This window comes from Roseibium sp. RKSG952 (assembly GCF_009711355.1).
Genome location: NZ_SMMF01000952.1, coordinates 56,442 through 113,432, shown reverse-complemented (window position 1 = coordinate 113,432; position 56,991 = coordinate 56,442). Strand labels below are relative to the sequence as shown.

Here is a 56,991-nt window from a genome sequence, read left to right as displayed (position 1 = left end):
ACAGGGTGTTGAGGTCGCGCAATCCCCCCTTTCCCTCCTTGATATTCGGCTCGACAAGATACCGGGACGTGCCTTGCCGCTGATGCCGCTCGTCGCGTTCCCTGAGCTTGGCGGAAATGAATTCCGTGCTGGTTCCGGCCACGATGTCCTTGGCAAACCGCTCGATCATTTCGGAATAAAGCTGTTCATCGCCCCACAGGTAACGCGCCTCCAAAACGGCCGTCCTGATGGTCATGTCGGACTTGGACAAGCGGATGCATTCGTCAATGTTCCGCGTGGCATGCCCCACCTTGAGACCAAGATCCCAAAGCATGTACAAAATGTACTCGACGATCTGTTCGCCCCACGGCGTTTGCTTGTATGGCAACAAAAACAGAAGATCGACGTCGGAACATGGCGCCAACGTCCCCCGCCCGTATCCGCCGACAGCAACAACCGACATTCGCTCGGCCATCGACGCATTCGTGATCCGATAGACGTGATGACACGCAAAGTCATAGGTAACCCGGATCAGCTCGTCCTGCAGGTATGACAGCCGCCAGGCACATTTCAGACCGCCCCCATCAGCCTCCAGCCGCCGTTTGATTTCGGCACGCCCGTCCTGCATTGCCGTTTTGAGTTCAGCAAGAACCTTGCTCCGAACCGCCGGATCGGACGCAGCCTGTCCCGATTGCTTGACCATTTCTGTCAGGCGTTTGCGTAGCTCCAGACCATCAATGATGCCTGCAATATCGTCCGGGGATAGTTTCATGAAACCTGCCTGATCCTGCTGCAGCGGCCCGCACTTCACGGCCTGTGCCCTCTGCTACGGCAGGGGGTATAATGCGCGCTATAGGAAAGAAGGCCAAGCCGCAAGCTTGTCACACGTTGTCCTTTGCCGCCACGACCCGCAGCTGATGCAGCAAATGCGCCAGCGAACCGGAAGACAACCCTCCGATCTTCAAGGCCAGTTGATTGGCGAGCTCCGTGGCCTTGGGATCCATGCCGGAAGTATCGATGGACACTTTGGGGTCCGACAGCTCGGCAAGCCGCTGGATTTCCTCCGCCTCGTCCCAAATCACGTTGAAATAGGAAATGATCCGCTGAACAAGGAACCAGGTCGGCTTGCCACGTTTACCGTGTTCAAGCGCAGACAAGTAAGCACTCGAGACCGAAAGCGCTGCCGCCATTTCCTTGAGTGAAACGCCACGTTTCTCACGCAGTTCACGGATCTTTGCACCAAGGGGTGTCACGTTTCGATTACCTTCGCCTGCGTATCCGCACATAAAGCGCACCCGTGCCGCCGTGGGTGACATGCGCCTCTTCATAACCGATCACAAGGGAACGCATATCCGGCATGGCCAGCCATTGCGGCACAACCCGGCGCAAAACGCCGCGTTCCTCCATGAAGCCGGTGCCTGGAGCCCCTTTGCCGGTGATCACCAGAACCACTTTATGGCCTCTGGCCTGGGCCTCATACAAGAAACCGCGCAAACGGTCATGGGCCTGATACTGGGTCAGGCCATGCAGGTCGATCCTGGCATCAATTTGATTGACCCCGCGCACAAGCTTTCGGCGATGCCTGTTTTCCATTCTCCGAAGCGGCGGAGGCGCAGGCGGCTTGCCACCGGGTTCTGGAGGACGGATTGCAGTCGACGTATTGGTTGTAGCATCCGGCTGTTTTTCGATTGGAGCCTCAACGGCAGACTCGACGGGCTCAGGGATTGCCTTTTGCGGATGAAGAGGTGTCAGCGTCTTCGCTACTTTGGCCCACAAGGCACGATCCTCGGGAGACAGCTGCCCTCTTCGCCGTTTTTTATCCGACGTCACCGCAACGCCCCCGGCTCATCTCCAGTGGCAAGAGCGTCCTTTGGCACAAGCACGACAAATTGGCCGCTGTGCCGGATTTCACCGGCCGTTTCTCCGGCTTCTTCACCTGATCCGACAAAAACATCACCGCGCGCTGGACCCTTGATCGCGGATCCGGTGTCCTCCGCAATCATCAGCCTCTGAAACGGTTTCCCCTCACGCCGCAAGACCGGTGCATCCGATTGGACAAAAACCGGCAGTCCCAACGGAATATGGTCCGGATCAACTGCAAGGCTTCGCATCGCGGTCAAAGACACGCCAGCCGATCCGACCGGACCGTTTGCTTCAGACTCAATCTCGATTTCCCGAAAGAAAATGTAGGACCGGTTCTCACGCATGAGGGCGTCACTTTCATCCGGGTTTGCCTCAAGCCAGTCACGCAAGCCGGACATTGTGAACTGTTCGGGCGTTCCCGCACCGCTCTTGACCAGAACGCGTGCAATTGAGGTGTAGGGGTGTCCGGTCTTGCCGGCATAGCCCACCCGCATGACAGACCCGTTCGTCAGCCGCAGCCGTGCAGATCCCTGGACATGAACAAAAAACGCATCGATCGGGTTTTTGAGCCAGACAAGTTCCAGCCCCTGTCCCGACAAAGCACCATCCATAATCGCTCCGCGATCCGGAAGCTCGATAATCCCTGCCGGGGTTGCACGCCCATGCGTCTGGCGGTCGGGCCAATCAACAGGCCGATTGCCGTCCTGAATGGAAACCAGACCTTCGGGCGGACCCAGAAGCGGAACTGCAAATTCCTTGGTGGGCTGGCGGGAGGCGGGCAATTCGGGTTCGAAATACCCCGTCAAGAAGCCTTCAGAACTGATCTCGATGGCTATAAAGTGATCTTCGAAAAACTGTCTTGCAGAGCTGTCTTGTTGTGATGCCGCCAAGAATGGGCAGACTTTTTCGGCAGCGCTTGCAGCGACGCCCTCAAATCGATGCTTGCAGTGATCCTGCAGAACTCGGAGAGCGGCAACATGATCATCTTCCGCCCAGCCATCAAGTTCGGCAAATGCGATGGCACGCGCGCCCTTGAACAGGTTCGAAAGCCTGTCTTCCGCCACCACATGCCGCTCCGCTTGCTCTGACGCGGCCATCCCCTGGCCAGCGCATAACACACCAAGGGCCATGCCCAGAAGGACACGGCCCCTGACCAGACTTGAGATCATTCTGCGGATTCAGTCGCAACCAGCTTCCAGTTCGGATCGCGGGACTCGGTGTCGCGCGCAAAGGTCCAGATGTCGACGACTTCCGTCACCTTCTTCGGGTCACCTTCGATCACTTCACCCGACTTGTCGCGTGTGGCGGAAATGAGCTGGCTCTGGACCTTCACGGTCACTTGGGCAGTTGATCCCTTTAGGGCCGCTTCAACGATTTCGGACTTGTCGATCCCGACAAATGTCGACTCAATGGTCTCGCCGCGCTTTTCCCGGTCATCAATCGCACTGACGAACCCGTCATAGACTTCTTTCGACAAGAGCGTCTTGAGCGTCTTGCGATCGCCTTCCGCAAAGGCGGTCACAATCATTTCATAAGCCGCACGCGCGCCCTGCACAAACTCCTGGGGTTCGAAACTCCGGTCAACAGACAGGATTTGCTTCAAGGCGTCGTTCAAGGCAGACCCAGCCGGGGCCACCTTCTCGATGACAACATCATCGGACTCCGCACGGACCGGCTCCCCAGTCTCCTGATGCGGTGCCGTTTGTCCCGGCAGAGGTATTACGTTGTCGTCCTGACCGGGCCGCTGCGTCTTGCCAGCCTCGGTGTTGTCGGGTTTCGAATAGGGATCAAAAGGCGGACGTTCATTGCCGGTACGCTTACCCAGAACGGATCGCAGCCTGAAAATGATGAAGACCGCCAGCGCCAGGAAGATGATGTTATAAACGTCGAAAATTTCGTTCATTTCGCTTTTACCGGCTAGTGTGACTGAGCCATCCGGATCTGCAAAAAACGGTGGACCCACCGCAGTGTATATCCGGATCGCTGGCGTTGCTACCTATGTAAGGCGTCCTTGAACCAGCATCCAGAGCCGAGAGCAAGTCGCTTTTTGGCCTGAACCCGCAATCTTGCTAATGTTCTCGCAATCCGGTCACAAATTCCTTACCTTAGCCCAAACAGGTATGAAGCCATTTAACCAACGGAGTTTTCGTGGCCCCTTACGTCATTGCCGCCATCGTGCTTTTGCCACTAATCGAAATAGCGGTCTTCATAGCCGTCGGTGAGGCTATCGGCATTTTGCCCACAATCCTGTTAACGGTCGCAACCGCATTTGCCGGTTCGGTCATGCTGCGTCAGCAGGGCTTGTCCCTTGTCAAACGGATGCAGAATGAACTGAATTCCGGTCGCGTTCCGGCAGATGACATCATGCATGGCGCACTTATGGTGCTGGCAAGCCTGCTTTTGCTGATCCCGGGGTTTGTCACCGATGCCGTCGGGCTGCTGCTTTTCATTCCGGGCGTTCGCAAGCGTGTCGCCAAATTCATTGTCGCGCGGTCGAACGTGGTGATTGTTGAAAATGGCTATCCACGTCCGCGCGGCGACCATGTTGTCGATCTGGATGATGCCGACTGGAGCGCAAAGGACCAAAACAATGACCCTCGCGGACAGACCAACAACAAGCCGGAACAACTGAGCCCATGGTCCGAGAACGACCGAAAACCCAACTAGCCATTCAACGGATCGCAACGGCTGCAATCACAAGATTGTGATGTCCCGGCAAATACAATGACAGGCGGTGCTTCGGCCCCGAGCCGAACACGCCAACATCCTGACGAATTGATGGCCGGAGCATAAAGCCACTGGAGGAATGGTTTTTGGGCTTTTCAGCCTGAAGGTCAGGAGGCATGATCCGCGCCATGTCGACAGAAAATTCCCGCTCCGTGCTCACCGCCGATGACCACCTGATCCTGGTTGACGGCTCCACCTTCATCTTTCGCGCCTATCATGCGCTGCCACCCTTGACGCGCAAACCCGACGGGCTGCCGGTCGGAGCAGTGTCCGGCTTCTGCAACATGCTCTGGAAGCTGCTGCAAGAGGGGCTTTCGCCGGAAAAAGGGGATGAGCCCACCCATTTTGCCGTGATTTTCGACCACTCGTCGAAAACCTTCAGATCGGACATATACCCGGAATACAAAGCCCACCGCCCCGAGCCGCCCGAGGACCTGGTTCCGCAATTCGGCCTGATCCGCGAAGCCACACGGGCTTTCTCGGTTCCTTGCATCGAGCAGGAAGGCTTTGAAGCCGACGACCTGATCGCCACCTATGCGACCCAGGCGGCTGCGACCGGTGCACGCGTCACCATTGTCTCCGGCGACAAGGACCTGATGCAATTGATCGGGCCGCGGGTCGGCATGATCGACACGATGAAGAACAAGACCTTCGGCGAGGCGGAAGTTATCGAAAAATTCGGCGTCGGTCCGGACAAGGTCGTCGAGGTCCAGTCACTTGCCGGCGACAGCGTCGACAACGTGCCGGGCGTACCGGGGATCGGGCTCAAGACGGCCGCCCTCCTGATCAATGAGTTCGGCAATCTGGAAACGCTTCTGGATCAAGCAGATAGCATTAAGCAAAAGAAGCGCCGGGAAAACCTGATCGAATTCGCCGAACAGGCCCGCATTTCGAAGCAACTGGTCACGCTGAAGGAAGATGTTCCGATAGAGGTTCCGGTTGGCGATCTGGCCGTGACCGATGTAAACGGTCCGAAGGCTGTCGGCTTTTTGAAGGCAATGGGTTTCACCACCCTCACAAAGCGCGTTGCTGAAACCACCGGCGCCGAGGCGGCGGCTGTCGAGCCGGTCGCCTTCGAGGTTCCAGGCTGGGACGTTCCGGATCACAAGGGCCGTCAGGCGGACCGTCCGGGCGCGATGGAACCGGGCGCAGCGGGAGGCTCCGGCAGTGACATCGCCGGGTCGACAGGCATGATGACGCCCCAAGCCTTGACCGGGGCCCGGCAGGAGAAAGCCCAAAACGCAGTCATTGATACGAGCACCTACGAAACCGTTCGCACGGTCGAGGGCCTGAAGGAATGGGTCGCAGACGCCTACGAGACCGGATATGTGGCATTCGATACCGAAACCACATCGCTTGATGCCATGAGCGCCGATCTGGTTGGCCTGTCGTTGGCAACCGCGCCCGGTAAAGCTTGCTACGTTCCCCTCGGCCATGTGGATGGCGATGGGGATCTGCTCGGCGGCGGCGGACTGGTGGATGGGCAGATCCCGCTTCAACAGGCCATCGAGATCCTCAAGCCCATGCTTGAAGACCGTAGTGTTTTGAAGATCGCGCAGAACCTGAAATATGACTGGCTGGTGATGACCCGCTACGGCGCTGATATCACGCCCTTCGACGACACCATGCTGCTCTCCTATACCGTCGATGCCGGGAAGGGCGGTAACGGTATGGACGAACTGTCGGAACGCTGGCTCGGTCACAAGCCGATCCCGTTCAAGGACATATGCGGCTCCGGCAAGTCGATGATCACTTTCGACAAGGTGCCGATTGAAAAGGCCACAGCCTATGCCGCCGAAGACGCGGATGTAACCTTGCGCCTGTGGCAGGTCCTGAAGCCCCGCCTTGCGTCCGACCGGATGGCAACGGTCTATGAGTCCCTTGAACGACCGATGGTGCCGGTGCTGGCACGCATGGAACAACGAGGCATTTCGGTCGACCGGCAGATGCTGTCCAGACTGTCAGGCGATTTTGCACAAGGGATGGCCGCTCTTGAAGCCGAAATCCATGACCTAGCAGGCGAAAACTTCAATATCGGGTCGCCGAAGCAGCTTGGTGAAATCCTGTTCGGCAAGATGGGCCTGCCCGGCGGCAAGAAAACCAAGACCGGAGCCTGGTCAACCTCTGCGTCCGTTCTGGACGATCTGGCAGCGGAAGGTCACGAACTGCCCTCAAAGATCGTCGAGTGGCGCCAGCTCTCCAAGTTGAAATCAACTTATTCAGATGCTTTGCCCGGGTATATCAACAAGGATACCAACAGGGTCCACACATCTTATTCGTTGGCTGCAACCACAACCGGCCGCCTTTCCTCCTCGGAACCCAACTTGCAGAACATTCCGGTTCGGACCGCTGCAGGCCGTAAAATCCGGCAGGCTTTTGTCGCCACCGCCGGGCACAAGCTGATTTCCGCCGACTACAGCCAGATCGAACTGCGCGTGCTTGCGCATATGGCCGACATACCCCAGCTGAAAAAGGCCTTTGAGGGCGGGCTGGACATTCATGCCATGACGGCAAGCGAAATGTTCGGCGTGGCGATCGAGGGAATGGATCCCATGGTCCGCCGGCAGGCCAAGGCGATCAACTTCGGCATCATTTATGGGATCTCGGCCTTTGGTCTTGCCGCCCAGCTCGGAATTTCCCGTGGCGAGGCCAGCGATTACATCAAGACCTATTTCGAGCGCTTCCCCGGCATCAAGGAGTATATGGACACGATCAAGAAGCAGGTGCATGCAGATGGCTATGTCACCACGATCTTTGGCCGCAAGGCGCATTATCCGGAAGTCAACACCAAGAACCCGAACATGCGCTCATTCTACGAGCGCGCGGCAATCAACGCGCCGATTCAGGGCTCTGCTGCCGACATTCTACGCCGGGCCATGGTACGCATGGAGGACCGGCTGCAGTCTTCAGGACTGGACGCGCAAATGCTTCTGCAAGTGCATGACGAGTTGATATTCGAAGTGCCAGCGGATCAGGTGGACCGGACAATCCCGGTGATCCGTGACGTGATGGAAAATGCCTGCGATCCGGTGCTGAAGCTCTCTGTCCCGCTACAGGTCGATGCGCGCGCCGCCGAGAATTGGGATGAAGCGCACTAGCGGCGCTCGCCTACGACCGTCTCCCCAGACCCAACCCGGCCGGGGAGGCGGCTCGTGTTCAGATCACTCAGCTGCCAACGTTTTTCTGCGCAGCTTTTTCCTGGTCTTTCTTCTTTTCCGCGATCTGCGCCTTGATATCAGACAGGTCGCCCTTCGGCGTTTTCGGGTTTGACGGATTGGTCGGCTCAAGTTCGATCAGAACCGGATTCGGATAGTGATCAAGTGTTGCGCCCGATACCGCGTCTACGCCAATTCCGATTGCACCACCCAAAATTACGTTGCCAGCCATACCCGCAACGCCTTTCGGCGCAACCCGGGTTTTCACGCTTACTGTCTGGCGCTCGTATCCCGTTTTGGAAGCTACTATTTCAAATTCTTCCTTACGCGAGATCTTGATATCGCAAGGCGACATGGAACAGGTCGTTCCTGTTGACGTCACCACTTGAGCGTCCGACGGTGCGTAATAAATCCGCACAACTTCCGTCGTCCCGCGCACAGCGGTCGCACAACCGGTGAGCATGGAGACAGCCCCAAGGGCCAATACCAGTCTTTTCATTTCAATCCCCCAGTACAACTACACTGTTGGGGCCTAGTTTATATTGTCAATAATTGCAATATTCAGAAATAATCATTCGAAGCCAATCAGTCATAGTGTTGCGCAGATTGCCCTTCTCCATTCAGGCCCGAACCCATGGAGTATCTTGCGACCAAAAGAATCCGTTGTGAAAATCCTACAAATTCAAGCGGCCAGAGAACCAATTTGATAGATCCGGCTTGGATATAATCGCACCGGAAAATTGACCCTGTTTCTCTCAAACCCGAAAAAAAAAGCATTCAGATAGACGTAGTGCGTAGCATCAATTGCAGGGAAACCATGGATGACTGATTTCCGTTACGTAAATCGCCAGAGGGCCCAAGATATATTCTTTGCCGCATCCACAGGATGTGTTTTAGTGAGACTCCACCAAAACATGAGGCAAGCCGATGGTCAGCCGGGTGACGACCGTAGCGTTTCAGGGCATAAACGCCGTTCCGGTCGACGTACAGGTACAGGTCGGACCCGGGATGGTCGCCTTCACCATTGTCGGTTTGCCAGACAAGGCGGTCGCCGAAAGCCGTGAACGGGTGCGGGCCGCCCTTCATGCGTCGGGGCTTGCCCTTCCTGCAAAACGGGTGACGGTCAATCTGGCTCCTGCCGATCTTCCAAAGGAAGGCTCTCATTTCGATTTACCGATTGCGCTTGGTGTGATGTCCGCAATTGGCGCGATCCCGGCCGATTTTCTGGAAAAATATGTGGTCCTGGGCGAATTGGCACTGGATGGCGACCTGGCGCCAGTTGCCGGCGTTCTGCCAGCAGCCATGGGCGCAAATGGACTTGGCAAGGGACTGATCTGCCCACAGTCTTCCGGCAGCGAAGCGGCGTGGGCCGATGGCGACATGGATATTCTCGCTCCACGGTCGCTGATCCAGTTGGCCAACCATTTCAAAGGCACCCAGGTGCTCTCCCGGCCTGCGGCGAAACTGCAAGGGATCCCGCCGGACTTGCCGGATCTGGCCGACATTCGAGGGCAGGAGACAGCAAAAAGGGCAATCGAAATCGCCGCAGCAGGCGGCCACAACCTGTTGATGATCGGTCCGCCGGGCTCTGGCAAATCAATGCTCGCGAGCCGTCTGCCCTCGATCCTTCCACCGCTTCAACCGCGCGAATTGCTTGAAGTTTCGATGATTTCATCGCTGGCGGGGGAATTGGCGGATGGAAAACTGACCGACAGGCGGCCCTTTCGCGCGCCTCACCACTCGGCTTCCATGGCCGCACTCGTCGGAGGCGGTATGCGCGCAAAGCCCGGAGAGGTATCTCTGGCTCATCACGGTGTTCTGTTTCTCGACGAATTGCCCGAGTTCAATCCGCAAGTGCTCGACAGTTTGCGCCAACCACTTGAAAGCGGGGAAGCGGTTATTGCCCGCGCGAACCATCGCGTCAGCTATCCGGCCCGCATTCAACTCGTTGCGGCAATGAACCCCTGCCGGTGTGGACATGCGGGTGAACCCGGCCACAAATGCCGGCGCGGCGAGCGCTGTGTCACCGAATACCAGTCCCGGATCTCGGGGCCCCTTCTGGACCGGATCGACTTGCGTATCGAGGTTCCAGCCGTCACGGCCGCCGACCTGATCTCACCGTCTGCCGGCGAAGCCTCCAAAGCCGTCGCCGAGCGCGTGGCAAAAGCCAGAAACCGGCAGCGCGACCGGTTTCTGGAGTTCGGCCAGCCCACATCGACAAATGCCCAGGCTTCCGCGGCGATCATTGAGAAGATCGCGGCTCCGGATGGGAAAGGGCTGGCCTTTTTGCGCGATGCCGCCGACCGTCTTGCCCTGAGCGCTCGCGGGTACCACCGGGTCTTGAAACTCGCCCGTACCCTTGCAGATCTTGATGGGGAGGACCGGGTCGCGCGTGTTCACCTCGCCGAGGCCATCAGCTACCGGGGCCAGAACATTATGCGTCAAGCAGCCTGAGTAATATTCGACCGGGTATCTTACCTGTTGTGGCAGCGGACTGGCCGGCAAATGCACACTCCAGGTCCCTTGCCGATTTTGCGGGAAACGAAATATCAAGCCTTGGTATCCATGGTTTGCGTGGCGTAGCCTAATAATTCTAATTGGAGACGTCTGGAGTTGGCGCATAGAAACTCGAAATTTGAGCGGTCAGAAGTCTCCAGCGATGCCAGTGTTTCATCGGCGCCTCCCTTTGCGTCGAATAATCACAACCCCGGAACACTAAAGCATCTGACAGATCATCCTGTAGAAACGACGAACACGGCCAGACGTGGAAAAACTGTTCGCCGGGTCCTTCTCCGCACATGTACTGGCGCTTGTCTGTTGGTCTTCATTGGGCTGTTCTGGTTAATCGAAATCACGCCAGCTGCCATGCCGTACGCTCTCGGTTTGGCATTTCTGGCAGGCGGAGTGTTTCTATGGAGCCTCAACCCGGTTGGTTTCAAAATATTCGGCAGGGCCAGCTCTGCCTCCGATGACGACCTGATCACACTCAAAAGGCGGTGCGAAGATCTTGAAGACCGCACTTGGGAACTGAGGGAATCAGACGAACGCAATGCCGGAATTCTGGCAAGCCTCGGAGATATCATTCTTCGCCGCGATGCCAGCGGAACCCTTGTCTACGCCAACGCGGCAGCTCATGAGACGCTCGGCACAAAAAACCGAATAGCTATTGGCGAAGCATTTGCACTTCCGCTTGCCGATATGTCACCGGCATCCCACGGCAACGAAGAGGCCCGGTCTTCCGGAGAACACAAGAACATCAGCTTTGGCGACATTCGCCTTGAAACCGCTCGCGGCCCGCGTTGGTTCTCCCGCCTTGATGTCAGTGTCCGGGATGCGGTCACCGACCAGCCATTGGTGCAGACCGTGCTGCGCGATGTCACCGATCGCCGTGCAATCGAAGAACAGCTCTTAGCCGCCCGCCAGACGGCAGAAAGCTCCAGTGCAGCCAAATCCCGTTTTTTGGCAACAGTCAGTCACGAAATCCGCACGCCTCTCAACGGTATCCTGGGTATGACCACGCTCCTTCGTGACACGCGCCTGACAAAGGAACAAGCGGCTTATATCGAAGCGCTCGAAACCTCGGGCGAAACACTGTTGTTGTTGATCGACGAAGTGCTCGACTTTTCCAAGGTCGAAGCGGGCAAGCTGGAAATTCAGAGCAAGCCGACGCATCTGGTCGCCCTGATTGAATCTGTTGCCGAGCTGCTTGCGCCCAAAGCCCATGCGAAGGGCCTCGAGATCGGGACCTATGTTGCCCCGATTGTTCCGGAGTTGGTGACCGTAGACGCCATGCGTCTCCGGCAAATCCTGTTCAATCTTGCCGGAAACGGCATCAAGTTTACCGATGAAGGTGGCGTTGCCATTGAGATCAGTGGTGAAACCGGGACTTCCGGCAGCACCAGCCTTGTGATCACGGTGCGCGATACCGGCATCGGATTTGATGCGGAACAGGCAGACCGGCTGTTTGTGGAATTTGAGCAGTTCGATCACGGCACCGCCAGAAAATACAGTGGTACAGGTCTCGGCTTGGCAATTGCCCAAAGGCTTGTGCGCTTGATGGGGGGAACCATAACAGCCGAAACTTCCGTTCGTCAGGAAGGCGCGGTATTTCGAGTCACCCTGCCGATCCCCGAGGAATTGACCCGCGCAGAGACCGGAACCAGCATTTCCGGAAAACGATTTCTGCTTGTCGGCGGCAGCCGCATCGAAAACCCGCTGCTTGCGGAGCAGCTACGAGACACGGGTGCTGAAGTCAACTTGATGGAGCCGGACACAGCCGTACCGAAGGACATCTCCGATCGCTTCGATGCCATGCTGATTGACAGCGGCACCATCTCTCAAAACACCTGTTGGCTGGAGCAGGTCCGGGCAAGCAACGAACGCTCTCCTGCCATCGTATTGGTTACCCCATCGGATAGGGACCAGTTGGACCGCATGCGCAAAACGGGGTTCGCGGCCTATCTGATCAAGCCCGTCAGGTCGGAAACGCTGATGCGGGTCATGAACCGGGTGCTGGATACCCGTAGCCGGACCTCGGGATGGGATGATGAAGCGCTTGAGGCAGACCATTTTCCGGAGGCCCCCAGAATCCCGGCCATATCCTCGACGCCTCTCAAGTTGCTTGTTGCAGAAGACAACGACGTCAACCGCATTTTGAGCGAAGCGCTGTTGCTCAAACTCGGACATGACCCAACCATGGTCATTGACGGCAGCAGTGCCGTGTCCGCAGCGGCACAAACCAGGTTTGATGCCATCTTGATGGACTTGCACATGCCGGGCGTTGACGGCGTCGAGGCGATCCGTCAAATCCGGCAGATTGAAACCCGGCTCGGCCGCGATCCCGTACCGATCCTGATCGTGACCGCTGATGTCATGCAGGAAGCCCGCATGCAGGCGGAAGCCGCCGGGGCAGCAGGGTACATTACCAAGCCGCTGACAGCGAACGCTCTTCATCAGGCCCTCGTGTCAATCCAAAAGGCCGCCGGCTAGTCCCCACGAAGTGCGCGCTTGCGGAAAATCGGCCATGATTGACGGGCGCACATGTCACATTTGAAATGATTCGGAAATTTCCCCGCAGTATGCGTCATCTTCCCGATGTCATTCAGATGTTGGAAAACTATGTTTTAGGGCAGGGCTGGTGCAATGCTTCGGGCCGTCGGCTTGCCTTGTCATGGCAAACAGAAAAAGGCACGATAGATCAAGACTCATGGTCCGTTCGAGACCATGAGACAACAAACGATATAGGGGCCGGATGCTGATGATGCGGTCGGGGATGTTTTCGCCGAGGAATTTGGTCAGGAAATTCGCGCCGATGGCGCGTCCATTTCCACTTACAGCGGGACGTGCAGCTAACGCCGACCCGGAACACGGGCCTGCAAGCGCCAGACACAGTTTGGGCCGGATCGGCCCGCTTGAAGTGCGGCTGGCCCGGAATTTCAAGGAAATCAAGAAGGCCCAAAGGCTGCGGTATCAGGTGTTTTATCAGGAGATGTCGGCCATTGCCGATGCCCACACCCTGGCCACGCAGAGGGATATCGATCCGTTCGACACGATCTGCGACCATATGCTGGTGATTGATCATTCCAGTCTCAAACGCAACAAGCTTGGCCGATTGAAGCCGGAAATCGTTGGCACCTATCGATTGCTTCGCCAGGATGTTGCGAACCGCCATGACGGTTTTTACACCGCCGGGGAATACAATATCCAGCCGCTGATCACGGCGAACCCCGATAAGAAGTTTGTCGAATTGGGCCGTTCCTGTGTGTTGAAGCCCTACAGAAACAAGCGCACGGTCGAATTGTTGTGGCACGGCATCTGGTCCTACATCCTGATGCACAATATCGATGTCATGATTGGTTGCGCCTCCATTCCGGGCACAAATCCCGACACACTGGCAACACAACTTTCCTTCCTGCACGCGAATGCCCTTGCGCCGGAAGAGTGGCGGGTCAGCGCACTGCCGGAACTGTTTGTCAAAATGGACCGGATCGCACCTCAAGAACTGAATGCCAAGGAAGCCCTGCGGTCGCTGCCGCCCTTGATAAAGGGGTACCTCAGGCTCGGGGCCTACATTGGAGACGGGGCCGTAATCGACCACCAGTTCGGCACAACGGATGTTCTCATCATCCTGCCGGTTTCCGCTCTCAATTCACGCTATGTGAATTATTACGGAGCGGACGCAAGCCGGTATTCGAGCTAAGCAGTGCCAAGTCCGGCAAAGCATATACAAAACCCGCAACCCGTTACTCTAATCTCCGGGTTGCGGTCCCTCATATCCTTCGATCATGATGATATCGGCATCTGAGACCGGCAGCCTCAGCGCTCTTGCCGCCTGGTATTCAGGTGAATTGAAGCACTCCAGAGCGGTTGCGCGGTCCTTGAACTCGAGCACGATGTTCCGGTACTTGCTGGCCCCTTCGAGTTCCGTGAATTCTCCCCCCCGCACAATAAACTTCGCTTTATACTTGGTGAATACGGGCGCGGAGGCGGCCATATAGACCTTGTATTGATCGGGATCATCGACATTGACGCGGGCAATCCAATAAGCTTTGGGCATGTTTTCGACCCTTAAAAACGAGACCTTCCTCCAAACAAATGCGACTTGAGCGCAGCTGCAGCGCAAGGTTCTTTCCGGAGAAATGACCATTCGTTGCAATCCAAAACTTGCCTCAGGTTCGAAGGCTTTTGAAGCTGGCATTTTCCCTTAACGTGCTCTTAATCTGCCGCAATTTATGGTTACCGGAATCTATCCGTAAACACGGATGGAAAGACGGGACATGCGCTTGAAATGACTGGGAAGGCACGCCGCCCAAGGCGGATTGAGCCGCGAATAGGGGGCAGCAACGCCAGCAAGCTTGATCTGCGGCCGACGCAGCAAGACCGGTCAGGTACGCCGAAGCCCCCGGCAAAAAAGCGCAAATCCGGAACTCCGCAGAAGCCTGCTTCCGCACAAAAGCCCGCTACTGCCAAGAAACCGGCTCCCAAACGGAAAAAAGCGGTCGCGAGAAAAACTGGCGGGACCGGTGGCCGTTCGGGCGCGGCCCGGCGGTCAGCAACACCAAAACGGACGCGCAGGCCAGTTGGCAAAATTCTGGGTTCGGTGTTAAAGGGGGCCCTTTACTGGGGCGCGGTCCTCGGTATTTGGGCCGGTCTTTTTGCACTTGGCGTTGTAATCTACTACGCGGCTTATCTTCCACCAACATCCGAATGGGAGGTGCCCGCGCGGCCACCCAATGTCAAAATCGTCTCGTCAAGCGGTCAGCTGATCGCGAACCGTGGCGAAACCGGTGGAGAAGCGGTGCGGCTGGAACAACTCCCGCCATATCTGCCCAATGCGGTCATTGCCATCGAAGACCGGCGGTTTCGATCTCATTTCGGCATTGATCTGATCGGTCTGACCCGGGCCTTTTACGTGAACATGACTGCCGGAACACTGGTTCAGGGCGGCTCCACGCTTACCCAGCAGCTTGCGAAAAACCTGTTTCTCGAACCTGACCGGACGATCAAGCGCAAGATGCAGGAAGTGGTTCTCGCGATCTGGCTGGAAACCCACTACTCCAAGGACGCGATCCTCGAGATGTACCTCAACAGGGTCTATCTCGGTTCTGGCGCTTATGGTGTGGATGCGGCTTCCCGCCGGTACTATGGCAAGTCTGCCAGGCTCGTCACCATCGCCGAAGCCGCAACCCTGGCAGGGCTTTTAAAGGCACCCTCGCGCTATTCCCCGGCACGCAATCCGGACCTGGCCGAAGAACGGGCACAGCTTGTTCTCACTGCCATGAATGACGAGGGCTTCATTACGGAAGACGAAGCCAAGAACGCACTCGCCGCACCGGCCCAGGTCGTGGCCCGCTATATCTCCGGGAGCGAGAACTACGCAGCCGACTATGTCGTCGACGTGTTGCCGCGCTATGTCGGCGCACTTGATAGCGATGTCATCGTGGATACGACCATTGACATGGACATCCAGCGGTCTGCCGAAGCAGCACTCCGCAAAACCCTGCGTGAAAACCGGGTTGAGAAAAACGTTTATCAGGGCGCAATCGTCACTCTCGACACTGCCGGGGCAATCAAAGCCATGGTCGGCGGATCGGACTATGGCCGGACCCAGTTCAACCGCGCTGCATATGCCGAACGTCAACCCGGTTCGGCCTTCAAGCCGTTTGTGTATCTGGCAGCCCTCGAAAACGGCCTGACACCGAACACCATTCGTCAGGATCAACCCATAACACTGAATGGCTGGTCACCAAGAAACTATACCAAGCAGCACTACGGCCCTGTGACCCTGACACAAAGCCTGGCAATGTCGCTGAATACGGTGGCCGCAAGTCTTACCCATGAAGTCGGCCCGAAAACGGTTGTCAGAACCGCACAGCGCCTCGGTATCAAATCGGACCTCAGCCCAACGCTCTCCATTGCCCTTGGAACCTCGGAAGTAACGCCGCTGGAGATTGCAGGTGCCTACGTGCCGTTCTCAAATGGCGGCTATGGCGTCATGCCCCACATCATCCGCAGGATCCGCACCGTCGACGGCAAGGTTCTTTATTCCAGAAACGGTGACGGCCTTGGCCGCGTGGTGTCGCGGACAAATGTCGGGAACATGAACCTGATGATGGCGGAAACACTGCTGAGGGGAACCGGCAAGACGGCAAAACTGGCAGACGGCCGCCCCGCCGGAGGTAAAACCGGCACGAGCCAGGATTTCCGTGATGCCTGGTTCATCGGCTACACGAGCCAGCTGACGACCGCTGTCTGGCTCGGAAACGACAACAATTCACCGACCAAAAAAGCGAGCGGCGGGACGCTTCCGGCAGTTGTCTGGAAAGAAGCCATGGATGCCGCCCATAAGGAGCTTCCTGCCGCCCGGCTTCCGGGCACCCCGAGCGTACCAATCGCGAACGCAGTTCCAAAGACCCGATCACCGGCAACAGCCAGCTCAGGGTCGGGCCGTGAAATCGTGCCGCCGCTCCCTGCCAACGAAAATGCCGGACCAATGAGGCTCCTGCGGAACATATTTGGCAACGGCGGCACCTGATACCACCGCTTCATGGATAATGAGGGAGCTATCCGTAGGAATGCAGCAGGACACCGTGATCCCTGAGCCAGTATCTGGCCGTCGGCGTTTGCGGCGCAAGAGTTTCACAGAGATCCCAAAACCGTTTGGAGTGGTTCATCTCGACAAGATGCGCGACTTCATGGGCGGCGACATAATCCAGGATTTCGGGAGGCGCGAGTATCAAGCGCCAGGAAAACGATAACCGTCCGGATGTCGAACACGACCCCCAGCGGCTGGTGGTATCCCGGACCGCAATGCCCTCGACCTTCTTGCCGACACGCTCGGCATGGTGCATGCAGGCCGCTGTAAGTTCTTCCTTGGCCCGTGCCTTCAGCCAGGTCATGACTTTTCGCGGAACATGCTCCTCAAGGCCCGGAACCCGAATTTCAGGGTTGGCTCCGGTTCCGCCTGTCGTAACCAGCCCCCGCAGGGTTCCGGTCGCGACGATCACATGATCGACACCACGCAACGGTACACTATCGCCTGGTCCGAGCGGGACCCGATCCGGGCGTCTGGACAGCCGCTCGAACAACCAGCCAGCATACCGTTCGGCAAAGTCCTGGGCGCGCGCCAAGGTTCCGCCTTTCGGTACCGTCAGCACGGGGCCGGACATGTCCGGGGGAACACGCAGGTGATAGTTTTTCGCCCTGTTGTTGGGCTTGACGCGGATTTCAAACTGCTGCCCCCGATGGGACACCCGGATCACATCCGGCAAAGGTTGTTTGCGCGCACGCAGAAGCATCAGGAAACCCGTCTTGACTGGCCGAATCAACTCTGGCCGTTCACCAGTGTATAAACGACGAAAACGGCGCTTTGATAGCGCCGCTTTCGGTCGGGAAACCGATTTTGACGGAATTCAGCCAGCGTTTGACGCGGGACCGCGCCCGCGGTCCGCCATGAAGCGGTCGAACTCTTCCTGATCCCGTGCCCGGCGCAACTCCGTTAGAAAATCGTCAAACTCGGCCCGCATGGCATCCAGCTTGGCGCGTTCCTCTTCCAGGCGCTTCAACTCACGCTCCCGGTAGTCATCGAAAGCAACATTGCCCGTGCGGGCATAGGCATGACCTTTTGCCATCTGATCCACTGCTCCCTTGAACGGACTTCCCCGCCATTGATCCCTGGCGTCACGAGCCATCGAGTGAAACCGGTCACCCCACAAGATATAGGCCAGCATGGCGAGGCCCAGTGGCCAGAACGCCACAAAACCAAGGATCATCAGGCCAGTCGTCAACGGCGTCCACGCAGGCTTGATTGTGCAACTGTTGGTCGTCATCGTCCCATCCATTACAGATCTTTAACAATCCTGAAATGGGGAGCTTTTCGCCAAGCTTCAAGTTTTGATCGTCAATAATCAAGCTTGAAAACCCTTGTAAATAAAAAACCCCCGCCTGAATTGGCGAGGGTTTTACGATGCGGAATTCGTTTAACAAGCGTTAACTTACTGATTCAGATAGAGTTTTTGCTTGCTCGATCCAGTTTTCCCGCTCCATGCGGCCCCGAAAATCCAGTTTACTGTCAAGAGCCTCGATCTGCTTGTCTGTCAGGGCCGCTATTTGCCAGTAATGGAAAATGCCTGCCGTGTTCAGCGCCGATTCCAGTTTCGGGCCGATCCCACTGATCGCTTTCAGATCATCGGCAACCCCACGCGGACTGGCCAACAGGATTTCCGCCAGCGGATCGGTCTTTCCCTCTGCAAGCTCCTTTGGGGCCTTGGGCGCAGAAGCCTTTGCCCCGTTGCGCGTCACCAGTTTTTTTGCAGCCGACGCTACCTTTGCAACTGTCGACTTGTCCTTTCCGCTTGTCGGGTTCGATCGCATGAAATCCAGCACACGCGGTGCAATTTCAGCCCGCCATCTGGAGCCATTGAACACACCATAGTGCCCGACACTCGGCTGTTCATAGTGGACCTTCATCGCATCGGGAAGCCGCGTGCAAAGGTCATGCGCCGCACGGGTCTGACCCCGGCCAGTGATATCGTCTTTTTCGCCTTCGACAGTCAGAAGTGCGGTACGGCGGATCGCCGAACAATCGACAAGGGTATCACGATGCATCATCTCGCCTTTCGGCAAGGAATGCTCCACGAATACGGTTTCGACTGTCTGCAAATAGAATTCCGCGCTGAGGTCCATGACAGCGAGATACTCGTCATAGAACTCCCGGTGCTTTTCTGCGCTGTCGCCGTCGCCTTCGACCAGATGCTGGAAGAATTCACGATGAGCCGAAACGTGACGGTCAAGGTTCATGCTCATGAACCCTGACAACTGAAGAAAGCCCGGATACACATCCCGCATGACACCGGGATGCGGGAAGGGCACCTTCATGATCACGTTTTGCTCAAACCACTGGATGCCCTTGGACATTGCAAGATCGTTTACTGCCGTAGGCGCGACCCGGGTATCGATCGGCCCGCCCATCAGCGTCATCGTCGCAGGGACATAAGGGTCGTCCCGGGCTTCCATGACCGCCACAGCAGCCAGCACAGGCACAGAAGGCTGGCAGACGCCCAGAATGTGTGTGTCCGGACCGAGAAAGTGCAGGATCGAGATCAGGTAGTCGATGTAATCATCGAGATCGAAGCGCCCGTCCGCGAGCGGCACCATACGGGCGTCGATCCAGTCCGTGATGTAGACATCGGCCTTCGGCAGCAGGGTTTCGACCGTACCACGCAACAGGGTCGCGTAGTGCCCCGACATCGGTGCAACCACGAGGATCTTGGGATCCTTTTTTCCCGATGCACCGCGCTCAAAGTGAATCAGATCACAGAACGGGCGGCTCCAGACAATGTTCTCGCGTACCGGAACCTTCACGCCACCGACGGTCGTTTCAGAGAGACCGAATTCCGGTTTGCCATACCGGCGGGTCATCCGTTCCAGAACCTCACAACCCGCGGCGACCGAGCGCCCGTATTCGGTATGGCTCAGAGGATTGAACGGATTTTGGAAGTAGAGGCGAGTCATATCGGCGGCAGCACGCAGCGGGCCCATGGCCGCATGATTCAACTCGTAAAGATGATAATAGGGCAAGTTTGTCTCCTTGCGACCTGACCCCTGTGGTCAGCCAGTCTATTACTTTTGCATCGCAACAGAGTAGGATAAAGCTCATTTAGGCTGCAATACGGCTTTTTTCTAGAAGCCAGCAGAGATTTCCTTATCCTGAAGTGAGTTCAATCACTTTATACTGGACCTGAATTGGCCGTGATTCAGCAAATTAACCAGAAGAATCAGAAAGGTATTAAAGGGTGAGGCAAAATCCGAACTGAATTATGCCGCCAGATCAGCAACAACCGCGTCGAGAACAAAAAAACCGTTTCGCGTTGCCCGGACGCGGTTTTCCCCGAGTTCCTCAACCATTCCTTCGTCAAGGAGCATCTTTAGCCGGCGTTGATCAACCTGACGCCGTGCCAGTTTCTCATAGCGGGCAAGGTCCACGCCCTCCTGCAGCCGTAATCCCATCAGCAGATATTCATCACCCTGTTCTTCTGCGCCAAGCCCGACTTCCTCGATCATGCCGTGGCCACGGGCTTCGACCTGATTCAGCCAGGTTTCAGGGTGCCGCTCGACCGCGGTTGCAAGCCGCCGCCCCCCGGCAGTCAACCGGCCATGGGCGCCCGGCCCGCTCCCGACATAGTCGCCGTATCGCCAGTAGACCAGATTGTGGCGGCACTCGGCGCCCGCACGCGCATGGTTGGAAACTTCGTAATTCGCCAGACCACGGACAGAGGTCACATCCTGCGTCAGCTCATAGAAAGCAGCCCCCAGATCCGGGTCCGGTACAACAAGCTTGCCGGCCTTGTGAAGCGCAAAAAACGGCGTGCCTTCCTCAATGGTCAGCTGGTAGAGCGACAAATGGTCCGCAGCAAGGTCAATCGCCTGCTCCAGTTCCTGCCGCCAGTTTTCAAGCGTTTGCCCCGGGCGGGCGTAAATCAGATCGAATGACAGGCGCGGAAAGGTCGCGCGGGCGGTTTCGATTGCCTTCAGGGCGGTGTCCGCATCATGAAGCCTGCCAAGAAGTTTCAGATCGTGATTGTTGAGTGACTGCACCCCGAGGGAAACGCGGTTCACGCCGGCCTGCCTGTAGCCCTTGAACCGTTCTGCCTCGACACTGGAAGGATTGGCTTCCAAAGAAATTTCGATGTCATCGCTCAACGGCCAAAGTGCCGCGATCTTGTCAAGAACCCGCTCGACCGTTGAAGGCGCCATCAACGACGGGGTCCCACCTCCGAGAAAGATGGAATCCACCACCCTTTTTCCGGTCAGATCGGCGAAATGCGAAAGCTCCCGTTCAAAGGCAGCGGCAAAGCGCTCCTGATCCACCGGCTGGTGCCGGACATGGGAATTGAAATCGCAGTAAGGGCATTTGGCCGCGCAGAAAGGCCAGTGAACATAAACGCCGAATCCACCTTCGGGGTGATCCCCGCCCATGGCTGTCATCAATCCTCCAGGCAGGCCTTCGAAAATTTTTCGAACGCCCTTGCGCGATGAGAGAGTGCCGGTGTGGTCCGGGACCAGCCATGTTTTTCCTGCGATTCCATTTCACCGAAGGTCACAGCATGTCCTTCGGGACGGAACAGCGGGTCGTAGCCAAAGCCCTTTGTACCGCGTGGAGGCCACACAACCTCACCATGCACTTCACCCCGGAAAAACGCTTTCCCGCCATCGGGCCAGGCAAGACACAAGACTGCAACGAATGACGCACGGCGCTGGTCCGGATCGACCGCACCCTTGGCTTGCAGTTTTTCCTCGATAGTGCGCATGGCCATGGTAAAGTCCTTGTCCGGCCCCGCCCAACGTGCGGAATAGATGCCCGGCTGACCTTCGAGTGCCTCGACACAAAAGCCACTGTCATCTGCAAGCGCAGGCAATCCGGCAGCCTGGGCCGCCGCAACTGCCTTCAATTCGGCATTGGCTTCGAACGAATCGCCGGTTTCCTCCGGCTCCGGGAGATCAAGCTCACCGGCCGACACGACATCAAAGCCATAGGGGGCCAGAAGCTCGTTGATTTCGCGGATCTTGCCCTTGTTGTGGCTCGCCACGACCAGACGCCCCGGTTCCAGCTTACGTTCGTCCATTTTCAGCTCCGAAACTCAGAGGATCGCCATTTTTTGCAGATCGACGAGCCGGGTGATCCCCTTCTTCGCCAAACCCATCAACTGCCCGAACTCCTCTTCGGAGAAGGGCGCCCCTTCGGCGGTTCCCTGGATTTCCACAATTCCGCCCGACCCGGTCATGACGAAGTTCGCATCGGTTTCCGCCGTGCTGTCTTCGGCATAGTCGAGATCCAGCACCGGGGTTCCGTCATGGATACCACAAGAGATCGCCGCGATGTGGTCCTTCAGGACGCCATCCTTGACCATGTCCCGGGCTTTCATCCATTCGATGCAGTCGTTCAGCGCAACCCACGCACCGGTGATCGCGGCGGTTCGTGTGCCGCCATCGGCCTGTATCACGTCACAATCAACCGAGATCTGGACTTCGCCCAGAGCTTCCAGGTCGACGATAGCGCGCAGAGACCGGCCGATCAGCCGCTGGATTTCCTGGGTCCGGCCGGATTGCTTGCCCGCGCTTGCTTCACGCCGCATCCGGTCGCCGGTTGCACGCGGCAACATGCCGTATTCGGCCGTTACCCAGCCGCGCTGCTGACCACGAAGCCAGGGCGGGACGCGCTCTTCGAGACTTGCCGTGCATAAAACGTGGGTGTCGCCAAACTTGACGAGGCACGAGCCTTCGGCATGCTTGGACACATTCCGCTCTAGAGTGACAGCGCGCAATTCGTCGGCGGCGCGTTTGGACGGGCGCATCAAGGTTCCCCTCGTCGTGATATGCGGTTGGCGACATGCCTCAGCTTCTGCCGCGCCTTTTAGCGCCGGAGACGGAAGCCCGTAAAGGGCCGCTTGCTTCTTTGACCGGTTTTGCGCCTATATCATGAGCTGAAACCATCAAAATGATCGTCGGCTCCCCATATGGTTGACCGACTGGCAGGAATGGAGTGCAAGGTTGAGCTTGAGCGACCTCGACAAACGGTCTCGGGAGATTTTTCGCTCGATCGTCGAGACCTATCTTGAAACCGGTGAACCTGTGGGATCACGAAATGTCTCCCGCAGTCTTGGAATTTCCCTGTCTCCGGCTTCGGTCCGCAATGTCATGGCCGATCTGGAACATATGGGTCTGTTGCATGCGCCCCATACCAGCGCCGGACGCCTGCCTACGGAAATCGGACTGAGGTTCTTCGTCGACGCTCTTCTGGAGGTTGGCGATCTGTCCCAGGAAGAACGAAGCCATATTGATGTCCAGGTCAAAGCCTCCCAAAAGGCAAATTCGACCGAACAGGTCCTGACTGAAGCCAGCCAGATGTTATCCGGGCTTTCCATGGGGGCAGGGGTGGTCCTGACCCACAAGTCGGACATGCGCCTCAAACACATCGAGTTCGTCCGCATCGAACCACTCAAGGCTCTTGTGGTTCTGGTCAGTGAGGATGGAACGGTGGAAAACCGCATCATCGATCTGCCTTCGGACCTGCCATCCTCGGCCCTTGTGGAAGCCTCCAACTATCTCAATTCCAATCTGCAGGGCCGGACCATTGCCGACGTCCGCAGCCAACTTGAAAAAGTCCGCGATGCCGATCAGGCCGAACTGGATGAACTCAGCAAAAGGGTTGTGGATGCCGGGCTTGCACTGTGGGCCGGCGATACCCAGACCGATCCCGGCACCCTGATCGTCAGGGGACGTTCAAATCTGCTGACCGATCTTGAAGCTGTAGAGGACCTCGAACGCATCCGCCTGCTGTTTGACGATCTGGAAAGCAAGCGCGAACTCATTCAGCTTTTAGGCCTTGCGGAGAAGGGAGACGGTGTCCGGATCTTCATCGGCTCGGAAAACAATCTGTTTTCCCTTTCCGGATCCTCACTCGTGGTCTCGCCTTACCGTGACAGCAGCCAACGGATAGTCGGCGTTCTCGGGGTCATCGGGCCAACGCGCCTCAATTACGCAAGGGTCATTCCGATGGTCGACTACACGGCGCGCCTGGTCAGCCGGATATTGGGGTAGACCGGCATCACCAATCCGCTAAACAGGCCGAAAATCCCAGAGGTATCTCAAGAACCATGCTTTCTCCTGCCGAACTAGAACGTTATGCCCGCCACATTGTCATGAAGGACATCGGCGGGCCGGGCCAGCAAAAACTCAAGAATGCCCGGGTGCTGGTGATCGGTGCGGGCGGGCTAGGCGCGCCGGTGCTTCAGTATCTGGCTGCGGCCGGTGTCGGCACACTCGGTATCGTCGACGACGATACCGTGTCCCTGTCGAACCTTCAAAGGCAGGTCATCCATGACACTGATCATCTTGGAGAGCCCAAAGTCGCAAGTGCCGCCGAATCAATCGCCCGCCTGAACCCCAACGTGGCCGTTGAGCCTCATCCACAGCGGCTTGCCGGGCACAATGTCATGGCACTGGTTTCCAGTTACGATCTGGTGGTTGACGGCTCCGACAACTTCGACACGCGCTATCTGACCTCGGATGCCTGCTACTACGCCGGGAAGACCCTGGTCACGGCTGCCGTCGGCCAGTTCGACGGCACGATCACCACACTTAAGCCGTTCGAGACAGGGGCTGATGGCCAGCCCAATCCGACATACCGGTGCATTTTTCCCGAAAAACCCAAAGCCGGCCTCGTGCCGACCTGCACCGAGGCAGGCGTTCTGGGGGCACTGACTGGCATTCTGGGAACAATGCAGGCGATGGAAGTAATCAAGGAACTTACCGGGACAGGCGACAGTCTTGTCGGCCGGCTGATGCTGTTTGATGCCAAGGCCTTCCGGATGGAAACCATTCGCTACCGGCATTCTGAAAACAATCCGCTCAACGGCAGTGATCGCAAAACCTGGAGCGAAATGCTCGAAGCGTCCTGATACCCAAAAAAATAGCCGCAGCACTCGCGTGCTGCGGCTTGAAAATCGTCAGCATGAGCCGATCAGTTCGGCATTTCAGCTGCCTTTTGAGCTTCCGCCTGCCGTTGCATGTTCTGCCGGTAGAGATTGGCGAAGTCGATCGGATCGAGAAGCAGCGGCGGGAAGCCACCGTTGCGCGATGCTTCCGCCAAAATGTTGCGCGCAAACGGGAAGATCATGCGCGGGCATTCGATCATGACGAACGGGTGCATGTGCTCCTTCGGAACGCCCGTGACCTTGAACAGACCGGCATAGACCAGTTCCACATTGAACATGACCATGTCCGGACGCTCTGCCTTTGCGGTCAGGGTCAAGGAAACCTCGAACTGATCTTCACCCATTTGCTGTGCGCCGACATTCACGTTGATGTCGAGCTTCGGCTGTTCCCCCTGCTGCAGGGAACGCGGTGCGTTCGGATTTTCAAATGACAGGTCCTTGATGTACTGGCCAAGGATGTGCATGCCCGGAGCAGCACCTGCTTCCGCCTGCGGCGTAGCGCCGCTGTCATTCGTATCGGTCATCTTGTCTCATTCCGTTTCGCGGTTCTGACAGGATATCTCAAGACCACTCTCATGATCCCGGATCGAGCAGGCGGTCCGCGGCTACCGCACAGCTTTCCGGCGGAGTGGCTACCATTTCGATAAGCGGCGCACAAGGCACAATGCTTGCCAAGGCTCGGAAAGCGCTCCACAAAGGCCCTATGCCTGATCAACTTGCCGCTCACATACGATTTCCCCATAGGCGCCTGAAGCTGGACACACTTGTCCGGCTGCGCTGGCTTGCCGTCGGCGGTCAGACGGCCGCTCTCCTGGTCGTCTATATCGGATTTGGTTACGCGCTTCCGGCCGGCCTCGCGTTTTCGCTGGTTGCGCTCTCGGCCTGGCTCAACGTCTTTCTCAAGATCCGATGGCCTTCTTCCACGCGCCTTTCGGAAAGCGCGGCCACACTTCAACTGGCATACGATATCCTGCAGATGAGTGGACTTTTGTTTCTCACAGGAGGGCTCGGCAATCCATTCTCTGTGCTCCTGATCGCTCCGGTGATGGTTTCCGCTACCGCGCTTTCGGCGATGCAAACGATCATTCTGGGCGTTCTGGCAACACTTTGTGCCAGTCTGCTTGCAATACTGCATCTGCCACTGCCGTGGCCAAATGGCGAAGTTTTCTCACTGCCGCTGATCTATTCCGTGGGTTTCTGGATTGCCCTTGTGACGACCCTCGGCTTTATGGCCACTTACGCGTTCCGGGTCGCCGAGGAAGCCCGGCAGCTCGCAGATGCACTGGCTGCAACCGAATTGGTGCTTGCACGGGAACAGCACCTGAATGCGCTGGATGGACTGGCGACGGCTGCAGCGCACGAACTCGGCACCCCACTTGCGACCATCTATCTGGTTGCCAAGGAACTGTCAGACGAGTTCGAGAAAGGCGACCTCCGGGGCGAGGATGTCGCCTTGATCCGCTCGCAAGCTGAACGATGCCGCAACATCCTGAGACAACTGACGTCTCTTTCGAGCGACGAGGACACAACATACCAGCGCATGCCGGTATCCCAGCTTCTGGAAGACGTTGTTGCCCCCCATCGCGGTTTCGGGATCAGCTTGAACATTTCCGCGTCGGGACAGGGAATGGAGCCAGTCGGATCGCGCAATGCGGCGATCCGTTACGGGCTTGGGAACATCCTGGAGAACGCTGTTGATTTCGCATCCGAAACGGTTGATGTATCGGCCAGCTGGGATGATGAAACCGTAGCCATTACAATCCGGGATGACGGTAACGGGTTCGCGCCCGAGGTGCTTGCGAGACTTGGCGATCCGTATGTTTCGGCCCGGGGGCGCAAATCCAACAGCCGCGATGAAGACAGTGGGCTCGGGCTCGGCTTTTTCATAGCCAAAACGCTTCTGGAGCGCACAGGCGCCAAACTCTATCTGGAAAACCGTCCGCCGCCGACACATGGCGCCCTCATTCGGGTGACGTGGCCTAGATCCGCAATTGAATCCACCGGTTCTATGGACGCCAAGCCATTTGCGCACCATAAGATGTAGGGAATAGACAAGCTTGACCTGCACGCTGGGTTGAAGTGTATCAACCTGACCCGTGCAGATGCGGCAGGAATAGGATGTTCAAAATGAGTGGTGCCCCGGCAGAGCCCGTTCCATCTGAAGAAAAGAGTCTTCTGATTGTTGACGACGACAAGCCGTTTCAACAGCGCCTCGCCCGCGCCATGGAAAAGCGAGGGTACATCACCGAAACAGCTGACGGTTTGCGGGAGGCTGTCGCCAAGATCTCCGCCAAGGCGCCAACCTATGCAATTGTCGACATGCGCCTTGAAGACGGAAACGGCCTGGACGTCATCGAAGCGTTGCATCAGCGGCGTCCGGATGCACGGGCAATTATCCTGACCGGCTACGGCAACATTGCGACGGCTGTTACTGCCGTAAAGCTCGGGGCCATTGATTACCTGTCGAAACCGGCCGACCCCGATGACATCATCGCGGCTTTGGAACGCAAGCCGGAAGACAGGGCCGACCCGCCGGAAAACCCGATGTCGGCGGACCGCGTCCGCTGGGAACATATTCAGCGCGTTTATGAACTCTGCGACCGGAACGTCTCCGAAACGGCCCGGCGCCTCAACATGCATCGCAGAACCTTGCAACGGATACTCGCCAAACGCGCGCCCCGCTAGGAAGCACTCCGCTGTTTGAGCGCATGAAAGGAATGTGCAACCATGACAGATCGGTTGCACACACCTTGCCCTCAGCTTGCCATTTTGACTAAGTATCGGCAGGCACTGGCCAGACCGAACAATGTCACCTGGAGACAGCCCATGCGGCGTTTGCCCGACGGCATCCGGAATTCCGGACGCACCCGTCACACGAAAACCGCTTCGATTTTGGCCGCAACAGCATTGTTTTTTGCGGCACCCTTGATGACCGCAGCAGCGCAGACGGCACCTGAAAACCTGAGGATCAATCTGGAACCGGCAAAGCCCGGCATCCGGTCGGTTCTCATTGACAAGAAATACAAGCCAATCATCAGCCGGGACGACGAGGGGGTCGTCATCGACACGATCGGAAGCGCCCCGGGTCTGCCAGACTGTACGGTTACGCTGGAAATCACTTTGGAAAACAGCCGCGTGCTCCATCGTGATGCCGATATCTGTACCGGGGACACCGTTGTTGTCGATGTGAAGAGCGGTGGCGCGTCCGTTTCGGCATCGCGAGTTGTCGGCGGAACAACAGGGCCTGTTGCCCCGTCGCGCGAGCCTGCACCAGAAAGCGCGCCGGTCATCACCGCGCAACCTTCGCAGCCACAACAACAGTCTTCATCACCACAGCCTTCCGAAAACACGACCGGCCAACAGCGGCAAAGCGACGCCAACCAAACATCCGGGAGCGACACTTTGCTGAAACCGCTGGAACCGGCCCGGGACCCGATCGCGGCACCGTCCGATCTGCCTTCCATCGTCCAGGAAAGCCTTGCCCGGCAATCTGCCGGGTCTGCGGCAGCCGCCGGCGAAGTAACCATCTCTCCGTCTGGTGACCGGACCTGGCACGCCGAGACCGGAACCGGACCAGGCGATCTGTCCCAGCTCATTCATGGCGTGCCGGGAACCAACGATACGGACTTCAGGGCATATTGCCGGACCCAATCGGGTGACGCGACCGTTGTCTTCAGCCAAACCAACCGGAATGTGCGCGACGGGGTGTCCCATCCGGTCAGAATCTCGGCCGCGGACTTCAGCCGAACCTATGACGCGGTCGGATCGCCCATGAACAACCAGACCGGCCAATCCTATCCGCAAATCACATTGCCGATGAGCGATCCGCTCTGGCAGGAGTTGGTCCGGCAAAGGGAAATCACAGTCGAGGTCCAGGGACTGCCTCCCTATCAGGTCTCCCTGAAAGGCAGTGCGTCGCCAGTGAAACGATTCATGACTGTCTGCTCGCAAGCCCAACAGATCATTTCGGACAACCCGATTGGCGGGTATCCGGACACCGAACCCGGAGCGGATCTGAGCTGCAACGAATTGGGCCGTGTTCGCTCCCCGCAGGGAGCCAATGCGCCCGGCCAGATTGTCTTCCGGAACACCGGACAGACCCCCGTAAGTGTCTACTGGATCGACTATAACGGCAATGAGCGGCACTATGCGCGCCTGATGCCCGGTCAAATTCTGGAGCAGCAGACCTTTAACGGCCATGCATGGCTGGTGCGCGGCGCGAATGGCCAGTGCCGGGGCATCTACGTTTCGAGAACGCCCTATCGCGAAGTCTATCTGACCGGCCCGGCTTCTGTCAGCGGTCCGGTGCAGCCCCAAGGCAATTTTCCGCCACACGCCCCCTATGGAACTCAGCCCGGGCGGCCAATCGCCCCCGGCCCGATACCACCGGCCAATATTGGCGGTTCTTTAAATCAGCCTGCCAGTCTTGCGAGACCGGGTGCAGCGGGTAGAGTTGCCGACTACCTTTGCACGGCGGGTGTAGATCTCAATGTCCGGTTTTCACCGGACGGGCGCACTGCGACCGTTGCGGAGATGGGGTATGGCGTTTTTACGCTCACCCGGCAGGGTGGCGAAGGCAGCTTCAACTACGCTGGGCAGGGCTATATGCTGAAGGGGCACCTGCAGAACGCAACCTGGTCCCGTCCAGGACAAAGGGACGTTTTCTGCGCCAAACGCTGATTTTGGTTGCCCGAATGAAAAATAGCCCCGAACTGGCATTGTTCGGGGCTATTTTTGTATTCCGGCTGATCAACCGCATTCAGGCACATCCAGAAAGCAAACAAGCCTCGCAACGCCGCTGGACGTATTCAGATTTTCCGGAGTGCTACCTTGGCAATGCGATGGCTTTCGTCCTTCGTCAGGATCAGATCGGCACGCGGTCGGGTCGGGATAATGTTCTCCCGAAGGTTGACGAGGTTGATTTCACTCCAGATCCGGTGTGCGGTTTCGACCGCCTCCGTGTCCGAAATCCGGGAATACTTATGGAAATAGGAGCTCGGATCCCGGAATGCGGTCTCGCGCAGGCGCAAAAACCGCTCCACATACCAACTGAGCAACAGTTCCTCAGTGGCATCAATGTAGACCGAGAAATCGAAGAAATCCGAGACGAAAGGCACCGCATTGCCGTCCTTCGGTAACTCGCGGGTTTGCAGGACATTCAAGCCTTCGACAATCAAAATGTCCGGCCTGTCGATGGCGACTGTATGACCCGGCATCACATCATAGTAGAAGTGCGAGTAGACCGGTGCGCGCACATGGCGTTTACCGGCCTTGATGTCCGACAGGAACTTGAGCAGGCGTGGGCGGTCGAAACTCTCCGGAAAACCCTTTTTCTGCATCAGGCCCTCGGCTTCCAGAACCGCGTTCGGGTACAAGAAGCCATCGGTCGTGACCAGATCAACCTTCGGGCTTGCCGGCCAGCGCGCCAGAAGTGCCCGCAAGACACGCGCGGTGGTGGACTTACCAACCGACACAGATCCCGCAACACCGATAATGAACGGCGTCTTGCTGTCATTGATGCCCAAGAAGGTCTGTGTCGCCTGATAAAGGCCCAAGGTCGCTTCGGCGTAATAGGCGAGCAGCCTAGAGAGCGGCAGGTAGATTTTTTCGACCTGCTCGATCGACATGGGGTCGTTCAGGCCCTGAAGCTGAGCGACTTCCGATCCGGTCAGGGTCATGGGCGTGTCTGCACGCAGATGGGCCCACTCCCTTTCGGTAAATACCCGGTAGGGAGACAGATCCATGTCCCGGCTGATTGGCACTTTCTGATCCATATCCAGCGCAAACCCCGCTGTGAGACCCTGCAGGCAGAGCCTAGTCTGCAGGCCGTGAGGCCTTCTCCTCAAGCCCGGATTGCCCGGTTCGTTGCTCGAGTACCGTCATGACATCCTGAAGCGGCACATTTCCAGCCTTCAGGACAACCAGCAAATGATAGAGCACATCGGCGGCTTCCGATGTCAGCTCCTGCCGATCCCGTTTGACCGCTGCAATCGCGGCTTCAACGGCTTCTTCACCAAGCTTTTGCGCGCATTTCTCAATGCCTTTTCCCAACAATTTGCGGGTATAGGATTGTTCGGCGTCCCCCGCCGAACGCGCAGCGATAATGGCGTCCAGATCTGCCAAAGTAAAATCGGTCATTGGTCTAGTGCTTCCCCATGGGAATACGTAAATTCACAGATCAGGCGTCCATTCGCATGGGAACACCGGCCTCATTCATAAAGGATTTTGCTTCATGAATGGTGTATTCACCAAAATGAAAGATCGATGCAGCGAGCACAGCAGTCGCATGGCCATCGCGAACACCTTCCACCAGATGCTCCAGCGTCCCGACACCACCGGACGCAATCACCGGAACGGGAACCGCGTCGGCAATCGCACGGGTCAGGGCGATGTTGTATCCGGATTTCGTACCGTCCCGGTCCATGGATGTGACCAGCAATTCGCCCGCGCCCAGATCCACGACCTTTCTGGCGAAGTCGACCGCGTCAATCCCTGTGGCCTCGCGACCGCCATGGGTGAAGATTTCGAACCTGTCCGGTTCTCCCGGCGCATTTACCTGCTTGGCATCAATGGACACCACAATGCACTGGGCTCCGAATTTCTCGGCAGCCTCGCGCACGAAGTCCGGGTTCTTCACCGCCGCCGTGTTGATCGACACCTTGTCCGCACCCGCAATCAGGAGCTTCCGAATGTCCTCGACGGAGCGGACACCACCGCCAACCGTCACAGGCATGAAACATGCCTCGGCGGTCCGGCGCACGACATCGAAAATCGTGTCCCGGCCTTCATGGCTGGCGGTAATGTCGAGAAAGCACAACTCGTCGGCACCGGCCACATCATAAGCCTTGGCGGCTTCCACCGGATCACCGGCATCCACCAGATCAACAAAGTTGACGCCCTTGACGACACGGCCATCCTTCACATCCAGGCAAGGGATGATACGGGCTTTCAGGGTCATGACGTGACCTTTCTGGATGCCAGGATCAACTGCATCGCTTCTTTCGGATCGAGGCGGCCATCATAAAGTGCCCGGCCCGAAATGGCACCCTCCAGAATCCGGCAATCTGGCTCAAGCAGGCGGCGGATGTCCTCGATCGAGGCCAAACCGCCGGATGCGATCACAGGGATCGAAACAGCATGCGCCAGTTCGAGCGTAGAGGGGACATTGAGGCCCTTCAGGACACCATCCCGATCAATATCAGTGTAGATAATGGCCGAAACACCGGCATCCTCGAAGCGTTTTGCCAAATCGACTGCGGTCAACTCCGAGGTTTCTGCCCAGCCTTCCACGGCGACCTTGCCGCCTTTGGCGTCAATTCCGACAGCGACCTTGCCCGGGAACGCCCGGCAGGCTTCGCGCACAAGATCCGGATCGCGAACCGCGACCGTTCCGAGGATTACCCGGGCAATGCCCTTGGACAGCCAAGTCTCGATATGCTCAAGCGTCCGGATACCGCCGCCAAGCTGGACCGGATTTGAGGTCGCTCGCAGAATTGCATCAACGGCTGAACCATTGACACTCTCACCGGCAAAAGCGCCGTTCAGATCCACCACGTGAAGCCACTCGAAGCCCTGATCCTCAAAAGCCCTCGCCTGAGCGCCAGGGTCATCATTGAAGACGGTTGCTTCATTCATGTCGCCGAGCTTCAGGCGAACACACTGACCATCCTTGAGGTCGATGGCAGGAAAAAGGATCATTCTGTTAGGTTCCCTCGACGATGATCACGTCGGACTTGGCGTATTTCTGACGCAACTTGGCCGCAGCCTGATACTCCGGAGAGTGATAGCAATCGAGCGCTTTTTGATAGCTTTCGAACTCGACCACGACATGGCGCGAACGAATAGGCCCCTCCGGCCCGGTACATTCGCCACCGCGCACCAGAAAATTTGCGTCGTACTTCTCGTATGCCGCAGCACCGGCGGCCAGATATTTAGGATAGTTTTCAGGATCAGTCACATCGACATGCGCGATCCAGTAGCCCTTTTTCATCGCCCGCTCCTATGGCGTCCAGTCGAGGAAATTCGCAATCAGGCCAAGGCCGAGACGCTGGCTCTTCTCCGGGTGAAACTGGGTTCCGATCATGTTGTCCCTGGCCACCATCGCGGTAAAGCTGCCCGCATAATCGAAGGAGGCAAGACGATCCTGCCCGCGAGCACAAGCAAAGTGATAGGAATGCACAAAATAGGCGTGAAGACCGTTCGGGCCGGTCTCGAGCCCCTTCAGCACAAAGTGGTCCGGGTCACTCACCGCAATCGTGTTCCAGCCCATATGTGGGATCTTGAGCATCGGATCTGAAGGCCGCATGGCGGTGACATCCCCGTCGATCCAGCCCAGCCCCTCAATGGCCTCGAACTCCAGCCCGCGGCTGGCCATCAGCTGCATGCCGACGCAAATGCCCATGAACGGCTTTCCGGCGCCTTTGACCGCTTCGGCCAATGCGTCGGGCATGCCGTCAACGGCCCATAAGCCGCGCTTGCAGTCGGCAAAGGCCCCGACGCCCGGAAGCACGATCCGATCTGCCTTGCGAACCCGGTCCGGATCGGATGTGACGATTACATCAGGCGTGTGGGCGTGATCGCGGGCCGCGCGTTCAAACGCCTTGGCGGCCGAGCGCAGGTTGCCCGAGCCGTAATCGATAATTGCAATTGTCATCTGCGCGGCTCCGGACGAAGCGTCAATCCGACCACTTGCTCGGTCCCCACACGCGGCACGATGCCTGCAGGGCGGGTGGTCTGGTTCGGTTTGAAATCAGCGGTATCGGTCGTTGATGCGGCCGGTTGGGACGATCTGTCGGCCAAGTTCCTGAAAAAACGGAGTTCGGCTTCCTCCCGGTCATCACCGCACACCATGGCAAGGGTCTTCCACCCCTTGCGTTCGAGAGACCACCGTTTAAGTGAATGCGCTTCGAACCCAAAGGCCAGAGCGACGGCCGCAGCAGCAATAGAAGGTGCAAGTCCGCCAATACCGGATGCGGCAATCTCCAAAACAAGTGTGATCACCAAGTAGGCCAGCAAAACCAGCCACATCCGGTTCAAAACGATCCAGATCAGAGAGAACACGAAGGCAAGCGCCGAAAACCGGTCCGGCACAAACACGAGACGGTCGGCCTGATGCGCGCTCGCAACCGGAGTCCGCACATCGGGTGGCGCCATCACGAAATAGGTCGTCATCGTCTCATCCTCACCCGCCGAGCTGACCCTTGGTGGTCGGCACCCGGCCCGCCTGCCGCGGATCCAGCTCGATTGCCTTGCGCAACGTTCTAGCCACCGCCTTGAAACAGGTCTCCGCAATATGATGGCAGTTTGACCCATACAGGTTGGCAATATGAAGCGTTATTCCTGCGTTCATGGTGAAAGCCCGGAAAAACTCTTCAAACAGTTCGGTGTCGAAGTCGCCGACCTTGTCACGGTCAAAGGTCACATCCCACACCAGAAAGGGGCGCCCCGAAACGTCCAGCGCGCAACGGGTCAGCGCCTCGTCCATTGCCAGATGCGTATCCGCATAACGGGTGATTCCAGCCATGTCGCCGAGCGCGTCGCGCAGTGCCTGCCCAAGCGCAATGCCGGTGTCTTCAACGGTATGGTGAAAGTCGATATGGGTATCGCCATCCGCACGGACCTTGATGTCCATGAGAGAATGTCGTGCAAGCTGCTCCAGCATGTGATCGAAAAACCCGACGCCGGTTTTGACGTCGTAAGTGCCGGTTCCATCGAGATTGATCTCGACCGAAATCCGGGTCTCCTTGGTGTTCCGCGCGACGGAGCCTGTGCGCATGCCTAATCCCCTTTGACAACCGGGCCTGTCCCGGCGAAGCGGCGCTGTTGTAACAGGCAGTCATGGTTATTGAAATAGGGTTTGACACAAGCCAAGCTCTGGCTCACGGCGACCTGTGGTGGTAAGGAGATCCGATTTTGCACAGTCTGGAGACCACCCGCCATGCCAACCAGTCCTTTCCGTCCGCAATCTGCAATTGACCGGCTGGTGATGGGACTGGATGTCCCAACCGTACGCGAAGCAGAAGATCTCGTGAAACAGACGCAAGGCACTGTCGGCGTTTACAAGATCGGCATGGAGCTGCAGTTTGCAGGTGGTCTGGAGCTGGCGCGCGACCTGGCAGCCGACGGACACAAGATCTTTCTGGACGTCAAACTGCACGACATCGACAACACCATCACCCGCGCGGTCAGGAACGTTGCCCAGATGGGGGTGACCTTCATGACCGTGCATGCCTATCCGAAGACCATGCGGGCGGCTCTCAAAGCCCTCGAAGACCGCCCGGACAAGCTCTGCATTCTGGGCGTAACCGTCCTGACATCAATGGACGAACAGGATCTTCTTGCAGCCGGTTACAAGGGGCCACTTGCCGATACCGTCGAAATGCGGGCGAGGGATGCCAAGGCGGCGGGGCTGGGCGGTATCGTCTGTGCGGCAACCGAGGCACAGAGAATGCGGCCGGTCCTTGGCGACGAACTGGTGATGGTCACGCCGGGAATCCGTCCTGCCGGTCATGCCGCCGGGGACCAGAAGCGGGTCATGACCCCGGCCGATGCGATCAAGGCGGGCAGCGACTATCTGGTCGTCGGCCGCCCGCTCAATCAGGCAAAGGATCCCCGGGCAACCGCTGTCGGGATTGTCTCGGAGATCGAAAGCGCTCTTTAGGCTGCAGCCCCGTTGTCTTTTGAGGCCGACCTGAGAACCATCCCGAACAAATCGCGCGGATCATCTGGGTCGGCCAGAAGGTCCAGCTTTTCAAAAAATCCGGTCTTGGGAAGAATATCACGGACATACCGGAGCGCAGCAAAGTCCTCAATCGCAAAGCCAACGCTGTCGAACAGGGTGATCTGGTTTTCCGACGTCCGGCCCGGAGCCTTGCCGGAATAGACTTCCCAAAGCTCGGTGACCGGATGATCGCGGTCGAGCTGCTGGAACTCCCCCTCGATATGGGTCTGGTCCGGGAATTCGACGAAGATGTCGGAGCGAAGGAGAATATCCTTGTGCAGCTCGGTCTTGCCCGGACAGTCGCCGCCCACCGCATTGATGTGCACTCCGGGACCAACCATGTTGTCGGTCAGGATCGTCGCATATTTCTTGTCGGCGGTGACCGTGGTGATGATCTGCGCGCCCTCGATCGCATCTTCCGCAGTCTTGCAGATCGTCACGTCGATCCCGGTTCCCGCAAGATTTCGCGCAAGCCGAATGCTGGCATCCGGATCAATATCATAGGCACGGATGTGATCGACCCCGAGCATTGCCTTGAACGCAAGGCACTGGAAATCGGACTGGGCGCCGTTCCCGATGATTGCCATTGTCTTTGAACCCTTCGGCGCAAGATATTTGGCAGCCAGCGCGGAATTGGCGGCGGTCCGGAGCGCCGTCAGGATCGTCATTTCGGTAAACAGCACCGGATAGCCGGTTGCCAGATCGGACAATACGCCAAACCCGGTGACGGTCTGACGTCCGTCCTTGGTGTTCTCGGGATGCCCGTTCACATATTTGAACCCGAAGGTCTTGCCATCACTGGTGGGCATCAGCTCGATCACACCCTGCGGTGCATGGGCTGGAATGCGCGGTTTCTTGTCGAAACTCTCCCACCGCAGGAAGTCTTCTTCAATGTATGCCGCGATGCCCATCATGAATTCCTCCACGCCGATGGCGTGAACGGTCTTCATCATGTTGTCGACGCTGACAAAGGGCACATAAGCGAGGTCCGATGGGGCCGGATTATATTTGATATTGCTCATGTCAGAAGCTCCGGGTTGGGCGGTCGAAGACGCGGCGGCCAAACAAGCTGGCCGTCAGGTCCACCATCAGGCGTGCCGTCTTTCCGCGATCGTCCAGAAATGGGTTCAGTTCAACAAGGTCAAGGGATGAGACAAGTCCGCTGTCATGCAGCATTTCCATGACCAGATGGCCTTCCCGAAAGGTTGCTCCCCCCGGGACTGTCGTTCCGACCGCAGGCGCAATGCCCGGGTCCAGAAAGTCCACGTCCAGACTGACATGCAGCAAGCCGTTGGCTTGCCGGACGCGATCCAGGAACGGACGGAGCAGGGCAGGCACGCCATGTTCATCAACCATTCGCATGTCGCGAACGCCAATGCCGTGCTTGACCAAAAGTTCACGTTCCTTTGGATCGATCGACCGGACGCCGAGGATCTCGACATGGTCGGGAGCAAGTTTGTGAACCAGCGGGCCGCCAAGGAGGGTGTCGAAGCCATTCAATCCGCAGGCAAAGGCAAGCGGCGTCCCGTGAAGATTGCCTGTCTCTGTCGTGTCGAACGTATTAAAATCCGAATGGGCATCAAGCCACAGAACAAAAAGCGGGCGGCCAAGTGCGTGAGCGGCAGCCGCTTGACCTGTTACTGTCCCCAGAGCAAGGGCGTGATCCCCTCCCATATAGACGGGAAAAACCGGCTCTTGGCCAAGTCGCTCCGCAGTCTTGAAGAGGGTTCGCGTCCAGCCCGCTACCGTATGAAAATTTCTGACGGCATCATTGGGCGGCCGCGCAGCACTTGCGTCTTCGGCTTGCAAGTTTCCAAGGTCGGTTACCCGATGTCCGAGCGCCTGCAGATTTTCAGCAAGTCCTGCAGTCCGATAGGCATCAGGCCCCATGACGCAGCCCCGGCGCCCTGCGCCTTCCTCGATCGGCGCTCCAACAAGTACCACGTCGTGCTGTGTCAACCTTTGCCCCATCAAACGCCTTTGCTAACTTGATTGTCGGTTAAGCGGATGGCGGAGTAAATTGTCTTGAGTGAACAATTTTGATGTCATATTGATCATTTCGGCATCATCTTTTTACCGGAATGATAATCATGGACGATCTCGACTTACAGCTTGTCAGCGCTCTTCGAACGGATGGAAGAAGATCGGTTTCGGACCTTGCAAAGGACCTTGGTGTTTCTCGCGCAACCATCCGCTCTCGGATGGAGCGATTGCTCGGTGACGGCGAGATCCTTGGATTTACGGCAGTCCTGCGGGACGATTGGCGCGACCTGCCGATCCGTGCTATCACCCTGATCGAGATCGCCGGCCGCAACACCGAACCGGTCACCCGCAAATTGTCCGCAATGACGGAAATCCGCGCCATTCATACGACAAACGGGCGCTGGGATCTGGTTCTGGAAGTCGCCACCGGCGATCTTGAGGCCTTTGATGATGTCCTCAACCGCATCCGGCTGATTGAAGGGATATCCGGGTCCGAAACCAATCTGCTTTTGACGACCCGGAAGGGCCCTGCTGTCCCCGAGTCTCCCAACTGAACCTGACGTGCTCGCAAATCGGGTGGAGGAAAGCGAAAGGGGCGCCTACACTCTGGCAATGCGAAAACACAAGGCATGTGAACGATGACCAAGCCCCTTGATCTGGCAAGCCTCGATCCGAAACCCGTCACTGTCGCGACTGGAGAGACGGCGGAAAAGGACTACGCAGTCGTTCGCCAAACCCTGGAGCGGATTACACGGGATTGGCGTGACCAGCCCAGCCTCGATCAGATGGCAGCAGAAGCCGGTCTTCAGCCAATCCAGTTACAACGCGTATTCTCACGTTGGGCCGGTTTGACGCCCAAGCAGTTTCTTCAGGCGATCACTCTGGACTATGCCAAGGCACTGCTGAGAGACCGCACCAGCGTTCTGGAAACAACCTACGAAGTAGGACTGTCAGGCCCCGGCCGGTTGCATGACCTGTTCGTCACCCATGAGGCCATGACGCCGGGAAACTACCGCAACCGCGGAGCGGGGCTAACCATTTCCCACGGGTTTCATCCAAGCCCGTTCGGCAAGGTCCTGATCATGGTCACAGATCACGGGCTGGCGGGCCTCGGGTTTGCCGATCCCGGTGAAGAACAATCGGCACTTGAGGACATGTGCAACCGATGGCCTGCAGCGGAGTTTTTAGAATCTCGCGAAAAAACAGTTTGCTATGCGCAACGCATTTTTGATCCATCCCAATGGCAACCGGAAACACCGCTCAACATCGTTTTGATCGGGACCGATTTTGAAATACGGGTCTGGCAGGCCTTGCTGCGCATACCGATGGGACAGGCAACCACCTATTCGGACATAGCCGCGCATCTTGGCAATCCCGGCGCATCCCGTGCTGTTGGAACAGCTGTCGGGCGCAACCCGATTTCCTTCGTGGTTCCGTGTCACAGGGTACTTGGAAAAACAGGAACACTTTGTGGATATCACTGGGGATTGACGCGCAAGCGTGCCATCCTGGGCTGGGAGAATGGCCTCACCCAGCCGGTCCTCGAGGTCGCGGACACCTGATTATTTTACGGGTCCTTCCGGCATTGGCCAGTTGGATGTCAGATCCCAGCCGAACGATGCCAACCGCTCGGCAGTCAGTGGCGTCAGGTCGCCAGTCACAACAAAGTCCACTCCACTGGGTGGGAACGGAAGTTGTTGGAAGCCTGTGTTCAGACTGTTGAAAGCCTGTGCACTGGTTTGTGTCCATGAAACCATATCGAGCGGCATGATGATCGCTGCAATTCCGTCTTTCCGTATCCCCACCGGATATCCGCCCACCAGCCGGACCCGCCCCAGCGATGCGGTCTTGTTGTGATAACTTTCAAGCAACACAATACGGCGCAGCTGGAAATAGGCTTCGTCACGGGTCTGCGCATCAGCCGCCCGGGCGGCAAGAATGTCGCGTCCCTCCACACCTGTCATGAAATCCAGACGATAGGCGATGATTGCCCGCTCGGTCGGGGTAAAGTTGGTGTTCTGGGACAGGCGCGTCACAACATCCGGAGTGGCACCCACCTTCAGCAGCGTTTCCCTTGTCCGTTCTTCCAGTTCGGCAAGCGTGCTATCAACGATCGAGTTGCGCAAGTCATCAGCACTGCTGGCGATGTTCGAAATCATGCCACCGGGGATCAGCGCCATCACGGCCTTGACCGTCCAGCCACCCGCCATGGAAACATTTGCCGCCTGATCAAGCTGCTCCGACAAGGGTTTGAACTTCGTATAGGGATCCACTCCGAGATCCACAGCAAGCTCCCGCTTCGCCCGCTCCTGACCGGTAATCGCCTTTGCAAATTCTGCAGGGGACCCTTCACCGCTGACGGCGCTTCCGACCCCTTTACCGATCCGGCCGAACAGGCGTCCAACACCGCTTACAGTGTTTTTCGCGGTCCCCAACGGATCGGTAACCGTACTCTCGACAAACTCGACCGGCTTCATCGCCGCCTGTTTCAAGCCATCCACAAACGTCTGATTGTTCTCCAGCGCTTCAAGGGCACGCAGGATTTCAAGCTGCTTGAGCCGAAGCTTCAGCAGCCCGTCTCCGGAGATCGTTTCGGTACCGTAAAAGGATTCAAGATCATAAATACGCAGAAAGCCATCGCTGCGCACCGGCGCAAGCACGCGATAGTCCGGCCCGCTCGCCTCCGCCCCCAGAACGGTTACAGGATCCTGTTCCGGAGGCGTTTCATAAGCATCTGAAAATGCAGAGGCACCTGTTGTTGGTGCAATCACCAGCAAGGCCGTCAAGGCCAATGCCGCCATGGAAGTCCGGAACATCATCAAACAGCCACTCCTTCTCTTTGCCGCGCATCAACGTGCCCGGCTGTTGCCTAAAAAGGAACGCCCCGCCACTGCGAGATTTACGGCCTGATCAGTCGGGTGTCATCCCATTTCGAGCCAGAACTTCGCCAACAAGGTAGAGCGAACCGCAAATCAGAATGCGCGGAGCCTCTTCATCACGTTCGGCAGATAGACAGATATCAGCCAACGCGGCCTCCAGAGACCCGAAGGCAGTGGCCTGGAGCCCGGATGCGCGCGCATGTTCGGCAAGCTCAAACGGATCACGGGCGTTCGTGGTGGTTGAAATCGGAACCGTTCCAACATGCCGCGCCAAGCCGTCAAAGGCACGAAAATAGCCTTCCGGGTCCTTCGTCGAGAGCATGCCCGTAACCAGATAAAGAGGCTTGGGATTGCGCTCTTCCTGCTCGCCCATGAAAGCCGCGACCAAAATACCGGCGCCCGGATTGTGTCCGCCATCCAGCCAGACCTCGGCACCGGCCGGACATTGCTCGAAAATCGGACCATGATTGATCGATTGCAAACGGCCTGGCCAGTTGATCGACTTGATCCCCCTTGCCGCAGCTTCTTCACCAGGCCAGAGACCCGCAGCCTTCAGTGTTTGAACCGCAAGTGCCGTATTTTCGATCTGATGCGAGCCCGGAAGGGCTGGTAGCGGCAGGTCGAACAGGCCGTCTTCGTCCTGATAGGCAAGTCTCCCCTGATCGAAACTGGCATGAAACTCCTGCCCGAACCGGGAAAGCGGTGCCTTGAGCCGGGCGGCAGAGCGTTCGAAAACCGCCTCGATCGACCCGTCCTGACCTGCAATAACAACAGGCTTTTCGGCCTTTATGATCCCTGCCTTTTCTTGCGCTATATCGGCAAGGGTTTCGCCAAGGAACTTTTCATGATCCATCGAGACCGGTGTGATCACGGTTGCGATCGGGTCGTCGATCACATTGGTCGCATCAAGCCGTCCACCAAGCCCCACTTCGAGCAAAAGCACATCGGCCGGGTGTTCGGCAAAAAGCAACAGGGCGGCTGCAGTCGTAATCTCGAAGAACGTGATTGGCTCGCCGCCATTTGCGTCCTCGCACCGTTGCAAGGCGTCAAAAAGCTGCGGATCTGTCACAAACGATCCGGTTTCACCCAGCCTGATGCGTTCATGAAAACGGACCAGATGCGGTGAGGTATAGACGTGGCAGGTCTTTCCACCGGCTTCCAGGATTGACCGCAGCGTGGCAGTCACCGATCCCTTGCCATTGGTTCCGGCAATGTGGATGACCGGAGGCAAGCGTTTGTGCGGAGCGCCAAGCGCGTCCAGCAGCCGGTACATCCGGCCGAGCGACAGATCGATCTCTTTGGGGTGCAGCGCCAGCAGGCGGTCCAAAATGGCGGTAACTTGATCCATAGCGCCCTCCGGTTCGCCAATACGAAGCGGTTCGACTTTCCGATGACCCGCCATAGGCCCTGGCTCTCACGTTAGCAAGGGCAGCTTGCAGGCTGCCCCTTCAAATGTCGGATTCTCGACAATTCTCAAGGCGAAGACGTTGCTTCAGCCCTGTTTTACCGGCACGGCCTCCGTAGAAACGTCCGGCTTGCCGTCTTGTATCGTTTCAGAAGACGCTTCTGCGTCCGTCCGTTCCTCGTCCAACTTGGGGAGCTGCACGTCCCGCTTCAACAGGATGGAACAGATGTTCGAGATCGTCTCTTTCAGGTCGTGGCGCTTGGTCACCATATCGACCATGCCGTGTTCCAGAAGGTATTCAGCGCTCTGAAAGCCTTCCGGGAGCTTCTCGCGGATTGTCTGCTCGATCACACGGCGGCCGGCAAACCCGATTTCAGCACCCGGCTCGGCAATGTGGACATCACCCAGCATCGCATAAGAGGCCGATACGCCACCCGTTGTCGGATTGGTCAAGACGACAATATAGGGAAGCCCGGCTGCGCGCAGCATCTGCACGCCAACCGTGGTGCGCGGCATTTGCATGAGCGACAGGATGCCCTCCTGCATGCGCGCACCACCCGATGCAACAAACAACACAAACGGCGTCTTGTCGTCCACGGCCTTCATCATGCCCGCAAGGATCGCTTCTCCGGCCGCCATGCCGAGTGAGCCGCCCATAAAGGCAAAATCCTGCACGGCAGCAGTGAACGCGTTGCCGTTGACATTGCCCTTGGCGACATAAATCGCGTCTTCTTCACCGGTTTTAGTCCGGTTTTCCTTCAAACGGTCGCTGTAGCGCTTGGTATCGCGAAACTTGAGCGGGTCGGCATGTACGTCCGGTGTATCGATACGTTCGTATTTGCCTTCGTCAAAGAACAGTTCCAGGCGCTTCTTCGCCGGCATCTTCATGTGATAGCCGGAACTCGGAACCACCCAGTGATTGGCCTCCAGATCACGATGGAACACCATCTCGCCCGATTCCGGGCACTTGATCCATAGGTTTTCCGGCACCTCACGCTTCTTTAGAAGATCGCGGATTTTCGGGCGGACGAGGGAGTTGATCCAATTCACGAGACGCGGTTCCGTTTTCTGAAACGTTTACTCAATACACAAAAAGCCAATGCAGCTGTTGTCTCACGCCTTGCGCGCGCGGGCAACGCCTTCGGCCAGATCCGAGACGAGGTCGGTGACCGCCGTCACGGTCCGCTCCGTCGCCCCGCCAGCCTCATTCAGGCTGTCCTTGATTGCGTTGACAAGCACCGACCCGACAACGACACCGTCGGAATCCTTGCCGATCTCGGCTGCCTGGTCGGCCGTCTTGACGCCAAATCCCACAGCGACTGGAAGCTTGGTATGGCCCTTGATGCGATTGACCGCCGTGGCTACACGGCCCGTATCGGCAATCGCAGATCCGGTAATGCCGGTCACCGAGACATAATAGACAAAGCCTGACGTGTTGGCGAGCACAGCGGGCAAGCGCTTGTCATCTGTCGTCGGAGTGGCAAGACGAATGAAATTCAACCCGGCTTCCAGAGCCGGGATGCACAGTTCATCATCGGCTTCCGGCGGAACATCAACGATGATCAGGCCATCGACCCCGGCCTGCTTTGCCTCAACGACAAACGCCTTTGGATCGCGGACATAAATCGGATTGTAGTAGCCCATCAATACGATCGGCGTGTCGTCATCCGTTTCCCGGAAAGTCCGCACCATTTGAAGGGTCTTTGCCATGGTCTGGCCTCCCTTCAACGCGCGCTGGGTCGCCAACTGGATGGGAATGCCTTCAGCCATCGGATCGGAAAACGGCATGCCCAACTCGATGACGTCGGCGCCTGCCTCGGGAAGAGCGTTCAAGACCGCCTGCGAGGTCGCCAGATCCGGATCGCCTGCCGTAATGAACGTGACCAAAGCCGGCCGCCCTGCCTCAGCACAGGCCTTGAAGCGGCGATCGATACGCGTTTCCGTCATGCACTTCCGGTCCTTTTAATGTTTAATCCCTGCCGGATACCCGGCCCTGCCGGAATTCCATCCGGCAGGATGTAGGGGCGAGGAGAACCCTATGTCAATGCGAAGCTCCGGAGAAAGACCCAGGAAAGCCATTGCCCGGTGTTGGCCCGTCGCAGGGCAAGTCGTCCACATATGCAAAAAACGCAAGGCTTTATCCGGAAAATCCCGCCTAACGCGGCCAAACAGGCCCCATATATAAAGCCGAGTGCTTCATTAATTGGAGGAAGCCATGGCGCGTTCCCAGATCGATACACAACCGGCGGTAAGACCAACTGCAAGAATTTACCAAATTCATTTAACCGATTTCAGAATTGCAGCCCTGACGCAGAAACATGCGCAAATGGATGCCCATTATTTGCAAGAGCTCTTGTACGCCGCATTCGACGGGACCAAGTCTGGCAATTCCAAACCGCGCAAATCCAAAAGAGGAAAGCCATCCGCGAAATAGCGGATGGCAATCCAATCCTCAAAACTGCCCGGTCAGAGATCGAAACCGAGCAGGTTTCCGACTGTGAAGACGTCCTTGTCACCCCGGCCGCACAGGTTCATGACAAGGATCTGGTCCTTGTCCATTTGCGGAGCCAGTTTCATGACATGTGCAAGCGCATGCGCCGGTTCCAGTGCCGGAATGATCCCCTCGACCCGGGTCAGCAACTGAAATGCTTCCAGCGCTTCGTCATCCATGATCGGCACATATTCGACGCGGCCAATATCTTTCAGCCACGAATGCTCCGGCCCGATGCCCGGATAATCAAGACCGGCCGACACGGAATGCCCTTCAAGGATCTGGCCATCATCGTCCTGAAGCAGGAAGGTCCGGTTTCCATGGAGAACGCCCGGCTTGCCCGCATTCAGGGATGCACAATGTTCTTCCCCCTCAAGTCCTCGACCACCGGCTTCGACGCCGTAGAGTTTCACTTCCGGATCGTCAAGAAAGGGATGAAACAGACCGATCGCGTTTGAGCCGCCGCCGACCGCCGCCACCAGCGCATCCGGCAGGCGCCCCTCGGCTTCCATCATCTGGTCACGAAGTTCCGTGCCGATCACCGACTGGAAATCGCGGACCATTTCCGGATAGGGATGCGGGCCGGCCGCCGTTCCGATCAGGTAATAGGTGCTGTCAACATTGGTCACCCAGTCACGCAACGCTTCGTTCATGGCGTCTTTCAGCGTGCCTGCCCCAGCCGTGACCGGCACGATCTCGGCCCCAAGCAGCTTCATCCGGAACACATTCGGTTTTTGACGCTCGACATCGGTCGCGCCCATATAGACGACACAGGGCAGTCCGAACCGGGCGCATACGGTCGCCGTCGCCACACCATGCTGCCCCGCACCAGTCTCCGCAATAATCCGCGTCTTGCCCATGCGCTTGGCCAGCAGGATCTGGCCAAGGCAGTTGTTGATCTTGTGCGAGCCGGTGTGGTTCAGCTCATCGCGCTTGAAGTAGATCTTGGCGCCGCCCAGGTGCTCTGTCAGCCGCTCGGCAAAATAGAGCGGCGAGGGACGCCCGGTGTAATGCGTGTTGAGATTTTCAATCTCGGCGTGGAACGCCGGATCTTCCTTGGCGTCCTTGTAGGCCTGTTCCAGATCCAGGATCAGCGGCATCAACGTTTCGGCAACGTAACGGCCGCCGAATATCCCGAAATGGCCACGCTCGTCCGGTCCGGAGCGCATGCTGTTTGCCATTGTGGTCACTTACTACTCCTTGCCACTGTCGCGCCGCGGGCTGCCGCAATGAACGCGCGTATGAGGTCACTGTCCTTGACGCCCTTCGCGCGCTCAACACCGGAAGAGGCATCAATCGCGGATACGCCGCTTATTTCTATCGCTTCGGCCACATTCGCCGGGTTCAATCCCCCCGAAAGCATGAAGGGCTTGGCGAGGTCAAGATCCTTGAGCAAGGTCCAGTCATAAGAGACACCGTTGCCACCGGGCAACTCCGATCCCTTGGGCGGTTTGGCGTCAAACAGGATGCGATCCGCGATGGCGGCGTAGATATGTGCTTTCTCCAGATCGGCAAGCCCGGATACCGAAACCGCCTTCATCACCGGCTTGTTGAACATGCCCTTGGCAACCGAAATCGCTTCCGGCGTTTCCGCGCCATGAAACTGGAACCAGTCCGGATCCACCAGTTCGTTAATCCGCGACAAGCTGTCGAGATCCATGTTGACGGTGACAGCCACGGTTTCAGCCTTGCCGCGCGCCATATCCGCCAGCCTTGCTGCGTCAGACAGGGTCACATGCCGCGGGCTTTTCGGAAAGAACATCAGACCGATCATGTCGGCCCCGGCGTCCAGCGCCGCCTGCATGGTCTCTTCTGTCGAGATGCCGCAGATTTTGATCGTTACACCATTCATGTCAGGTCACATTGTAAGCGGCAATGGCCGCCATATTGACGATATCGGAGTCTTTCGCTCCCATGGGTATAATCTGGACCGGCTTGTCCAGCCCGACAAGGAGGGGACCGATCACGGTCGATCCCCCGAGTTCCTGCAGCATCTTGGTGGAAATTGATGCGGAGTGGAACGCCGGCATCACCAGCACATTGGCCGGACCTTTCAGGCGGCAGAACGGATAGACGCCCATCTTGTCCATGTTGAGCGCAACATCAGCGGCCATTTCACCGTCATATTCAAAGTCGACCCGGCGGCGGTCAAGGATTCGCACCGCCTCCTGCACCTTCTCCGACCGCTCGCCCTTCGGGTGCCCGAAAGTGGAATAGGCGAGCATGGCAACCCGCGGCTCATAGCCCAGACGACGCGCCACATGGGCCGCTTCCTCGGCAATGTCGGCCAGTTCTTCTGCCGTCGGCATGTCGATCACCGCCGTGTCGGCAATCAGCACGTTCCGGCCCCGCGCCAGCGCAAGAGACACCCCGATCATACGGTGGCCCGGCTTGACATCGAGACAGGCACGTACCGTATCGAGCGCCACCGAGTAGTTCCGGGTCAACCCGGTCACCATGGCATCGGCATCACCACGGGCCACCATAACAGCGCCCCAGTAGTTGCGGTCGTTGTTGATCATGCGCTGACAATCGCGCAGCAAATAGCCTTTGCGCTGCAGCCTGCTGTAAAGATAGCTCGCATAATCCGTGTTGCGGTTTGACAACCGCGCATTCTGGATGGTGATCCCCGGCCGGTTGATATCAACGCCAGCGCTGTCGGCCATCTCCTTGATCTCGTTTTCGCGGCCGATCAGGATCGCTTCGCCCAGCCCCTGGCTGACAAAACTCGCGGCTGCACGGATCACCGGTTCTTCCTCGCCCTCGGCGAAGACCACCCGCTTAGACTGCTGACGAACCCTGGAGAAAATGCGCTGCAAGGTTCCGGCCACCGGATCACGGCGCGCGGATAACTGTTGACGATAGGCATCCATATCGACAATCGGTCGCTTGGCGACACCGGAATCCATGGCAGCCTGTGCAACCGCCGGCGGGATTGCCGAAATCAGACGCGGATCGAACGGCACAGGGATAATATATTCCGGTCCGAATTTCGGTCGCGTCCCGCGATAGGCGGCTGCAACCTCATCCGGGACTTCTTCACGCGCCAGTTCCGCAAGCGCTTCGGCACAGGCGACCTTCATCGCATCGTTGATGGTCGTCGCCTGAACGTCGAGAGCGCCACGGAAGATGTAAGGAAAACCCAGAACATTGTTAACCTGGTTCGGATAGTCTGACCGGCCGGTGGCGACAATCGCATCGTCGCGGATTTCGGCAGCCTCTTCCGGGGTGATTTCGGGATCCGGATTGGCCATTGCGAAAATAACCGGGTTTGGCGCCATCGCGCGCAGCATGTCCGGAGTGAGGGCACCCTTGACGGACACCCCAAGAAACACGTCTGCGCCTTTCATGGCGTCATACAGGGAACGGTTGTCGGTCCCGATGGCGTGTGCGGACTTCCACTGGTTCATACCACTGTCGCGGCCCTTGTAGATCACCCCCTTGGTGTCGCAGAGCGTAACGTTTTCATGCGGTATGCCCATCGCCTTGATCAGCTCGATACAGGCAATCCCCGCCGCACCTGCACCATTGCAGACGACCTTGGTGGATTTCATGTCGCGGCCGGTCAAATGCAGCGCGTTTATGAGACCCGCTGCCGCGATGATTGCGGTTCCGTGCTGATCATCGTGGAAGACCGGGATGTCCATCAGTTCGCGAAGACGCTGCTCGATGATGAAACAGTCGGGCGCCTTGATGTCTTCCAGATTGATACCTCCAAAAGACGGCCCGAGATAGCGAACCGAATTGACGAAAGCATCGACATCGGCCGTGTCGACTTCAAGATCAATGGAATCGACATCGGCAAAGCGCTTGAACAGCACCGCCTTGCCTTCCATCACCGGCTTGGATGCAAGCGCCCCAAGATTGCCGAGGCCCAAAATTGCGGAGCCGTTGGAAATAACAGCCACAAGATTACCCCGCGCGGTATAGTCGAACGCCCGTGACGGATCCTCGGCAATCGCACGCACCGGAACCGCAACTCCCGGAGAATAAGCGAGAGACAGATCCCGCTGGGTCGCCATAGGCTTGGTCGGCACGACTTCCAGTTTTCCGGGCCGCCCCTCCTGGTGAAACTGCAGGGCTTCCTGGTCCGTGAAGCTGATGTTGGTCTTGGACGGGGTGTCGGTCGGGGACATTGGTTCGGCGTTTCCTGTAAGTGCTTATTCTCGCGAAGGAGGCCGACCTTATCCCCTGAAAATATGGCACTCAAGGCGCGATTGGGCCCTTGGAATTGTGAAAGGCGCAAAAGGGTTTGATACTTTCGGCCCATGTCAGTTCAAAGCGCGCAAAAAACGGCCCCGGCAGACACAAAAGTCACGCCGATGATGGCCCAGTACATCGAGATCAAGACCGCCAATCCGGACAGCCTGCTGTTCTACCGGATGGGAGATTTCTACGAACTTTTCTTTGAGGATGCCGAGGTCGCTGCACGGGCTCTCGGCATCACCCTCACCAAGCGGGGAAAGCATCAGGGCGAAGACATTCCGATGTGCGGTGTGCCCGTTCACGCAGCTGACGACTATCTGCAGAAACTGATCGGGCTCGGCCACCGGGTTTCTGTTTGCGAACAAACGGAAGATCCGGCGGAAGCCAAGAAGCGCGGCTCAAAATCCGTCGTGCGCCGGGATGTGGTCCGGCTTGTCACCCCGGGAACTTTGACCGAAGAGCGTCTGCTTGATGCCGGTGCCAACAACTATCTGGCAGCACTCACCCGCCTGCGCGGCGGTTCACTTGGCGGCGATGCGGTTTACGGTCTTGCATGGATCGACATGTCCACCGGCGCGTTTCAGGTGTCTGAGACCGATGACCAGCGGCTCGGTGCGGATCTCGCCCAGATCAGTCCCCGGGAACTGATCATTGCCGACAACCTGCTGCAGGAAAGCGAGTTGCGTCAGACGGCAGAGCTGGCTGGTGGAGCCTTGTCCCCGGTGCCACGCGCGTTTTTTGACAGCGCGACGGCGACAGACCGTCTGGCTCATTATTTCGGGGTCAAAACGCTTGACGGATTCGGCACCTTCTCGCGGGCTGAACTATCAGCGGCTGCCGGTATTTTGTCCTATATCGAAAAAACCCAACTCGGGGAGCGTCCCCCGCTTGACCCGCCAACCCGGCAAGCCGGGGCAGGGCGGATGCTCATCGATCCGGCAACCCGCGCCAATCTGGAGCTGACCCGGACACTTTCCGGTGAAAAGCAGGGCAGCCTGCTGTCGACCATCGACCGGACCGTTACCGGTGGTGGGTCGCGCCTGCTTGCCAGCCGATTGGCCGGACCATTGATCGAACCCGAAACGATTTCCGGACGCCATGACGCCATCGCCTTTTTCCTCGACAACGAGATCATGCGCGAGGGCTTGCGCCAAACTCTGAAAGGCGCGCCGGACATGGCCCGCGCCCTGTCCCGGATTGCTCTCAATCGCGGTGGTCCGCGGGATGTTCTGGCAGTTTCCGAAGGTATGCGCGCGGTCCAGACAGTGCTTGATCAAACGGGTCATGCGGGTGCCTTTCCGGCAGAGATCGCAGCCGCCCGCACAAGTCTGGAACAGGCCCCGCACGAGCTTGGTGGCGAACTCGCCCGTGCCATCAAGGAGGATCCACCGCTTCTCAAGCGCGACGGCGGCTTCGTTGCGCCCGGATATGATGAAAACCTCGACGAATTGCGTGCGCTGCGCGACGAAAGCCGCAAGGTGATCGCCAGACTTCAGGCAGATTATTCGGAAGAGCTCGGTATCCGGTCTCTCAAGATCAAGCACAACAATGTGCTGGGCTGGTTCATCGAGGCACCGACCGCCCAGACGGAAAAGCTGACGGCCGATCCCGGACGCTTCATTCACCGTCAGACCATGGCAGGGGCCATGCGCTTTACCACGACCGAGCTGGCGGATCTGGAATCCAGGATCGCCAGCGCGGGCGAGCGGGCACTATCAATTGAACTGGGCATATTCGATCGGCTGGCCGACGCTATTGTTGCCGCAGGCGAGGCCCTCAAGGCGGCAGCTCACGGCCTCAGCATTCTGGATGTCTCCGCAGCGCTCGCCAAACTTGCCCAGGAAGAAGGCCATGTCCGGCCGCATGTGGACGATAGCCGCGCCTTTGACATCACGGGGGGGCGCCATCCAGTGGTCGAGCGGGCGTTGAAACTTTCCGGAGGCGAAACGTTTGTTGCAAACGACGCCGGTCTCGGACCGCAAAACGGAGCGGCCCACGGATGCATCTGGCTGATTACCGGTCCGAACATGGCTGGTAAATCAACCTTCCTGCGCCAGAACGCATTGATTGCCGTCATGGCACAAATGGGTGCCTATGTTCCGGCGGATAGCGCGCATATCGGCGTTGTCGACAGGCTGTTTTCACGCGTCGGAGCGGCTGACGACCTTGCGCGGGGCCGGTCGACCTTCATGGTCGAGATGGTCGAGACTGCGGCAATTCTGAACCAGGCCGGAGACCGGTCTCTCGTCATCCTTGACGAAATCGGACGCGGAACGGCCACTTTCGACGGTCTGTCGATCGCGTGGGCGACCATTGAACACCTGCACGAGGTGAACAAATCCCGAGCCTTGTTCGCAACCCACTATCACGAACTGACCGCGCTGTCGGGCAAACTGGACCGGCTGTCCAATGCCACCGTTTCGGTCAAGGAATGGAATGGCGACGTCATCTTCCTGCATGAAATTGTGCCCGGTGCCGCGGACCGGTCCTACGGCATTCAGGTCGCCAAGCTTGCAGGCCTGCCGGCAAGCGTGGTCGAGCGGTCCAGACAGGTGCTTAGCCAGCTTGAGGAGCAAGACCGGCAATCACCAGCAGAGAGCCTGATTGACGAGCTGCCCCTGTTCGCAGCTCTCACACCCACGGCCCCGGCCGCCACAGAGGCTCCTGTTCCCGATGCTGCATTGGAAAAAATCGACACGCTCAATCCGGATGACATGACACCCCGCGAAGCCCTTGAAGCGCTCTACGCCCTGAAGGCCGCACGGGCAAGGAGCAACACACACAATTAAGGGGTGACGGCTCTGCATGTGCGGGCTAGGGTTGAGGTCCTCTCGCCAACGCCTGTACAGTGCGCTTCCCAATGCTTCAGTTTCCCCGCCCGCCTCGTGAAGGCCTTTTCGCGTGCCTGCTCATTTTAGTCGGCAACATATGCGTGTCATCGCTCATCCCCTTGATGAGCTACTACATCGTTGATCACTTGGAAAAGCCGGCGTGGATGGTGAGTGTCTATGTCGGACTGGTTGCGGTCTTGTCCATGATGCTCAACCGGGCATTCGGCGAAAAGCTGGATCGGTCGGCACCTGTCCGGACCTTCCTGACCGCATCAATCCTGGCATTTATTGTCTATTCCGGCCTTTTGGCGGTAAACGGCAGTTATTGGCTACTCTTGGTGGCCGGTGTGCCACTGATGAGTATCGCAAATACCGCGAACGGCGTTGCGTTCACTTTCGGCCGCCTGCTCGCGACCGAACGCGGGTATGACGTGGCACGCATGAACTCGTGGCTGCGCATGTCCGTTTCGCTTGCCTGGATGATCGGACCCGCTGCAGCGTTTTCTTTGGTTGCCCTGTCCGGTTTCCCGGCAACATTTACTGTCTCCGCAGGCATAGGGATCTTCTGGTTCCTGCTGATGATCATAACGGTACCAAAACAATTTCGGGCTCCGGCCAAAAACCCGGGCGCTGACGAAAGCGGAAAGGACACCCCTCAGATCTGGATCGCGGCTGCCACAGTTACGCTTTTCGTCATCACCAATGTCCTCTACCTGTCAGCGATGCCGCTTTACTTCATCAAGGAAGTCGGACTGGCGGAGTTCGCTCCGGGCCTGTCGGTATCGGTCAAATGCTTCGTTGAGATCTTTGCGATTTTCGGATCGGTCTGGCTGGCACGCCGAATCCAGGCACCCACCGTCCTGATGATCTCCGCAGCACTCTCAGTCCTCACCATGATGTTGTTTGCTCAGGTTGAAACCCTGTCCGGCGTGCTGTTCATCGCGGTTCTGGATGGCCTCTATTATGGTATCGTTGCGGGAATTGCCCTGACCTTCATACAAAGTTTTGCCCCCGACAGGCCGGGTCGCGCCACCGCTGTCTACATGAACAGCTTGTTCCTTGGCTCCATGATCGGACAGGTCTCCATGGGTTTCATCGCAGATGCTTTCGATTTCCGAACCGTCGTCTATTGCGCGGCTGCAGCCGGGTTTGCCGCATTGCTGATGCTGCTTGCCACACGTGCCGTTACCGCTCGAACATCTGCTCGTGTTCCGTCGATCTGATCCGGCCCTAACGGCCGTGATAAGCCTTGATATCTGCGATTTCCGCCTGCATGAGCCGGAAGGCATCGAGCGTCTTCTTATCCTGCTCAGACAAGGGTTTGCGGAACTCGGCCTGCTCGATCAGAACTTCCAGCGCATCACCGATCCGGCCGAGCTGCCGCCCGTAACTGCCGACTTCCGTGATGATTTCCTGTTCGACCTCCGGGGCCGGTGATCGTCCGAGGTTGATGTTGATCAGGCCAAACTGGTTGCCAATGGACTTGAACATGTCCGTCCAGGGATTGATGGCCTGTGTTACGTCTCCGGACAAAGGCAACTTGAACATCGGCATCGTGAAGTCTCCGCTTTGGGAAGCAACAGCGCTCATTTACGTGCAATTTTCAAGGAAACGCAACCTTGAAGCGCGATCATCCCAACCGGACACCGCCCGACCGGGCAATCGACAATGCATTTGCCATGGCGCTGGCGAAACTCGTCCGGTCATCGGGATTAAGGAAATCGCCAATATCAACGCGTTCCCCCCGGCTGAACAGAGAGATCCGCGTCACCCCTTCATCTTCGAGACGCGTGACGGAAAGGCGCACCCAGACCGGATTGAACCGGAACTCCTGGCGGCGCTTGCGCGGGCCGATTTTGCGGATGATGATTTCCGTCGCCGAAACGCTGACCTCTTCATAAGCCTTGGCCGACGCGTAGTTCCACCGAAATGCCAGATAAATCAGGACCATATCGAGCCCGAAGAAGCCGAAGACCGGCCAGGCACCGATCATCAGGAACAGCATGCCCGCCACAAAGCTGATTAGCCCCATGCACAACATCAGGATCAGAAATCCATTTGGCCCGAGCGAACGATGCGGGGTGAGGACCGCCGAAAAGAACGGACGATCTGCATCAAATCCATCTGACGCCGGGTCTCGTTTCGGATTGTCCTCACTCATGCTCTGAGATTATAGAGGGGTCATGGCAAAAACAAATAACGCTCCAGTGACGAAACCGGCCGCGACGCGAACCAAAAAAGCAAAACCGGTCAGGAAGGCCCCCTCGGTCGACAATCCCGGCCGGGTGCTGAAACGGTCCCGTTACACCAAGGCAGAAACCTACGCCATTTTCGGGCGGTTTCATGCCGACAATCCGGAGCCCGAAGGCGAACTGGACTACGTTAACGCGTTTACGCTTCTTGTTGCCGTCGTTTTATCGGCGCAGGCAACCGATGTCGGCGTCAACCGCGCGACGAAAAACCTGTTCCTGATCGCAGACACGCCGGAAAAAATGGTCGCACTCGGAGAAGACCGGGTGCGCAAGGAAATCCGGACGATCGGCCTGTTCAAGACCAAGGCCAAAAATGTCATATTACTGTCCGAACAGCTGATCCGCGATCACAATGGCGAAGTACCGGAGGAGCGCGAGGCGCTGGAGAAATTGCCCGGTGTTGGCCGCAAGACCGCCAATGTCGTCCTGAACATCTATTTCGGCCACCCCACCATCGCAGTCGATACACACTTGTTCCGGCTTGGAAACCGTATCGGCATCGCGCCCGGCAAAACCCCCCTTGATGTCGAAAAGGCCATGGAAAAAGCGGTCCCCGCCGAACACAGCTTGCATGCCCATCACTGGCTGATCCTGCATGGCCGTTACATCTGCAAGGCGCGCAAGCCGGAGTGCAGCCGCTGCGTGATTTACGATCTTTGCAAGAGCCCGGACAAGGACGAACTCGAACACATTCCGCAGATCGCTCTGAAGGCGGCAGCTGCAATCGCCCGGCGCGAGACCGTTCAAGAATGAAGCACAACCGCGTTCCGGGCCGCGTTCCGGAAAGTCCCCGCCTGATCTTTCGGGCACCAACAACCGCCGACAGCAGGTTCATTCTCAAACTGATGAACCAACCGGACTATCACGAGTTCATCGGTGACCGCGGGGTCCGGACCCTTTCCGACGCAGAAGTCTATGTCAGGGAAAAACTCGCCCCGCCTTTCATGAAGAAGGGCTTTGGTCTCTGGCTTGTTATTGATCCGGTGATCGGGGACCCGATCGGATTTTGCGGCCTCGTGGACCGGGAACATCTCGACTGCCCGGATCTCGGATACGCACTTCTCGACGAATATCAGGGAAAAGGGTATGCGACCGAAGCGGCTCGAGCCGTGTTGTCATTCAGCCAAACCCAATTGGGCATGACCCGCCTTCTTGCAGTCACGTCTCCACATAATGCAAAATCCGCAAGTGTTCTTACGAAGGCCGGTTTTACGTTTTCAGGGAACACCGCGTTCCCGCCCAACGGCGATCCGGTTCACCTGTACGAGTGGTTCCTCGACGGCTGAAGGTCAGTCCTGTTTCGGCCGAACCCGGACAATCACATCGACATGAACGATTTCCATGCCTTCCGGCGCTTCCGGCAACTTGTCGATCTCAATACTGCCGCCAGGCATATCGACAACCCGGTTCTCGCCTTCAATAAAGAAATGGTGGTGATCGGATACGTTGGTATCGAAATAGGTCTTCGTACCGTCGATCGCGACCTCCCGCAGAAGGCCAGCCTGAGTGAACTGATGCAGCGTGTTGTAAACCGTTGCCAGCGAAACCGGAACCCGCGCAGACACCGCCTCCTCATGCAGGAGTTCTGCCGTGATATGGCGATCCCCCTGAGAATAGAGGATTTCGGCAAGACACACTCTCTGGCGCGTGGGGCGTAATCCGGCTTGCCGAAGCATGTCGGATACATGGGCGGTCGAGTGATGGATCGGCATGGAGTGGGTCATTTTCAGGCTATGTCTCGCAACTACCGTTTCCGGGCTATCCAGGCTTTCAACTCTATCATATTGACAACTTGCAGCAATTGGCCGTTCGTCAAGTCATTTCCAATTCAGTTCTCTCACCTTTTTGCCATTTGTTGGGCCTGTTGTGCAAGTTTTTTGCTCTTGCGACCGACTTGCAGAGGTAATCACCTGCTCGGCAAAAGAAACTTTTGTCGAAAAAGTGTCATACTCGGCCCTAATTTCCAGCTTACGTCACCTTTCGATCCGATTTCCCCTGTGATAGGAAGGCGCCAAACAAACGGACCGAAACCACGCTCTGGCCGGCCCCCGTGCGGATTGGACCGCCAGACCAAGCCATTGATGACGGAAATTGAATGACCGAGCGCCGCTCTAGCTACTCCTACGAAGACCTCCTTTCCTGTGGCCGGGGCGAATTGTTCGGGCCTGGAAACGCGCAGCTTCCCCTGCCGCCGATGCTGATGTTTGATCGGATAACAGAGATTTCCGAAACCGGCGGCGAGTTTGAAAAGGGGCACGTTCGCGCCGAGTTGGAAATCAAGCCAGATCTCTGGTTCTTCCCCTGCCACTTTCAGGGTGATCCTGTGATGCCCGGGTGCCTCGGACTGGACGCGATGTGGCAAATGACCGGCTTCTGGCTTGGCTGGCTCGGCCAGCCGGGACGTGGACGGGCGCTTTCGACCGGAGAAATCAAGTTCACCAAGATGGTCACGCCGGACACAAAGCTGGTCGAATACGGCATCGATATCAAACGCGTTCGGACCGGAAAGCTTGTACTCGGGATTGCCGACGGATGGCTCAAGGCCGATGGTGAAGTCATCTACAAGGCAAAAGATCTGCGCGTCGGCCTGTTTCAGGACTGACCTGACCAGTTCACTCTTCAGTTTCGGTCGCGTTCTCTTTGCGGCCGGACGGCCTTATGTGTTGTTAAGACATTCAGACCGCGCCTTAAAGTTCGGGGCGCGCTTCGCAGTTTAGCTAGGAGACCTCTATGAGGCGGGTAGTCATCACCGGAATGGGCATTGTGTCATCCATTGGCACCAATACCCAAGAAGTTCTGGCGAGCTTGAGAGAAGGTAAATCCGGCATCAGTTTTGCCCCGGACTATGCAGAACATGGTTTCAGAAGCCAGGTTCACGGAATGCCGAAAATCGATATCACCGAACATGTCGACAAGCGTCAACTGCGCTTCATGGGGGATGGCGCGGCTTATAACTACATCGCCATGCAGCAGGCGATCGCCGACAGCGGTCTGGAAGAGACAGACGTCTCCAACCCGCGAACAGGCCTTGTTATGGGCTCCGGCGGACCGTCCACGAAAAACCTGTTCCAGGCGCATCAGATCGTTTTGGAGAAGGGCTCTCCAAAGCGCATGGGCCCCTTCATGGTCACACGCGGCATGAGTTCGACCAACTCGGCCTGTCTCGCCACACCCTTCAAGATAAAGGGCGTCAACTACTCCATCACATCCGCCTGCTCGACTTCGGCGCATTGCATAGGCGCCGGTACCGAACAGATTCAATGGGGCAAGCAGGACATCGTCTTCGCCGGCGGCGGCGAGGAACTGGACTGGACGCTGTCCTGCCTTTTCGACGCCATGGGCGCGATGTCTTCCAAGTACAACGACACACCGGAAACGGCATCACGCGCTTATGACGCCACCCGGGACGGATTTGTCATCGCAGGCGGCGGCGGTGTTGTCGTTCTGGAAGAGCTGGAACACGCAAAGGCCCGTGGCGCCAAAATCTATGCGGAAGTAACCGGCTA

The 56,991-nt window shown here is 57.7% G+C and carries 56 protein-coding genes (2 of these 56 running past the window's edge); 21 read left to right on the top strand and 35 right to left on the bottom strand.

Translation table 11 applies throughout. The features are described from left to right. From E1297_RS34645 to E1297_RS34625, 5 genes are all read right to left on the bottom strand, one after another. A protein-coding gene (locus E1297_RS34645; protein ID WP_155146201.1) for a [protein-PII] uridylyltransferase crosses the window boundary here: on the bottom strand, positions 1–751 show its 5' end (the start). Its footprint begins 2,072 nt before the window's first position; 751 of the gene's 2,823 nt are visible here — the first part of the coding sequence; its start codon is at positions 749–751; the stop codon falls past the left edge of the window. 109 nt (positions 752–860) lie between these two features. Continuing rightward, on the bottom strand, positions 861–1,232 hold the full coding sequence (locus E1297_RS34640) for a helix-turn-helix domain-containing protein (RefSeq protein ID WP_368669787.1): 372 nt from the start codon (positions 1,230–1,232) through the stop codon (positions 861–863). A 7-nt stretch (positions 1,233–1,239) separates the two neighbouring features. Then, positions 1,240–1,809, bottom strand: coding sequence for a Smr/MutS family protein (locus E1297_RS34635; RefSeq protein ID WP_368669786.1), 570 nt, complete (start codon positions 1,807–1,809; stop codon positions 1,240–1,242). Next, a complete protein-coding gene (locus E1297_RS34630) occupies positions 1,806–3,011 on the bottom strand; it encodes a murein transglycosylase A (RefSeq protein WP_209016185.1) in 1,206 nt (401 codons plus the stop codon). Before E1297_RS34630 ends, E1297_RS34635 begins: the two co-directional genes overlap by 4 nt. After that, positions 3,008–3,745, bottom strand: a complete 738-nt coding sequence (locus E1297_RS34625) for a Tim44/TimA family putative adaptor protein (protein WP_155146197.1) — start codon at positions 3,743–3,745, stop codon at positions 3,008–3,010. Before E1297_RS34625 ends, E1297_RS34630 begins: the two co-directional genes overlap by 4 nt. A 245-nt stretch (positions 3,746–3,990) precedes the next feature. Between E1297_RS34625 and E1297_RS34620 the strand changes: the two genes are divergently transcribed. Beyond that, on the top strand, positions 3,991–4,509 hold the full coding sequence (locus E1297_RS34620) for an FxsA family protein (protein ID WP_209016184.1): 519 nt from the start codon (positions 3,991–3,993) through the stop codon (positions 4,507–4,509). A 4-nt stretch (positions 4,510–4,513) separates the two neighbouring features. On the opposite strand, the gene E1297_RS34615 is transcribed toward E1297_RS34620, so the two are convergent. Next, entirely contained in the window at positions 4,514–4,687 is a 174-nt protein-coding gene (locus E1297_RS34615) for a hypothetical protein (RefSeq protein ID WP_155146195.1), read from the bottom strand. Between E1297_RS34615 and polA the strand changes: the two genes are divergently transcribed. Further along, positions 4,686–7,667, top strand: coding sequence for a DNA polymerase I (gene polA, locus E1297_RS34610; protein ID WP_155146193.1), 2,982 nt, complete (start codon positions 4,686–4,688; stop codon positions 7,665–7,667). The two genes, E1297_RS34615 and polA, sit on opposite strands and share 2 nt — an antisense overlap. A 67-nt stretch (positions 7,668–7,734) precedes the next feature. Here the strand turns inward: polA and E1297_RS34605 are convergent, their stop codons facing one another. Then, complete coding sequence (locus tag E1297_RS34605) at positions 7,735–8,223, bottom strand: translation initiation factor 2 (RefSeq protein WP_155146191.1); 489 nt, start codon at positions 8,221–8,223, stop codon at positions 7,735–7,737. A gap of 428 nt (positions 8,224–8,651) precedes the next feature. Between E1297_RS34605 and E1297_RS34600 the strand changes: the two genes are divergently transcribed. From E1297_RS34600 to E1297_RS34590, 3 genes are all read left to right on the top strand, one after another. Then, positions 8,652–10,178 (top strand): YifB family Mg chelatase-like AAA ATPase, encoded by a 1,527-nt coding sequence (locus tag E1297_RS34600; RefSeq protein WP_155146190.1) that lies wholly within the window; start codon positions 8,652–8,654, stop codon positions 10,176–10,178. Between the two features lie 411 nt (positions 10,179–10,589). Next, positions 10,590–12,713 carry an ATP-binding protein gene (locus E1297_RS34595; RefSeq protein WP_209016182.1) on the top strand — a complete coding sequence of 708 codons (2,124 nt, stop codon included), beginning with the start codon at positions 10,590–10,592 and terminating at the stop codon, positions 12,711–12,713. A gap of 322 nt (positions 12,714–13,035) precedes the next feature. Continuing rightward, positions 13,036–13,923, top strand: coding sequence for a GNAT family N-acetyltransferase (locus E1297_RS34590; protein WP_244327990.1), 888 nt, complete (start codon positions 13,036–13,038; stop codon positions 13,921–13,923). Between the two features lie 48 nt (positions 13,924–13,971). Here the strand turns inward: E1297_RS34590 and E1297_RS34585 are convergent, their stop codons facing one another. Continuing rightward, positions 13,972–14,280 (bottom strand): DUF1330 domain-containing protein, encoded by a 309-nt coding sequence (locus E1297_RS34585; RefSeq protein ID WP_155146186.1) that lies wholly within the window; start codon positions 14,278–14,280, stop codon positions 13,972–13,974. Between the two features lie 231 nt (positions 14,281–14,511). On the opposite strand from E1297_RS34585, the gene E1297_RS34580 reads away from it, so the two are divergent. Then, positions 14,512–16,758 (top strand): transglycosylase domain-containing protein, encoded by a 2,247-nt coding sequence (locus E1297_RS34580; protein WP_155146184.1) that lies wholly within the window; start codon positions 14,512–14,514, stop codon positions 16,756–16,758. Between the two features lie 28 nt (positions 16,759–16,786). On the opposite strand, the gene E1297_RS34575 is transcribed toward E1297_RS34580, so the two are convergent. From E1297_RS34575 to rph, 6 genes are all read right to left on the bottom strand, one after another. After that, positions 16,787–17,521 carry a M48 family metallopeptidase gene (locus E1297_RS34575; RefSeq protein ID WP_155146182.1) on the bottom strand — a complete coding sequence of 245 codons (735 nt, stop codon included), beginning with the start codon at positions 17,519–17,521 and terminating at the stop codon, positions 16,787–16,789. Between the two features lie 114 nt (positions 17,522–17,635). Then, positions 17,636–18,052, bottom strand: a complete 417-nt coding sequence (locus E1297_RS34570; protein WP_155146180.1) for a DUF2852 domain-containing protein — start codon at positions 18,050–18,052, stop codon at positions 17,636–17,638. Positions 18,053–18,212: 160 nt separating this feature from the next. After that, positions 18,213–19,802 carry a polyhydroxyalkanoate depolymerase gene (gene phaZ / locus E1297_RS34565; RefSeq protein ID WP_155146178.1) on the bottom strand — a complete coding sequence of 530 codons (1,590 nt, stop codon included), beginning with the start codon at positions 19,800–19,802 and terminating at the stop codon, positions 18,213–18,215. Between the two features lie 237 nt (positions 19,803–20,039). Further along, positions 20,040–21,209, bottom strand: coding sequence for a radical SAM family heme chaperone HemW (hemW, locus tag E1297_RS34560; protein WP_196223470.1), 1,170 nt, complete (start codon positions 21,207–21,209; stop codon positions 20,040–20,042). Then, complete coding sequence (gene rdgB / locus E1297_RS34555; RefSeq protein ID WP_155146176.1) at positions 21,209–21,847, bottom strand: RdgB/HAM1 family non-canonical purine NTP pyrophosphatase; 639 nt, start codon at positions 21,845–21,847, stop codon at positions 21,209–21,211. Before rdgB ends, hemW begins: the two co-directional genes overlap by 1 nt. 15 nt (positions 21,848–21,862) lie before the next feature. Then, positions 21,863–22,576 carry a ribonuclease PH gene (rph, locus tag E1297_RS34550; protein ID WP_155146174.1) on the bottom strand — a complete coding sequence of 238 codons (714 nt, stop codon included), beginning with the start codon at positions 22,574–22,576 and terminating at the stop codon, positions 21,863–21,865. Between the two features lie 196 nt (positions 22,577–22,772). Between rph and hrcA the strand changes: the two genes are divergently transcribed. Continuing rightward, complete coding sequence (gene hrcA / locus E1297_RS34545; RefSeq protein ID WP_155146172.1) at positions 22,773–23,822, top strand: heat-inducible transcriptional repressor HrcA; 1,050 nt, start codon at positions 22,773–22,775, stop codon at positions 23,820–23,822. A gap of 56 nt (positions 23,823–23,878) precedes the next feature. After that, entirely contained in the window at positions 23,879–24,682 is an 804-nt protein-coding gene (locus E1297_RS34540; protein WP_155146170.1) for a molybdopterin-synthase adenylyltransferase MoeB, read from the top strand. Between the two features lie 62 nt (positions 24,683–24,744). Here E1297_RS34540 and secB read toward each other — a convergent pair whose 3' ends face one another. Then, the gene (gene secB, locus E1297_RS34535) at positions 24,745–25,242 is read right to left on the bottom strand and encodes a protein-export chaperone SecB (protein ID WP_155146168.1); all 498 of its coding nucleotides are present in this window, start codon (positions 25,240–25,242) and stop codon (positions 24,745–24,747) included. A 179-nt stretch (positions 25,243–25,421) separates the two neighbouring features. Between secB and E1297_RS34530 the strand changes: the two genes are divergently transcribed. The 3 genes from E1297_RS34530 to E1297_RS34520 all read left to right on the top strand — a co-directional run bounded on the left by E1297_RS34530 (position 25,422) and on the right by E1297_RS34520 (position 29,398). Continuing rightward, positions 25,422–26,762: an ActS/PrrB/RegB family redox-sensitive histidine kinase gene (locus E1297_RS34530; RefSeq protein ID WP_155146166.1), complete on the top strand. Its 1,341-nt coding sequence runs from the start codon at positions 25,422–25,424 to the stop codon at positions 26,760–26,762. A gap of 83 nt (positions 26,763–26,845) precedes the next feature. Continuing rightward, the gene (locus tag E1297_RS34525; RefSeq protein WP_155146164.1) at positions 26,846–27,403 is read left to right on the top strand and encodes an ActR/PrrA/RegA family redox response regulator transcription factor; all 558 of its coding nucleotides are present in this window, start codon (positions 26,846–26,848) and stop codon (positions 27,401–27,403) included. 141 nt (positions 27,404–27,544) lie between these two features. Continuing rightward, positions 27,545–29,398: a hypothetical protein gene (locus tag E1297_RS34520; protein ID WP_155146162.1), complete on the top strand. Its 1,854-nt coding sequence runs from the start codon at positions 27,545–27,547 to the stop codon at positions 29,396–29,398. 128 nt (positions 29,399–29,526) lie between these two features. On the opposite strand, the gene coaA is transcribed toward E1297_RS34520, so the two are convergent. Genes coaA through hisB form a run of 8 tightly spaced genes read right to left on the bottom strand, consistent with a single transcriptional unit; the run spans position 29,527 to position 34,493 of the window. After that, positions 29,527–30,492 carry a type I pantothenate kinase gene (gene coaA, locus E1297_RS34515; protein ID WP_155146160.1) on the bottom strand — a complete coding sequence of 322 codons (966 nt, stop codon included), beginning with the start codon at positions 30,490–30,492 and terminating at the stop codon, positions 29,527–29,529. A 40-nt stretch (positions 30,493–30,532) separates the two neighbouring features. Beyond that, entirely contained in the window at positions 30,533–30,856 is a 324-nt protein-coding gene (locus tag E1297_RS34510; protein WP_155146157.1) for a phosphoribosyl-ATP diphosphatase, read from the bottom strand. 40 nt (positions 30,857–30,896) lie between these two features. Next, positions 30,897–31,676: an imidazole glycerol phosphate synthase subunit HisF gene (gene hisF, locus E1297_RS34505; RefSeq protein ID WP_155146156.1), complete on the bottom strand. Its 780-nt coding sequence runs from the start codon at positions 31,674–31,676 to the stop codon at positions 30,897–30,899. Then, complete coding sequence (hisA, locus tag E1297_RS34500) at positions 31,673–32,416, bottom strand: 1-(5-phosphoribosyl)-5-[(5-phosphoribosylamino)methylideneamino]imidazole-4-carboxamide isomerase (protein ID WP_155146154.1); 744 nt, start codon at positions 32,414–32,416, stop codon at positions 31,673–31,675. Before hisA ends, hisF begins: the two co-directional genes overlap by 4 nt. Positions 32,417–32,420: 4 nt before the next feature. Continuing rightward, positions 32,421–32,708 carry a DUF1330 domain-containing protein gene (locus E1297_RS34495; protein ID WP_155146152.1) on the bottom strand — a complete coding sequence of 96 codons (288 nt, stop codon included), beginning with the start codon at positions 32,706–32,708 and terminating at the stop codon, positions 32,421–32,423. Positions 32,709–32,717: 9 nt separating this feature from the next. Further along, on the bottom strand, positions 32,718–33,371 hold the full coding sequence (gene hisH / locus E1297_RS34490) for an imidazole glycerol phosphate synthase subunit HisH (protein WP_155146150.1): 654 nt from the start codon (positions 33,369–33,371) through the stop codon (positions 32,718–32,720). Continuing rightward, a complete protein-coding gene (locus E1297_RS34485; RefSeq protein WP_155146148.1) occupies positions 33,368–33,889 on the bottom strand; it encodes a DUF2628 domain-containing protein in 522 nt (173 codons plus the stop codon). Before E1297_RS34485 ends, hisH begins: the two co-directional genes overlap by 4 nt. A 10-nt stretch (positions 33,890–33,899) precedes the next feature. Next, positions 33,900–34,493, bottom strand: a complete 594-nt coding sequence (gene hisB / locus E1297_RS34480; protein WP_155146147.1) for an imidazoleglycerol-phosphate dehydratase HisB — start codon at positions 34,491–34,493, stop codon at positions 33,900–33,902. A gap of 162 nt (positions 34,494–34,655) precedes the next feature. On the opposite strand from hisB, the gene pyrF reads away from it, so the two are divergent. Further along, positions 34,656–35,378, top strand: a complete 723-nt coding sequence (gene pyrF / locus E1297_RS34475; protein WP_155146145.1) for an orotidine-5'-phosphate decarboxylase — start codon at positions 34,656–34,658, stop codon at positions 35,376–35,378. On the opposite strand, the gene E1297_RS34470 is transcribed toward pyrF, so the two are convergent. Together E1297_RS34470 and rocF are read right to left on the bottom strand one after the other, a co-directional pair. Next, entirely contained in the window at positions 35,375–36,460 is a 1,086-nt protein-coding gene (locus E1297_RS34470) for an ornithine cyclodeaminase (protein ID WP_155146143.1), read from the bottom strand. The two genes, pyrF and E1297_RS34470, sit on opposite strands and share 4 nt — an antisense overlap. Before the next feature lies 1 nt (position 36,461). Then, entirely contained in the window at positions 36,462–37,409 is a 948-nt protein-coding gene (gene rocF / locus E1297_RS34465; RefSeq protein ID WP_155146141.1) for an arginase, read from the bottom strand. 119 nt (positions 37,410–37,528) lie between these two features. Between rocF and E1297_RS34460 the strand changes: the two genes are divergently transcribed. Both E1297_RS34460 and E1297_RS34455 read left to right on the top strand, forming a co-directional pair. After that, positions 37,529–37,975, top strand: a complete 447-nt coding sequence (locus E1297_RS34460; RefSeq protein WP_155146139.1) for an Lrp/AsnC family transcriptional regulator — start codon at positions 37,529–37,531, stop codon at positions 37,973–37,975. Between the two features lie 84 nt (positions 37,976–38,059). After that, on the top strand, positions 38,060–38,983 hold the full coding sequence (locus E1297_RS34455; protein WP_155146138.1) for a bifunctional helix-turn-helix domain-containing protein/methylated-DNA--[protein]-cysteine S-methyltransferase: 924 nt from the start codon (positions 38,060–38,062) through the stop codon (positions 38,981–38,983). Here E1297_RS34455 and E1297_RS34450 read toward each other — a convergent pair whose 3' ends face one another. From E1297_RS34450 to trpA, 4 genes are all read right to left on the bottom strand, one after another. Beyond that, a complete protein-coding gene (locus tag E1297_RS34450; RefSeq protein ID WP_155146136.1) occupies positions 38,984–40,240 on the bottom strand; it encodes a hypothetical protein in 1,257 nt (418 codons plus the stop codon). 91 nt (positions 40,241–40,331) lie between these two features. Further along, on the bottom strand, positions 40,332–41,648 hold the full coding sequence (locus E1297_RS34445; RefSeq protein ID WP_155146135.1) for a folylpolyglutamate synthase/dihydrofolate synthase family protein: 1,317 nt from the start codon (positions 41,646–41,648) through the stop codon (positions 40,332–40,334). 144 nt (positions 41,649–41,792) lie between these two features. Continuing rightward, on the bottom strand, positions 41,793–42,755 hold the full coding sequence (accD, locus tag E1297_RS34440) for an acetyl-CoA carboxylase, carboxyltransferase subunit beta (protein WP_368669784.1): 963 nt from the start codon (positions 42,753–42,755) through the stop codon (positions 41,793–41,795). 63 nt (positions 42,756–42,818) lie between these two features. Then, on the bottom strand, positions 42,819–43,652 hold the full coding sequence (gene trpA / locus E1297_RS34435; RefSeq protein WP_155146133.1) for a tryptophan synthase subunit alpha: 834 nt from the start codon (positions 43,650–43,652) through the stop codon (positions 42,819–42,821). 268 nt (positions 43,653–43,920) lie between these two features. On the opposite strand from trpA, the gene E1297_RS34430 reads away from it, so the two are divergent. After that, the gene (locus E1297_RS34430; protein WP_155146131.1) at positions 43,921–44,139 is read left to right on the top strand and encodes a hypothetical protein; all 219 of its coding nucleotides are present in this window, start codon (positions 43,921–43,923) and stop codon (positions 44,137–44,139) included. Between the two features lie 32 nt (positions 44,140–44,171). Here the strand turns inward: E1297_RS34430 and trpB are convergent, their stop codons facing one another. From trpB to E1297_RS34415, 3 genes are read right to left on the bottom strand one after another with little or no spacing between them, the layout of a single operon-like run. Then, a complete protein-coding gene (trpB, locus tag E1297_RS34425; RefSeq protein ID WP_155146245.1) occupies positions 44,172–45,377 on the bottom strand; it encodes a tryptophan synthase subunit beta in 1,206 nt (401 codons plus the stop codon). A gap of 5 nt (positions 45,378–45,382) precedes the next feature. Continuing rightward, complete coding sequence (locus E1297_RS34420; RefSeq protein ID WP_155146129.1) at positions 45,383–46,048, bottom strand: phosphoribosylanthranilate isomerase; 666 nt, start codon at positions 46,046–46,048, stop codon at positions 45,383–45,385. A gap of 1 nt (position 46,049) precedes the next feature. Further along, positions 46,050–48,332, bottom strand: a complete 2,283-nt coding sequence (locus E1297_RS34415) for an NADP-dependent malic enzyme (RefSeq protein WP_155146127.1) — start codon at positions 48,330–48,332, stop codon at positions 46,050–46,052. 132 nt (positions 48,333–48,464) lie between these two features. Between E1297_RS34415 and mutS the strand changes: the two genes are divergently transcribed. Together mutS and E1297_RS34405 are read left to right on the top strand one after the other, a co-directional pair. After that, complete coding sequence (gene mutS / locus E1297_RS34410) at positions 48,465–51,191, top strand: DNA mismatch repair protein MutS (RefSeq protein WP_155146125.1); 2,727 nt, start codon at positions 48,465–48,467, stop codon at positions 51,189–51,191. A 71-nt stretch (positions 51,192–51,262) separates the two neighbouring features. Beyond that, positions 51,263–52,456, top strand: a complete 1,194-nt coding sequence (locus E1297_RS34405) for an MFS transporter (protein ID WP_155146122.1) — start codon at positions 51,263–51,265, stop codon at positions 52,454–52,456. A 7-nt stretch (positions 52,457–52,463) separates the two neighbouring features. Here E1297_RS34405 and E1297_RS34400 read toward each other — a convergent pair whose 3' ends face one another. Together E1297_RS34400 and E1297_RS34395 are read right to left on the bottom strand one after the other, a co-directional pair. Continuing rightward, positions 52,464–52,787, bottom strand: a complete 324-nt coding sequence (locus E1297_RS34400) for a hypothetical protein (protein WP_155146120.1) — start codon at positions 52,785–52,787, stop codon at positions 52,464–52,466. Positions 52,788–52,863: 76 nt separating this feature from the next. Next, positions 52,864–53,394, bottom strand: a complete 531-nt coding sequence (locus E1297_RS34395) for a DUF2244 domain-containing protein (RefSeq protein WP_155146118.1) — start codon at positions 53,392–53,394, stop codon at positions 52,864–52,866. A gap of 22 nt (positions 53,395–53,416) precedes the next feature. Here E1297_RS34395 and nth point away from each other — a divergent pair, with 22 nt between their 5' ends. After that, positions 53,417–54,238, top strand: a complete 822-nt coding sequence (gene nth, locus E1297_RS34390; RefSeq protein ID WP_155146116.1) for an endonuclease III — start codon at positions 53,417–53,419, stop codon at positions 54,236–54,238. Beyond that, positions 54,235–54,771: a GNAT family N-acetyltransferase gene (locus E1297_RS34385; protein ID WP_155146115.1), complete on the top strand. Its 537-nt coding sequence runs from the start codon at positions 54,235–54,237 to the stop codon at positions 54,769–54,771. Before nth ends, E1297_RS34385 begins: the two co-directional genes overlap by 4 nt. 3 nt (positions 54,772–54,774) lie before the next feature. On the opposite strand, the gene irrA is transcribed toward E1297_RS34385, so the two are convergent. Beyond that, positions 54,775–55,209 (bottom strand): iron response transcriptional regulator IrrA, encoded by a 435-nt coding sequence (gene irrA, locus E1297_RS34380; RefSeq protein ID WP_209016179.1) that lies wholly within the window; start codon positions 55,207–55,209, stop codon positions 54,775–54,777. Positions 55,210–55,580: 371 nt separating this feature from the next. On the opposite strand from irrA, the gene fabA reads away from it, so the two are divergent. Together fabA and fabB are read left to right on the top strand one after the other, a co-directional pair. Next, complete coding sequence (fabA, locus tag E1297_RS34375) at positions 55,581–56,087, top strand: 3-hydroxyacyl-[acyl-carrier-protein] dehydratase FabA (protein ID WP_155146113.1); 507 nt, start codon at positions 55,581–55,583, stop codon at positions 56,085–56,087. Between the two features lie 128 nt (positions 56,088–56,215). After that, a protein-coding gene (gene fabB, locus E1297_RS34370) for a beta-ketoacyl-ACP synthase I (protein ID WP_155146111.1) crosses the window boundary here: on the top strand, positions 56,216–56,991 show its 5' portion. 448 nt of this gene lie beyond the right edge of the window; 776 of the gene's 1,224 nt are visible here — the first part of the coding sequence; its start codon is at positions 56,216–56,218; its stop codon lies beyond the right edge, outside the window.

Coding starts and splice junctions, on each gene's coding strand:
- pyrF (WP_155146145.1), top strand. CDS start 34,656: ATGCCAACCAGTCCTTTCCGTCCGCAATCTGCAATTGACCGGCTGGTG.
- rdgB (WP_155146176.1), bottom strand. CDS start 21,847: ATGGACGAACGTAAGCTGGAACCGGGGCGTCTGGTCGTGGCGAGCCAC.
- E1297_RS34605 (WP_155146191.1), bottom strand. CDS start 8,223: ATGAAAAGACTGGTATTGGCCCTTGGGGCTGTCTCCATGCTCACCGGT.
- hisH (WP_155146150.1), bottom strand. CDS start 33,371: ATGACAATTGCAATTATCGATTACGGCTCGGGCAACCTGCGCTCGGCC.
- E1297_RS34415 (WP_155146127.1), bottom strand. CDS start 48,332: ATGTCCCCGACCGACACCCCGTCCAAGACCAACATCAGCTTCACGGAC.
- E1297_RS34470 (WP_155146143.1), bottom strand. CDS start 36,460: ATGAGCAATATCAAATATAATCCGGCCCCATCGGACCTCGCTTATGTG.
- E1297_RS34590 (WP_244327990.1), top strand. CDS start 13,036: ATGGCGCGTCCATTTCCACTTACAGCGGGACGTGCAGCTAACGCCGAC.
- irrA (WP_209016179.1), bottom strand. CDS start 55,209: ATGACCCACTCCATGCCGATCCATCACTCGACCGCCCATGTATCCGAC.
- hisA (WP_155146154.1), bottom strand. CDS start 32,416: ATGATCCTTTTTCCTGCCATCGACCTCAAGGATGGTCAGTGTGTTCGC.
- E1297_RS34525 (WP_155146164.1), top strand. CDS start 26,846: ATGAGTGGTGCCCCGGCAGAGCCCGTTCCATCTGAAGAAAAGAGTCTT.
- secB (WP_155146168.1), bottom strand. CDS start 25,242: ATGACCGATACGAATGACAGCGGCGCTACGCCGCAGGCGGAAGCAGGT.
- E1297_RS34630 (WP_209016185.1), bottom strand. CDS start 3,011: ATGATCTCAAGTCTGGTCAGGGGCCGTGTCCTTCTGGGCATGGCCCTT.
- coaA (WP_155146160.1), bottom strand. CDS start 30,492: ATGGATCAGAAAGTGCCAATCAGCCGGGACATGGATCTGTCTCCCTAC.
- E1297_RS34405 (WP_155146122.1), top strand. CDS start 51,263: ATGCTTCAGTTTCCCCGCCCGCCTCGTGAAGGCCTTTTCGCGTGCCTG.
- E1297_RS34430 (WP_155146131.1), top strand. CDS start 43,921: ATGGCGCGTTCCCAGATCGATACACAACCGGCGGTAAGACCAACTGCA.
- E1297_RS34595 (WP_209016182.1), top strand. CDS start 10,590: ATGCCGTACGCTCTCGGTTTGGCATTTCTGGCAGGCGGAGTGTTTCTA.
- hisB (WP_155146147.1), bottom strand. CDS start 34,493: ATGCGCACAGGCTCCGTCGCGCGGAACACCAAGGAGACCCGGATTTCG.
- E1297_RS34615 (WP_155146195.1), bottom strand. CDS start 4,687: ATGCCTCCTGACCTTCAGGCTGAAAAGCCCAAAAACCATTCCTCCAGT.
- E1297_RS34395 (WP_155146118.1), bottom strand. CDS start 53,394: ATGAGTGAGGACAATCCGAAACGAGACCCGGCGTCAGATGGATTTGAT.
- E1297_RS34570 (WP_155146180.1), bottom strand. CDS start 18,052: ATGACGACCAACAGTTGCACAATCAAGCCTGCGTGGACGCCGTTGACG.
- trpB (WP_155146245.1), bottom strand. CDS start 45,377: ATGGCAAACAGCATGCGCTCCGGACCGGACGAGCGTGGCCATTTCGGG.
- E1297_RS34625 (WP_155146197.1), bottom strand. CDS start 3,745: ATGAACGAAATTTTCGACGTTTATAACATCATCTTCCTGGCGCTGGCG.
- E1297_RS34510 (WP_155146157.1), bottom strand. CDS start 30,856: ATGACCGATTTTACTTTGGCAGATCTGGACGCCATTATCGCTGCGCGT.
- polA (WP_155146193.1), top strand. CDS start 4,686: ATGATCCGCGCCATGTCGACAGAAAATTCCCGCTCCGTGCTCACCGCC.
- E1297_RS34450 (WP_155146136.1), bottom strand. CDS start 40,240: ATGATGTTCCGGACTTCCATGGCGGCATTGGCCTTGACGGCCTTGCTG.
- E1297_RS34520 (WP_155146162.1), top strand. CDS start 27,545: ATGCGGCGTTTGCCCGACGGCATCCGGAATTCCGGACGCACCCGTCAC.
- E1297_RS34585 (WP_155146186.1), bottom strand. CDS start 14,280: ATGCCCAAAGCTTATTGGATTGCCCGCGTCAATGTCGATGATCCCGAT.
- E1297_RS34400 (WP_155146120.1), bottom strand. CDS start 52,787: ATGCCGATGTTCAAGTTGCCTTTGTCCGGAGACGTAACACAGGCCATC.
- E1297_RS34575 (WP_155146182.1), bottom strand. CDS start 17,521: ATGCTTCTGCGTGCGCGCAAACAACCTTTGCCGGATGTGATCCGGGTG.
- rph (WP_155146174.1), bottom strand. CDS start 22,576: ATGCGCCCGTCCAAACGCGCCGCCGACGAATTGCGCGCTGTCACTCTA.
- nth (WP_155146116.1), top strand. CDS start 53,417: ATGGCAAAAACAAATAACGCTCCAGTGACGAAACCGGCCGCGACGCGA.
- mutS (WP_155146125.1), top strand. CDS start 48,465: ATGTCAGTTCAAAGCGCGCAAAAAACGGCCCCGGCAGACACAAAAGTC.
- E1297_RS34485 (WP_155146148.1), bottom strand. CDS start 33,889: ATGACGACCTATTTCGTGATGGCGCCACCCGATGTGCGGACTCCGGTT.
- E1297_RS34445 (WP_155146135.1), bottom strand. CDS start 41,648: ATGGATCAAGTTACCGCCATTTTGGACCGCCTGCTGGCGCTGCACCCC.
- E1297_RS34385 (WP_155146115.1), top strand. CDS start 54,235: ATGAAGCACAACCGCGTTCCGGGCCGCGTTCCGGAAAGTCCCCGCCTG.
- E1297_RS34600 (WP_155146190.1), top strand. CDS start 8,652: ATGGTCAGCCGGGTGACGACCGTAGCGTTTCAGGGCATAAACGCCGTT.
- E1297_RS34580 (WP_155146184.1), top strand. CDS start 14,512: ATGACTGGGAAGGCACGCCGCCCAAGGCGGATTGAGCCGCGAATAGGG.
- trpA (WP_155146133.1), bottom strand. CDS start 43,652: ATGACGGAAACGCGTATCGATCGCCGCTTCAAGGCCTGTGCTGAGGCA.
- fabA (WP_155146113.1), top strand. CDS start 55,581: ATGACCGAGCGCCGCTCTAGCTACTCCTACGAAGACCTCCTTTCCTGT.
- E1297_RS34420 (WP_155146129.1), bottom strand. CDS start 46,048: ATGAATGGTGTAACGATCAAAATCTGCGGCATCTCGACAGAAGAGACC.
- rocF (WP_155146141.1), bottom strand. CDS start 37,409: ATGGGGCAAAGGTTGACACAGCACGACGTGGTACTTGTTGGAGCGCCG.
- E1297_RS34540 (WP_155146170.1), top strand. CDS start 23,879: ATGCTTTCTCCTGCCGAACTAGAACGTTATGCCCGCCACATTGTCATG.
- E1297_RS34460 (WP_155146139.1), top strand. CDS start 37,529: ATGGACGATCTCGACTTACAGCTTGTCAGCGCTCTTCGAACGGATGGA.
- hemW (WP_196223470.1), bottom strand. CDS start 21,209: ATGACAGCCATGGGCGGGGATCACCCCGAAGGTGGATTCGGCGTTTAT.
- E1297_RS34495 (WP_155146152.1), bottom strand. CDS start 32,708: ATGAAAAAGGGCTACTGGATCGCGCATGTCGATGTGACTGATCCTGAA.
- hisF (WP_155146156.1), bottom strand. CDS start 31,676: ATGACCCTGAAAGCCCGTATCATCCCTTGCCTGGATGTGAAGGATGGC.
- E1297_RS34530 (WP_155146166.1), top strand. CDS start 25,422: ATGCCTGATCAACTTGCCGCTCACATACGATTTCCCCATAGGCGCCTG.
- E1297_RS34455 (WP_155146138.1), top strand. CDS start 38,060: ATGACCAAGCCCCTTGATCTGGCAAGCCTCGATCCGAAACCCGTCACT.